A 56,831-nucleotide genomic window follows, 5' to 3' on the forward strand; every position below is an offset into this window, starting at 1 on the left:
GTGTTCGGCCCCAGCGTTTCGGCGGGTCCGGGGTTCCATGGTTCCAGGCCGCCCGCGGCGGCGATCTCTTTCGGCACGGCGCTGTCGCCCAGATACGGCGCCAGCAGAATCATGCCGTAGATCTCGCCCGGATAATCGCGGTCGTAGGTCAGCGTGCCCATGCCGCCCAGCGAGGTGCCGGCCAGCCAGATTTGTTCGTAGCCGTGTTTGAGCGCGGGCAGCATCACTTCGTTGTGCAGTCGCAGCGTGGCGTGACCGTCGAGGTAGTACGCCATGGTGACGGCGGCAAGCTCGACGTCGGCATCGGGCCATTCGCGCTGGATGATCTGCGCGATACCGCTTTTCTTCAGCCCGTCCAGATCGTCGCCGCGGCCGGGCAGAAACACCACCAGCCGATGCGCAGTTTGCGGTGCGGGCACGAAGGCGGTAGGAATCGGTCGGGTAGCGTTGCCGATGGGGTAGCACCCGCTCAGCAAGATCAGCGCGAACAGCAGCGCCCAATGGCGAACGCCGAGCCAAAAAATGCGTGTTTTCATCAGAAGTAGTATTTGCGCACGGTTGTCGGCTTTCGCCGTTCGCGCAGCGGGTATGCCGAGAAAGTCGCGATTGCCCAGGTGCGGGCGTCGATCAAACCGCATGGCGCTGTGCCAGCCACAGCGCGATGGCGAGCACCAGCAGCGTGGTTTCCAGCGCGCCGGTACCCAGGGTCAAGCTCTGCACGGGCCAGTATCGGGCCACGCTGATCCAGCGAAAGATCACCAGCGGTGCGTACAGCGCCAGTGCGAGAACGATGCCGGTACGATGCAGCTCCGGCCGCCATGCCAGCCACGCGAAGATGATGCCGAGGCCCAGCTCCATGCCACCGTAGACGGTGACATATTCGGCCATGCCGCCGTTGTTGAGCGAAAGAAAGCCGATCGACTTCGACGTCGCGCTGGCCTTGACCGTACAAAGAATCGCGAAGATGCCGTAAATCGCAGCGTTCACCCACAGATAAATCGCAGTCATGGCATTCCTCAGGAGTCCGTAGAAAAAATATCGGGTGTGGCGGCCGCTCGCTCAGCGATCCAAACGATCAAACGAGAACAGCGCCGCCAGCGGATGTTTGCGGCGCTCGATCAAGGCCCGGATCAGCCCCGCCCCCAGCATGCTGTAAGTGATGCCATTGCCGCCATAGGCCATGGCAAACTGTGCTCGCGGACCGTGCTGCGCATGCGCGCCGAAAAACGGCAGGCCGTCCTCGGTTTCGGCAAAGGTGCCGGCCCAGGCGAAGGCGGGTTTCAGCTCGAGGCCGGGAATCGCGCGTGCGACTTTCTGTACCAGTCGCTGTGCTTTCTTTTGTACGCGCGCGTCGCGGCGCGAGGGAATATCGACCGCGTCGTCCTCGCCGCCGACCAGCAGCCGGCCATCGCCGGTGCTACGCAGATAGAGATATGGCCGCGCCGATTCCCACACCATCGTTTCGCCCAGCGCACCCAGCGTATCGGCATCGAGCGGATCGGTGATGAAGGCATAACTGCTGCGGTTGTCGGCTACGTGCTGATCCAGCCAGTGCTGGCTGGCGTAGCCCGCGGCGAAAACGACGTGACTTGCACGAATCTGCGCGCCCTGGGTCGTGTGCAGCGTGACGCCGCGGGCATGCGTTTCCAGGCGTTCGATGCGCGTGCGGTCGAACACGCCGGTTCCGCGTTTTTCCAGCCGCGCCAGCAGGCGATAGGCCATGCGATACGGATCGATCCGCGCCGCCAGCTGGCTGAGAATCGCTCCCGGCGCGCGGATGCCGTAATCCGCCATCAGCGCCTCGGGCTCCAGCCAGCTCACCTCGAATCCGTGTTTCTTGCGCAGCGCCATTTCGTCGCGGACGTCCGGCACGTGGTGACGTCGGCTGGCGTAGTAGACGCTGTGCATGCGGGCGAAATCGACGTCGCGGATATCGCCCGCAAGCGACTGCAGCTGATGGATCGCGTCGGCGCAGGCGCGATAGGCGAGGGCGGCATCGTCTTCGCCATAGCGTTTGGCCAGATCGATCATCGGCGTGTCGATTTCATATTGCAGCAATGCGGTGCTGGCAGCGGAGCTGCCCCAGCCGACGTCGCGTTCTTCCACGACCACCACGTCGTGACCGTGGGCAGCCAGTTCGTCGGTGATCAATGCGCCGCTGATGCCGCCGCCAATCACCGCCACGTCGCAGCGCACGTCCTCCTGCAACTGCGGAAAGGCGTGCATCAAGCCGTTCTTGATCGCCCAGAAGGGATAGCCGCTTTTCAGATCCATGCGCTTCGCTCGCTGTGGCCGCAACGAAAGCGTTGCAGTGACTGGCGAGCTTACGACGACACCATGTATCGGCGCGGTGATCGCACGACATGCCCTGACGATGAGACGACATCGAGCTGTCGCATCATGGATCAGCCATCGTCATCGGCATCGTCCGCAGCGGCCTTCCAGTAGCCTTTGGCTTTTACCCAGTCCTTCGGCACGTGGCGTTTCTCGCTGAGCCAGATTCGCATGGCGCGGGCGCGGCGCGATTCGGTGGCGATCCAGTAAAAGGTGTCGCCCGATGGCGTGGGCAGCCGGCGCAACGCCTGTTCCAGCAATTCGCTGCGATCGGCCGGCTCACCGTTGCGCTCCAGCCAGACGATGTTGACCTGGGCGGACGATGGCAGCAGCTGGCGATCGTGCGCGTCGGGGATTTCCACCAGTACATCGGCGCGCATGGTGGCGGGCATTTCACCCAGCCAGCGCCCGATGGCGGGTAGTGCGGTTTCATCGCCGATCAGCACGTAGTGGTCGAAGTCGCTGGCGACCAGGAACGAGCCACGCGGGCCGCCGGCGCCGATGCGCTGACCCGGCGCGGCTTGCGCCGCCCACAGCGAGGCGGGGCCGTCGCCGTGCAGTACGAAGTCGATCGCCAGTTCGTTGCGCGACGCATCGTGGCGACGCGGGGTGTAATCGCGCATGGGCGAGTATTCGCGACCCGGCGGATATTCCGGCCCGTTGTCGCCCATCACCGGTGTCACGATCTCGCCGGCGCTGTTCGGGAAAAACAGTTTCACGTGATCGTCCGGCGACGCGCTGACGAAGCCGTCGAGCTCATCGCTGACGAAAACTACGCGCTGCATATGCGGCGTCAGTCGCTCGACGCGCTGTACCTGCAACGTGCGAAATTTGACCGGGTGGCGCAGCATTTGATGGGTATGAGTAGTCATCGGCAAAATCCCGTTGTTGAAAAGAAAGGGTGCCGGCTGGGCTCTGGATCATCCCGCATGTCTGGATGACCAAGCGTTGGCGATGGCAAGATGTGTGAGTTGAGCGGCCCTGAATCGATGCCGATCAGGCGATACGGTAACCGACGTGTTCGGCGAGGGATCGCAGCACCTCGAAGGTAGTGGCTGACGATGGATGAGCGGTGACGGTGTTCGCCGTTGCCGTCGGCTCAGCGCGTGCTTCGGCAAGGCCGAGCTTCGCCAGATCGTGCAACAAGCTCTGCACCTGCTGCGCCATGGCGAGCGCGTCGCCGTGCGTTTCAGTCACGGCGCTCCCCGCTGGCGATGTCGCTGGCCGCGCGGTCGAGTATCTCGGCGATGCGCTGCGCCTCGGCCTTGCTCCAGTCGCTGCCGCGCATCAGCAGGGCGTGCTTCAGCGCATGCATGGCTTTGCGTACCGCCATCGGCGCGGCCATCTTGGCGGCCATGCGGGCGCTGTGTTCGGTGCGCGCGGTGACGGCGTCCACCGCCTCGCGGTTTTCGTCGAGATAGACGCGGCCCGCCGCGGTGATGGCGTAAAGCTTGCGGCCGCCCTGTTCGTTGGTGACCTCGGCGTAGCCCAGTTCTTCCAGCATGGTCAGGGTGGGATAAATCGCGCCGGGGCTGGGCGAATACTGGCCGTGGAACATGTCCTCGATAATGCGGATCAGCTCGTAGCCGTGGCGCGGTTGCTGCTCGATCAGCGCCAGCAGCAGCAGCTTGAGATCGCCGTGACCGAACATCCGGCCGCCACCGCGCCGGCCGCCGCCGCGCGCTTCACTGAAGTCCGCAAAGAAGTCGCCGCCGCCACGGCCACCGAAACCGCGGCCGGCGTGCCGCTGATGCCGATCCCCCTCGTCGCGGCCCGGTTCAAAGCCGAAGGCATGATGGAGGTGATCGTGCTGGTGATGACGGGAATGAAGTGCATGGAAAAGCATATGGCGCATGCGCATAAAGGGTTCCGATATATCGTTAGAGTGCATCTAAGATATATCGCAAGTGTATCTAAAGCAATACGCAGGCATGTGGCTCCAGCTGCGGTCAATCGGCGCGAGGGTAAGGCCGACCGTCCTTGTGTGAGTAGTCGTCCCGATCGGCACGCAGATCGATATCCGGATAGATGCAGACATCGCTGGCCGAGCGACTGCCGACGTCGAGGCATATCGCCATCTCGCTGCCGCGGTTGATCATGTGATGACCGTCCGGCGTATTTTTTGGAAAGGCCGCACAGTCGCCGGCTCGCAGCAGCTGTTCACCGGCATCGGTGACCAGGGTCAGTTCGCCGGATATCACATAGACGAACTCGTCTTCCTCGCTATGCCAGTGGCGATGGCTGGACCACGCGCCCGGCGGCAGCTTCGTCAGGTTGACCCCAAAGTCGGTCAGGCCACCGGCGCTCGCCAGCGCCTGGCGGGTACGGCCAGCGATTCGTTCGGCAAACGGCACCGGATAGTCCGAGCCGCTGCGTATCGGGATGATGGACAAATCCAGTTTGGGCATGAGCTGTAGTTCCGAGGCAGAAGTCTTGAACGATTTTTGAAGAAACGACGTTACCGCCGGCGCGCTCCGGTCGGCGTCAAAGCATGTGCGCGATAAACAGAATCGACGCAGGCTTCCCGGTGTTGGGATGCATCGGTTCGCGGATTTCTTCCAGATGCCATCCGTTCGCCGTAAAAAGCCGAACACAGCTTTCCAGTGTGCGGAAATACCACGGCGCCGGTCTGACGAAGTCCCCGCTGAAGCCAGCCCAGGAGCCGGGCCGCCAGCCGTCGACATAGGGTTGATCACCGCAGGCGATCAGCGGGTGCAGCGTTTGCACGACCAGCATGCCGCCGGGATGCAGCAGCGATTTCACCGCGACGAAGAGGTCATCGACAGATTCGTTGCCGATCAGCGAGAAATTGCACACGACGAGATCGACAAGAACGTGGAGTTTCCTCGCCGACAGTTCTTCATACGCCGCCACGCGAAACTCGCCACCGCCAGCTTTTTGTGCCTGCTCGATCAACGCAGGCACAACGTCAACGCCGATCACCGAAATGCCTCTGGCCGACAAGGCGCGGGCCAGCCATCCCTCGCCGCAGCCAACGTCTAGCACCGAGCGAGGCGTGTTCGAAACGATGGCATCGACAACGGCGCGGTCGGTAACCAGGCGACGGCTCTCGATATCGCCATCGCGCACCGCTTTCGTCCACGGCGCGGCATTGGCGTGCCATGCCTCAATGATTTCCGCGTCGCTAAGCAGTTCGCGATTCATGCCGCCCTTGGTCCGCTATGCCGAAAGTGGAGACGAAGCCGATGGTTCCACACCGTCGCCCGAGTGTCATCAAGACCTGCTGCAATCATCCCGCTGCAATCATTTTTTCAACGACGGAGGCAGTGACGCATGATGATCAAACTGAAACGCCTGATCGGTACACTCGCCGTCGCCATGCTGCTGGGCACGGGCGCACAGGCCGCCACGTCGCGGCCCAGCTTTGTCGTCAACGACATCTACAACTACAACCACCCGTACGCGGCCACGGACAGCGGCGATCTGGCGACCAAGATGCAGCTGATGAGCAGCAGCGCGTTCTCCTTTTATCGCGGTACCGCCGATATTTTCTATCGCGATACCGCGACGCTTCCGGCATCGAGCTTTACCTCCAGTGCTACCGGATTCACCTGGATCGGTGGCGACGCGCATCTTTCCAACTTCGGCGCACAGCGCGACAGCAGCGGCATGGCGGCGTTTTCAACTGATGATTTCGATGAAGGCTATCTTGGCCAGTACGTGTGGGATCTGCGCCGCGCGGCGGTGAGCATGGTGCTGGCCGGTCGCGAGAACGGCTTGTCCGACAGCCAGATCACCACCGGTATCAATGCGTTTGTAGCGGCTTACGTGACCCAGATCAACAGTTTCGCCAAAGGCAAAGGCGAGGCGTCCTTCCAACTCACCACCGGCAACACCAGCAGCGTTGTGAAAGACACCATCTCCGATGCCGACGATGGCTCGCGTTCGGATCTGCTGTCCAAATACACGACCAGCAAGAACGGGATACGCACTTTTCAGAATGCCGCCAACCTCGTGGCGGTAAGCGGGGCGACCTATACCGCGATCAGCAACGCCGTTGGCAGCTACATCCAGACCATCTCTTCCTCCAAGCGCTACGCGGCCAGTTATTACGCCATCAAAGATATTCACCAGAAGCTCGGATCGGGCACGGGTAGCCTCGGGCGCCTGCGTTACTACGTGCTTATCGAGGGGCCGTCGACATCGACGTCGGACGATGTGATTCTGGAAATGAAGCAGGAAGCGTCGAGTGATGTTGCGCTGGCTGCGCCCGGTCAGTTGCCGGCTTCTGTGTACGGTTCCAACGAAGGCGAGCGTGTGGCACTGACCAACAAGGCGCAGCTGCTCAACACCGATGTGCTGGTCGGTTACACCACGATCGGCGGCGCGCCGTACTACGTCCACGAGAAGTCGCCGTACGAAGAAGACTTCGATTACACCCAGCTCACCAGCAGTTCCAAGTTCACTACCGCGATGACCTACATCGGTCGGGCGCTGGCCAGTGCTCACGCGCTGGCGGACAAGGATTACAACCCGGCGATCGTGCCGTACGACATCGATGCGCAGATCAGCGCCGTAGCCGACAGCAGCGGGCTGCAGACCGAGATATCGAGCTTCGCCTTCAGCTATGCCGATCAGGTGAATCTGGACTGGCAGGCCTTTGTGTCGGCGTACAAAGCCGGTACGCCGCTGTACTGATCGCTGCAGGAAGCTTTTGGCCGCGGCGGTCTACTTCGCTTCTTCTTTCGTGATGGTTTCCCACTCGTGCAGGCAGATGCGGCACTGGTTGTAGTGGCGTACCGTAGCCGTGCGTTCGCGACCGGGTTCGGTCAGGCTCAGAAAACCGGCGCTAGCGCGCGAGCGCCGACCAAGTCGGCGGGAGGCAGGCTCCGATGTTTCGCTGGTGAGCTGGCGCCGATCGATCTCGACCCGAGCAAACCAGTGATGGCAGCTGGGGCACTTGCCGCAGACGTTGGTGAGCATCTGCCATAACAGGATCGACGCAAACAGCACGCCGCCAAGAAACCACAGCGTGTTCCAGTGCGGCGTCGTGCCGATCGGCGACGCCGGACCTGCCGCACGCTCCAGCCGTTCGCCGGCGCTGGCCGTTTCCTCCGGCGGCGCGGCTGCGATGGTGGCGGATGGGCTCAGCAGTTGCGCCGGTGCGTGCCTGAGGAAAAGATGTTTGACCGGTGCGGCGGAGGCGGTTGTGGTGGCCGAGGGTTTGGCGATGACCGGTAGCCTGGCAAGGTAGGCGTCGCGTTCGCGATAGGCCGTCGTGAGGCACGCCAGGTTGCCATTGCAGCGGTCGCGGACGCGAGTCCATTCCAGCTGACTCTGCTTTACGCCCAGACCATCGGCGACGCGCGGGTAGCGCTTGTCGATGCTGGCGGCGAGTTCACGCAAAGGCTCCGATGCGCACACGGCGCGTTCGGAATGGTTCAATGCGGTGCTGGCGCAGTCGATCGCCTGGGCTGAGGCCACGCCGGACATTCCCCCAAAAAACAGTGCAAGAAACGCAAGTCGCCAAAACGCCATAGTTCACCCCGATGGTCGGCTTGGCGTATCCCCATATCGCCGGGCCGATGGCAGAATCTACCGGCTTTTCGACCCGAGTGGTTGAAATGGGCGCACGAATGATCGGAATCCGTTGCCGGCGGCGCGTTTGCCCGCCACCGGCAACGATCGGAGGCGGCCATCGGAGGCCGCTGTCATCGTCGAGTCGCGGTCGTCGTCAAAAAGCGGTGTCAGCAAAGCCTGACGTTGTCGAAGATGGGTCGGTGCAGCGGCCCGAAAATAATGGCATCGTTGCCACTCCGGTTTTTTCGCAAAGGTTTTATGTCGACGAATCATCGTTTTCTCAAGCTCTCCCGTACGGTTCATTTGTATCTAGGCGTATTCATGGTGCCGGCGCTGCTGTTTTTCGCCATCACGGGTGGATTGCAGACTTTCAGCCTGCATGAAACCACGCGCGGCAGTAGCTATACGCCGCCGGCGTGGCTGGCTACGTTGGCGCTGCTGCACAAAAAGCAGACGACCGTAGCGCCGGTACGCAAACCGCGTCCGCAGGAAACCGCCGCACCTGCTGCAGCGTCTGCCGTCGCTGCGTCGAGCGCAGCGTCATCGACGAATGGTGTCCCGGAAACCCGCCCGGCAGGTCCCTCGGTTGGGCCATCCGATCGCGACAGCGGCCGGCCGAAGAAAAACCTGCTGCCGATGAAACTATTTTTCGCGCTGGTTGCCGTCAGCCTTTGTCTGTCCACGCTGACCGGGCTTTACATGGCCTATCGCTACAGCCGCAAGCCGGTGCTGGTTACCGGCATTCTCGTAGCGGGCATCGTGGTGCCACTGCTGCTTTTGCTGTTTTGACTTTTTGACGATTCAAGTCATCGTCGTCGGTGCTTCGAAGGGCATCCGAACGGCGGCGGTACGCACTAACGCGCGCAGGTGATCTGTCGATCCACGTGGACGTCGACGACAAGGATAGTTCCCGTGTTGATCTCTTCTTGAAGCGCACGGCCAATGTCAGCCCGAGCGGTGGAACGGCGACGGCCGTTGGGCCGAGCAGCAAGTGTCGGTGTCGCGCCAAGGCAGACGCCAGAAACGGCAGCCAGGATTCGTTGCGCGTGCGGGCGTGAGCCTGCTGACGGCCGACACGCGTATCAGTTCCCCGCTTGCTCGATCAACCGCACCAGCTCACGCTCGATATCGAACACGTGCGGATCCTCGGCATCCATCTGCCGCAAGGCATCGGCCAGCTGCAGCAGGTAGTCCCGATTCGGGCCGCTGGGCCCGGTGGAGCGGGCGATATGTTCGGCGATATCGCGTTCGGACGCGGCGCCCAGGAAGGCGGCATTTTCTTCGGTGGCGATATACACCAGCCCTTCGAGCTCGCGGCCATCGTCAAGGCTCAGCGTGGTGACGAAGCGCAGATAGCCGTTTTTTTCGCGCACGTCCAAATGCTCGAGCGCGTCGGGGGTGATCAGGTAAGCCATGCCGACGCAGAGGGCGTCGCGCTGGGGTATCAGCGTGACCACGCGACCGGGCGAATCGGGCGTGCCGCGGTGATCGTGCGAGCCCTGCCAGAATCGGCGTACCCAGTGGTGGATCGAGGCGGGCCGTCGTTCGAGATAGGGAAAATCGGCCTTGTAGATCAGCGAGCCATAGCCGAACAACCATACCGCGTCGTGACCATCGAAGTGATTCATTTGCTGGTTGATGGCGACGGTATCGATGATCACGTTCGGACTCGTTCGGCGATGCTCCGATTATGCCGGCTCGCGAATGCGATGGTCGCGGCACAATGAAGAAAGGCCGGTCGAAACGGACCGGCCTTCTGCCTCGGGAGCTGTAGCGAACGATTTTCCGACGCGATCAGTCGAGTGCGGGGTAGTCGGTGTAGCCGTGCGCATCGCCGCCGTAAAAAGTGCTCTGGTCCGGCTTGTTCAGCGGCGCATCTTCGCGCAGGCGCCGCGGCAGGTCGGGGTTGGCAAGGAACTTGACGCCGAACGCGATCATATCGGCCCGGCCGCTGGCCACGGCATCGATCGCCATTGCACGGTCGTAGCCGTTGTTGCTGATCCACACGCCCTTGTATGGCTTGCGCATCGCGGCGTAGTCGAACGGCTGCGGTTCGCGATCGCCGCCGGTTTCGCCCTCGATCACGTGGATGTAGGCGAGATTCAGCGGGGCGATGCGTTCGACCGCACGGTTGAAGAGCGCCTGCGGATCGCTGTCGGACACGTCGCCAAACGAGGTCAGCGGCGACAGGCGCACGCCGGTCCGGTCGGCGCCGACTTCCTTGGCCACGGCTTCGCACACTTCGAACAGCAGCCGCGTGCGGTTCTCGATGCTGCCACCGTAGGCGTCGGTGCGTTTGTTGCTCTTGTCGCGCAGGAACTGGTCGATCAAGTAACCGTTGGCCGAGTGCACTTCCACTCCGTCGAAGCCGGCTTCGATCGCATTGGCGGCTGCCTTGCGATAAGTCTCGACGAGTGCCGGAATCTCGCTGAGTTCCAGCGCGCGGGGCATCGATACATCGACAAAACCGTCGGCGACGAAGGTCTTCGCCTTGGCCTGGATGGCAGAAGGCGCTACCGGTGCGGCACCATTGGGCTGCAATGAGGTATGCGAGATGCGCCCGACATGCCACAGCTGCAGCACGATGCGGCCACCCTTGGCGTGCGCTGCCTCGGTGACCCGCTTCCAGCCTGCTATCTGCTCGGGCGAATGGATGCCCGGTGTGGCGATGTAACCCTGGCCCTCGGGACAGATCTGCGTGGCCTCGGCAATGATCAGGCCCGCACTTGCGCGCTGCGCGTAGTAGGTAGCATTGAGCTCGGTCGGCACATTGCCTTTTCCGGCGCGATTGCGGGTCAGTGGCGACATGACGATACGGTTGGGTGCTTCGATGCTGCCGACGCGAATCGGCTGAAACAGCACGTCGACAGTCGCGTCTTTGGAAGCGGTATGAGCGTTCATGGAATCTCCGAGGGAAATGACAGGCCATCGTGGGCGATGGCAGCGAAAGCGCGATGGTACGCCGGTGCGCCGTTCACACCGCGTAAAACTCCGCAGCTGCTCGGCCCAGCGTCGCTGTGCCGGGCGGCACCATGGCGAAGAACTGTCGCGGCATCGATCCACCGCTCAAAATAAACGCGCGACCGGCTTCAGTTGCAGGTCCTCGCGCAGGCCGCGAGCGGCTCGCTACGATGCCGACGATTTTTTCCTTAACGCCGACATCCATTCAATTAAGGTGATATAAGGATTTCGCAAGACCAAGGACGGTGGTGGTCAGCTGTGTCACGGATATGACGCCATGGGAGCGGATTGCTTGAGCGAGCACGCCATGATCGCCTCTGATGTTTTCAGGTTTCAATTATTCGTCGCCGGCGATGCGTTTCATTCGTCGCAGGCGATCGCCAACTTGACGGCATTGTGCGTCGACTACTTGCCTGATCGGCATGACATAGAAATCGTCGACGTGTTTCGCCACCCTGACCACGCCAGCTCAGCGCGGGTCACGCTGACCCCGACGCTGCTGAAGCTGTTTCCGTTGCCGGTCATCGCCATCGTAGGAACCTTGAGCGACACCGGCGCCGTGCTTGAAGCGCTCGGCCTGGATGCCTCATGACAAAGCGGCCAGTCCGTGGCGCGGTGGATGCCGATGCGGCGGAAGAGCTGGCCCGACTGGCGAGCGTGCTATGCCAGACCGACACCCGTCTCGACGAACTGACCAGCCACGAGATCGATTCGGTTCTCGACGAGCATGGGCACGTCTTTCTGCTTCGCCATGCGCAGACCCACTTGCGTAAAAACGAGGCGGCGAAGCAGGCCGCCATCATCAATGCGTTGCCTGCGCATATTGCCCTGCTCGACGCGCAGGGCCTAATCGTGTCGGTCAACGAGGGCTGGCGACGCTTCGCCGGTGCCAGCATGCTGCACAACCCGGGCTGGGGCGTGGGCTTGGACTATCTGCGCATCTGCGACGAGGCCAGCGTCGCCGATGCGCCGGCGGGCCACGCTATCGGCGCCGGTATACGGGCGGTCCTCAGCGGTGAGGAGAAACTATTTTCCATCGAATATACGTGCCTGAGCGGGCGCGAGCAGCGCTGGTTTCTGCTTACCGTCACTCCGCTCGTCTTGGATCGGCCGCTCGGTGCCGTGGTGATGCATATTGACATCACTGGCCGGCGGGTCAGCCAGCAGAATCTGTTCGACAGCGAGTCGCGATTTCGTCAGATGGCCGAGACCATCGACGATGTTTTTTTTCTCTCCGACGCCAGCGGCACGCTGATGATCTATGTCAGTCCGGCGTTTGAGCGCGTCTGGGGAAGAACTCGCGAAAGCCTCTATGCCGACCCGCAATCCTGGATCCGATCGGCGCATCCCGAAGACCGCCCCGACGTCGCCCGGCGCTGGGGCGACGTCGGCCACGCCGGCTTCGATCATGAATTTCGCATCGTGCGCGCTGACGATCAGGTGCGTTGGATCCATCTACGTGCCTACCCCCTGCTCAACGAAAAAGGCGTGGCCTACCGTATCACCGCTGTCGCCACCGACATCACGCCGCGTAAAGTGGCGACGCGCAAGCTGCGCGAGAGCGAGCGCCGTTTCAGCGATCTTTTGCGCGATGTGCATCTGGCTTCGGTCATGCTCGATGTGCATGGAACCATTACCTTCTGCAACGACTATTTTCTGCGATTGACCTGCTGGGAGGCCGGGCAGGTCATCGGTCAGAACTGGTTCGAGCGCTTCATTCCGTGGCAGTACAACGGCGATAAAAACGCTTTCTCGCGGCACCTGGCCAAACAACTGGAAAGCTGGCAGCGAGAGAACCAGATCGTCACCCGGTCCGGCGAGCGCAGGCGCATGCGTTGGAGCAATTCGCTGTTGCGCTCCGAAGAGGGTGAACTGATCGGGTCGGCGAGCATCGGTGAAGACATCACCGATCAGCACGCGGCGGAGTTGAAGATCAGGCATCTGAACCGCGTGTATGCGGTGTCCAGCGGCATTGGCGGCTTGATTCTGCGCGGGCTCGATCGAGACGAGTTGTTTCGGGAGGCATGCCGCGTGGCGGTGGAGGCGGGCGGCTTTCGGATGGCATGGATCGGCATGATCGACGCCGAAGGCACTCGCATCGTACCTGTCGCGTCGGCCGCCATGAGCGAGGAGCATCTGCAGGAGATCACTATGCGCTTGCGCAAGGCCGAAGGTCTGTGGCTGGGAGAAACGCCTGCTGCGCGAGCGATCCGCGAGAGGAGGCCGATTGTCACGAACGATCTGCAGTCGAACACGACGACTACATCGGGACACCGCTACCGCCGTTATGGCATCGGATCGGTAGCGACGTTTCCGATCATCGTGGATGACGCAGCGATCGGCATGTTGTCCTTTTACGCCGACGAAACCGATTATTTCCATGAGGAGGAGATGAAACTGCTCGGGGATCTTAGCGCCGAGATAGCCTTCGCGGTCGACCACATCGGCAAGGCGCAAAAGCTCAATTACCTGGCCTATTACGACAGCCTGACCGGCCTCGCCAACCGCGCTCTCTTTCTCGAACGAGTGGCCCAGTATGTGCGCAGCGCGATCGATAGCGGCCATCGACTGGCGGTGTGGCTGATCGACATAGAAAGGTTCAAGAACGTCAATGACATGCTTGGCCAAGCAGCCGGTGACGCGCTGTTGCGGCAGGTCGGCAAATGGCTGACGCGCAGCGCTGGCGACGTTCACCTGTTGGCGCGGGTAGGTCCGGATCTTTTTGCAGTGGTGTTGCCGGTGATCAGGGAGTCCGGCGATCTCGATCGACTGATCGAGAAAAACCTCGACGATTTCACCGGGCATTCCTTCCAGATCAATAACAGCGTACTGCGCCTAGCGGCCAAGGTCGGCTGCTCGAAATTTCCAGACGACGGGGTAGATGCCAACGTTTTGCTGCGGCATGCCGAGGTGGCACTGAAGAAAGCCAAGATACGTGGCGAGCGTTATCTCTGGTATCGGCCGCAGATGAGCGAAAAGTTATCGGCTCACCTGATGCTCGAAAGCCAGCTCCGTCTTGCGCTGGAGCGGAATGAGTTTGTGCTGCACTACCAGCCTAAAGTCGATTTGTCGCATCGCATGCTGACCGGAGCGGAGGCGCTGATTCGATGGAACCATCCGCGCCGCGGTCTGGTCGCGCCGTCGGAGTTCATTCCTGTACTCGAGGAAACCGGGTTGATCCATCAGGTGGGCGCTTGGGCGCTCCAGCGTGCGATGAAAGACTTTCGGCGCTGGCGCGACAGTGGGCTCAGGGCCGTGCCCATCTCGGTCAACGTCTCGTTCATCCAGCTGCGCAGACGCAGTTTCGTCGAGGAGGTCGCGCAGCTTGTCGGCAGCGGACTGAATGCCGCCGACGGACTGGAGCTGGAAATCACCGAAAGCGTGATGATGTCCAGCGTCATGCAGACCATCGATACCTTGCGGGCGGTGAGAGGGCTGGGCGTAAAGATCGCCATTGACGATTTTGGCACCGGTTTTTCGTCCCTCAATTATCTGTCGCGACTGCCCGTGGACATCCTGAAAATCGACCGTTCGTTCGTCAACGACATGACTACCGGGCCGCAGGGCATTGCCGTGGTGACCACGATTATCGCCCTGGCAAAATCGCTTCGATTGAAGCTGGTCGCCGAAGGCGTGGAAACCGAAGAACAGGCGCGCCTGCTGACCGAGCACGGCTGCGATGAGATGCAGGGGTTTCTCTTCAGCCGCGATTTGCCGGTGGATCTTTTCGAGGCGAAATTCCTGCGTGATGAAGCGCCAGCCTGAGTTGGCAAGTTGCGCCGCCACTCGCGCGCCGATTCAGGCGTACTGCATCTTCACCGTCATGCCGCCATCGACGACAAAGTGCTGTCCGGTGATGAAACCCGCCTGCGCCGATAGAAGATAGACGGCCATATCGCCGATATCCTTCGGCGTGCCGACGCGACCGGCCGGATGTTGGGCGTGATCCTGCTTGCTCAGCTTGGGCGCGCGACGCGAGGCTGGCTTGCGCCAGTCGTCGGTGGCGATCCAGCCAGGGAGGATCGCGTTGACTCTAACTGCAGGACCCGCACTCACCGCCATCGCATGGGTCAGGGCGACCAGCCCACCCTTGGTCGCCGCGTAGGCTTCGGTATGCGGCTCGGACTGTAGCGCACGGGTGGAGGCGATATGCACGATCGCGCCATGGCTTTCCTGCAAAGATGACAGCGCATGCTTGCTACAGAGAAAGGCACCAGTGAGGTTGGTAGCGAGGTATTCGTTCCAGCGCGCCAGAGTCAACTCGACCAAATTGCCGATGTCCGGATTGGCGATGCCGGCGTTGTTGACCAGGCCGTCGATCCGACCGAATGTTTTAAGAGCTGCTTGGATCCATCCCTGGACGCTGCTTTCGCTGGAGACGTCCAGACGTCTGAATACAGCGCGCTGCCCCACTTTCCATTCGTCGATACAGGCGCGGCCGGCTTCGGTGTCGAGATCGCCGATCAGCACCGATCCGCCCGCGCCGAGAACGGACTGCGCGATGCCGCGGCCAATGCCTTGCGCGCCGCCGCTGATCAACACCACACGATCGCGCATGGGCTGGGCATCGAAGTCGGCGATGGCGGGTGTGAGTGTCATATGGGCAGGCTCATATGTTCAATAGGATATCGTTCAATGACATACGTCGATCCTGCGGTAGTAGCTGTCTGGATCGCGTGCACGGAGGCGCAGCGACCGTGTGCGTCGCGCCTGCCGGCAAGAGGCGCTGCTCAGTCCAGCGGTGCGGCCATCACCAAATTGTCGACCGGGTATCCGCGCTGCCGAGCGCGCTTCTTGATCTGGTCGAACAGCACGCGACTCATACTCGGCTTGCGCGACAGGACCCACAGGTATTTGCGGCTGGGGCCGCCCACTACCGCCCACTGATAATTTGCATCCAGATCGACCACCCAGTAGTCGGCCCACACCACTGGAAGCCAAGACAGCCATGCTGGCGCAAAGCGAACCTGGAGTGCCGCGGGCCTTCCCTCGACTTTCCGGGCGACGCCGTCGACCGCATCCATCGAGCCGTCTTTGACACGACAGGCATTGTGGACGCCGATGGTGCCGTCGGTGTTCGCTGTATAGGTCGCGGTGATCATATCCACGCATTTGCGCTGAAAAAACATCGGCAGGTGGCCGATTTCGTGCCACTGGCCTACGTAGCGCGTCAGATCCAGGGTGGTGACAGGCTGATTCGGCAGCGGCGCCGCAGTGGCGGGTACGGCGACGGCCATCAAGGTGGTGGCGAGCAATGAGCGAAACATGACGATCTCCGATATCAACATTCGATGACGCAGAATAGGGCGCGTGCCAGCGCCGGTATCTATGGTGCAAGCCAGCATAAAATACGCGCGCAAGTGTTTCGCTGTCGTGTGTCTGAACGGCGCAAGTGCGTCAATACGCTGCGCACGGCAATGTCACGGTCTCTCCACGATATCGCGCCTAGAACGTAATGGCCTGCACACCGCAGGCTTCTTAACGGGAGTATCGACGTGGACAAGAATCGCACTGAAGGCACCAAGCATGAGGTCAAGGGCGCAGTGAAAGAGGCCGTTGGCAAGGTCACCGGCAACAAGACCAAGGAAGTGGCGGGCAACGTGGAAAAGAATGCCGGCAAGGCGCAGAAAGAGGCGGGCAAGGCGGCCGACGCAGCGCGCGACGCGGCCAAGAAGTAACCGGGCGATCGCCAGTGGTGCATGTCGGACGTGCGGCGTCAGCCTCGCGTCCGATGCTTTTAGGAAACGCCAGACGTTCTCACCGGCCGAATACTTGAGTGTCTATAGTGCTAGCTTGCCGTTGGCGGATTGGCCGCGCCGATAACTCAACAGCCGGCCACGGAAGGGTGGGGCGTCGTCCTTGTTGAAACGGCTACGCTGTTCGGTCACAGCAAAACCTTGGATGGCCAGTGCGCGCGTGAAGAACGTACTGTTGCCGCGACCTGGATCGGTAATGAGAATCTCGGCGTCCGGCGTTGCATGGCGAAGTATCGTGGCCGCCAGCTGATCCGCGTGACCCGACTCGTAAAGCACATCGCTGCCGATGATCAGATCGAACACCCCCAAGGTGAGATCGGGCACTTCCCAGCGCAGATCGCGATAGACGATCGCCAGCATCTTGTTCTGGGTCGCGTTGTGACGCAAAAAAAGCTCCGCCAGCGGATGATGATCGCTGGCGGTGATATCTGCGCGGCGATGCTGCAGTACCAGGCTGGATAGCCCCAGCCCGCAGCCGAGTTCAAGAATGCGTTTGCCGCCGATGTCGTGGGTCGACATCGCCTCGGCCATTACCTTGCCCGACGGCCACACTTGCCCGAACAGGCTCCACAGTGCGGAGGAGATACCGATACGTTCGGCGAGATGATGCGGGTCGGCAAACTGCTGCAGATCGCTCAAGGCGCGAATCCGATAGTCGCGGCCGCCAAGGCAGACCACAAGCTCGCGGGTGGTATAGCCCGGCATGGGCAGCTCCCGTGAGGGCTTCCTTTCGCAGGTTGCGAAACGGAGCATGAGAAAGGGAGCGAAATGGCGGATGGCGCCAGGACGCGCTGATGGAACAGCTGCAGCCCCACTGTACGCCATTCGCTTCACGGCGCTCGATTTCCTCTGCCAGGTCCGGCCGTCAGCCTCCGTTGGATCCAGGAGCGCGTAAAACCCACTATTGGCGCTCGTTATCGGCGTGTGTGATGTTGAGAAAAGAGAATTTTGGACACTGTCATTCTTTGTACGCTAGCATCGTGTTGCGAGCGGTTCTACGTGAAGCGGATTGGGGACAAAGTCGAATGAATGCATCCGGGTCTTCCGGCAGTCTGGTATGCGTGGGCCTGGGCATGACGCTGGGTTCGCATATCAGCCCGCTGTCGCGCAGCCATATCGAGCAGTCGGACGTGGTTTTTGCCGGCCTGTCCGACTGCATCGTCGAAATGTGGCTGGCACGGATGCATCCGGATGTACGCAGCCTGCAGCCGTTCTATCAAGAGGGCAAGTCGCGCATGCAGACGTACCGGCAGATGGTCGACGCGATTCTTGCCGAAGTGCGCGCGGGCAAAAAGGTCTGCGGCGTGTTTTACGGCCATCCCGGCGTATTCGCCTGGGCGCCGCACAAGTCGATCGAAATCGCGCGCAGCGAAGGCTATCCCGCGCATATGGAGCCGGGCATTTCGGCGGAAGACTGTCTCTACGCCGACCTCGGCATCGATCCGGGCACCTATGGTTGCCAGCATTTCGAGGCCGGCCAGCTGCTGTTCTATAAGCGACGGATCGATCCCAGTGCTTATCTTGTGCTGTGGCAGGTGGGCCTGGCGGGCGACAAGTCGCTGACGCGTTTTTCCACCGGCGCAGCGTATCGGCAGGTGCTGGTGGATGTGCTGGCGCGCGATTATCCGCTCGAGCACGAGGTCATCATCTATCGGGCCGCCACGCTGCCGATCCAGCAGGTGCGCATCGAAAAGGTGGCGCTGGGCGCGTTGCCGCAGGCGGATATCGGCATGGCTGACACGGTGGTGATTCCGCCGTACCTGGCCCTGCAGCCGGATATGGACATTCGCGCGCGGCTGGCCGCGCTCGATCAGGCCGAGGCGCAGGTTTCGGCGCCTGACATGGAACCAGATAACTTACGGAGCGGCGTGGAAATCGCTTGAGACATCGATGAAAGGGCCTTTTTGCCGTGTCATTCGTTCGGCGAGTCGAGCAGATTTTCGACGCGGGGGGGGGCGGGAAAGCGGTGGCTCGTCGGCGAAGACGCAGGGGAAGCCTAAATCCGGGTGTAGAGTGCGGCCTTGCCGATGCGGCTTTCGGCAAGGGCAGTGATGCAAGCGATGGAGCGAGACGGCGTCGCGCCGTTTCAAGCCATCATGCGGTGAACGATGTCGACGCAAGGCTAAGGCTTTACGTCCAATGAGGCGGGAAAGCGGTCTTACGGTGCGTCTGGTCGTGGCTCCGACCAGACGCCATATCGAAGCAACTAGAAGCAACTAACTGTCAGGGGGATTATGTAATGACGGACGTGATCGATTTTCTGGAAAAGATGGGGCAGGATGCCCAGTGGCGTCACGCCTCACAGGGCGAGGTGGAACAGGCGTTGACTCGCGCGGAGATTGCGCCGGCGTTGCAGACAGCGATACTCGCCAATGACTCGGCGCGACTGGAAACGCTGTTGGGACAGCCCTCTTTCTGCGGCTATTATTTGCCAGGCAAAGAGGATGAAGAGGAAGGCGACGAGGACAAGGAGACTCCGTCCAGGGAGCCGGACGAGGCTCCTGCTGAACATAGCGGGTGTGGGGACGAGGCCGTCGCGGCTTAGCCAATGTTTCGCTCGAGCAGACAGATCCTGACATGTCTTCTCGCTGGCTTGCTGTGGCTCGTAACTCTGCGAGTGGGCACGGCCGCTATGGCTGTGCCCACGATGGACGATCCTGCGCCGCTTTTGAAGCAGGCGGACAGCCTCAAGACATCGAATCATGCCGAATTTCTGCAACTTATGAAGCGGCTCGGTGGCGAGGCGGCAGCGTTTCCCCCACAGCATCAGATGTATTTGCGTTACCTGCAGGCGTGGGAAGTCGGTTATCGGGGCGACTACGAAACCGCCACGCCGTTGCTGAACGCGGTTATTGCGCAATCCACCGATGCCACGCTACGGTTTCGTGCAGGTACCACCCTTGTCAACAACCTTGCTATTGGTTCACGCTACGAAGATGCATTTGCGCGGATAAGCCAGCTGCTGGATCAACTGCCGCGAATTGCCGATAAAGATGCCCGCATCCAAGCTTTGGGCGTGGCTTCGATGCTCTACAACGAAGCGGGTCAATACGATCTCGGCTTGACCTACGCCGACCAGATGCTGCGTGAAAACCCGGTAGGCGATGGCGACTGCAAGGGCAGGGTTTTTCAGGTTCAGTCTCTGTATGGGAGTGGTAAGTTCGCGACATTCGACAAGCAGTCCCGCGAGGCCATTGATGCCTGCAGCAAGGCATCCGAACTCCTTTACGCTAACGGGGTACGCGCTCACGTCGCGAATTTTGACATCGAGCATGGCCGGTCATCCGAGGCAATCAAACTTTTACAGAAGCACTATGCCGAGGTTCAACACATTGGTTATCCAGAACTGACCTCGGATGTCGATGCGTCACTGGCGCAGGCGTACTGGAACGAGGGCAAGGTCGCGTTGGCGCAGCAGTATGCGCAGGCCGCCATCGATGGTGGGGTCAAGCACGAATTCACCAAGTCGCTGACCAGCGCCTATCAACTGCTTTACCTGATCAACAAAAAACAGGGTGATCTGGATGCGGCCCTGAGCTACCACGAAAAATATATGGCGGCCGACAAGGGCTATTTGAACGAGGTAAGCGCGAAAGCGCTGGCCTATCAGACCGTCACGCAGCAGGTGCTCGCGAAAAAGCTGCAAATCGACACGTTGAACAAGCAGAATCAGATACTGCAGCTGCAGCAGGCGCTGAGCACCAAGGCGATGGAGACCAACCGGCTTTACATCGTTCTGCTGCTGACCGTCCTGGCGTCGATCGCGCTATGGGCTTACCGCATCAAGCGGTCGCAGATGAGCTTCATGAAGCTGGCGCGGCGTGATGGATTGACCGGCATTTTCAACCGCCAGCATTTTGTCGCCATGGCCGAACAGCAGCTGAAATACTGCCAGAAGTCGACTCGCGTGGCCGGGCTGATCGTGATCGATCTGGACAACTTCAAGCTCGTCAACGATACCCACGGTCATGCCGTGGGCGACCACATATTGCGGCGCACGGTGGCCGCATGCGAGGCGCATCTGCGCTCTACCGACGTGTTCGGCCGCCTCGGCGGCGAGGAATTCGGCATCCTGATGCCGGAGTGCGACCGCGACGTGGTAACGGGACGAGCGGAATTGATTCGTCTGGCGATTGCCAGCGTGTCCAACGGCGAGGATGCACCTGGCATAGAGGTATCGGCTAGCTTTGGCGTGTCGTCCACTGTGGAATCCGGCTACAACCTGCGGCAGCTGCTGATTCATGCCGACAAGGCGCTTTACGATGCCAAGCGCGGAGGCCGCAATCGCGTGGTCGTATTCGACGACGTCGAACCGTCCTTTGCTCGATCGGATCTGCCGCTGCAGCGCAGGTAAACGCCAGCGGCGACTGGTCGGCCGTGCTTTCGTGGCAAGGCTTGTCGCGGAAGCCACCGCGACTTCCGCTGCACATCCATCTTCTCGATGCGGCGATTTTTCTCCTTGGCACCCCGTGCCGCCGATACCGATGACTCGGGAAAGACTTCCGCGTGGCGCTATGCCGCACAAGGCGGCCCGTCATTTCTTTCGAATTTCATGTCACCATTCCGCTTGAAGTTGCGTTCTAAGCAGTCATAAAGCGAGTGGGGATACCGTGCCGAGCAAGTTGCGGCATCGGCGGTTCATGGCATGGCTGGGCATGGCCGCGATCTGGCTGACGATCGTGGCGCCGGTGGTGTCGCGAACCCTTGCTGTCGAGTCGTTCATGCCGAACTTGGGCGCTTGGTGCACCGGCCATGGGCTGGCTCCGCACCATACGCCGGAACCGTCGGCGCCCGCGACGCCGATGGACCACTGCGGTTATTGCACGCTGCTCGGCCACAGCCCTTTGCTGTCCGGCCATACCATCGTCTTTTCAGCGTCTACTCTGCCAGCGGCGTCCGTGCCGAGGCTCTGGGCCATTGGCGCCACGTTCGTCGATCCCGTTCTGAGCGCCAATCCCCGCGGACCGCCGTCGCTTCGTCACGGCTGATCTCGCTAGCGTGCGCTGCGGCTGCGCACGTATCGGCTCTTGCGTCGCTGAAGGCCATCGTCCGAATCACTGCGCCTCTGTTTTGCGCGCGTCTTCGGTCGCATCTGCCTCGCGCTCTTAACTCATGGATGGCGCTGCCGCCGCGCGCGCCATCGACGGAATCTTATTCATGCGATTTTCTCCTTCGGGCAGTGCGTTGATCGCGCTGCCGTTCGTGTTCATCTTTTCTTCTTTTTCGACCGCCAACGAACTCACGGCGGATTCCACCACGCCACCGTCGACCTCGGCCAAGACGCTCAAGGCGGTCGACGTCAGCGCAATCAGGTCGGCTGCGCCGCCGTTCGATCCCAACCTGCCGGCGACGGTCGAAACCATCGATGCGGCGCAGTTGCGCAAGCTCAATATCGTCAATGCCGAGGATTCGCTGAAATACATGCCGGCGCTGGGCATACGCAAGCGCTTCATCGGCGATGAAAACGCCACGTTTGCGGTACGCGGCAGCAGCAATTCGCAAAGCGCGCGTGGCTTGGTTTACCTCGACGGTTTGTTGCTGAGCGATTTTTCCAACAACACGTTCGGCACGCCGCCCCGCTGGTCCATGGTGTTTCCCGATCATCTGGCGCGCGTCGATGTGCTTTATGGCGCCTATTCCGCCCTTTATCCCGGCAATGCGATCGGCGCCACGGTGCTGATGACGACGCGTATGCCCGACAAGCTGGAGCTATCGGCACAGACCCAGGTGTTCACCCAGCATGTCGACAACGACGGCGTGGATGGCCATTACGGCGGTAGCCGCAACAGCGTCACCCTGGGCGATCGCGTGGGCAAGCTGTCGTTTCTGGCGGGGTTCGCGCACCTGCAGAGCAACGGCCAGCCGCTGGTGTTCGCTACGCAGAGTCTCTCCAGCACCGCGGCCGGCAACGCCGCCGTACCCGTCACCGGCGCGCTCACCGATATCGGCCCGAATGGCCAGCCGCGTGCGACCTTGGGCATCAACAGCGAAGGGCAGGAGGCCACCTCGCAGGATCAGGCCAACCTCAAGCTCACCTACGATTTCACACCCGATCTGCGCGGCGGCCTGGACGTAGGCTACTGGAGCCAGGATATGAGCCATCGAACCGCCAGCTATCTGCGCTATGCCGACGGACAAACCGTATTGGCAGGCACGGTGGCGATCGATGGCCGGCAGTACGTGATACCGGCAAGCTTTTTCGCACCGAGCACGCGCCGAAGCGAAAACTATCTATACGGCCTTTCGCTGGGGACTCATCGCGACAGCGGCTGGAACGTACAGGCGCAGGCTTCGTACTTCGATCGCGCCAAGAGTCAGGATCGCTCGGCCGGCAGCGCGCTGACCTACGACGGTGCCGGTCAAATCACGCTGGGTGACGGCAGCCGCTGGCGTACCTTCGATGTGCGCAGCAGCTATCGCCCGGACCGCATCGACGCGGGCAGCCACTGGCTTAGCATGGGCTATCACTACGATGGCTACGCGCTGGTCAACAACACCTTCGCGCTGAATCAGTGGCGTGAAGGTGACGCCAGTGCGCCTCTCAGCGACACCGGCGGCAGTACCCAGACGCAGGCGATTTATTGGCAGGACGCCTGGCAGTTGAGTCGGCGCTGGCAGCTCACCTATGGGGCACGCTATGAGCAGTGGCGAGCTTTCGATGGTTTCATCAGCACAACGAGTGGAGCGGTGACGAGCTACGCTGCGCTGCTGCCGCGCAAGGAAAAGCACCTGTCGCCGAAGACCTCATTGGCCTTTCAGCTGGACGATGCCTGGCGGTTGAGGTTGTCCGGTGCCCGCGCCTATCGGTTTCCGACGGTGGGCGAATTGTTCCAGGGCTCGTTCAGCGGCCTGAGTCTGGTCAACAACAATCCCTACCTCAAGCCGGAAAACGATCTCTCGCGCGAGCTTTCCGCCGAATGGACCACCGCACGCGGCCTGACCCGTTTTTCGCTGTATCGCAGCGACACGCGCGACACGCTCTTCAGCCAGACGGACTACAGCGTATTCCCGACGGTCACCAATGTGCAGAACGTGGCGCTGGTGCGCACGCGTGGCGCGGAGGTGAGCTATCAGGGTCAGGGTGTGCTGTTCGAGCGTCTGGACCTGACTGCCAACGGCGCGTACACGCAGGCCACCACCGTGAGCGATCTGCAAAACCCCAGTGTGCAGGGCAAGCAGTTCTACCGCGTGCCGCGCTGGCGCGCCAACGTGATCGGCACCTGGCACAGCAGCGACAGCACCTCGCTGACGCTGGCCGGTCGCTATTCCGGTCGCCAGTACAACACGCTCAACCACAGCGATATCAACCCCGATACCTTCGGTGGCGTCAGTGATTTTCTGACCTGGGACAGCAGTTTCAACTGGATGGTAAACGCGCACTGGAATGTCGGCGTCGGTATCGACAACCTCACCAATCGTCGCTACTACGTCTATTACCCGTACCCGTCGCGCACCGTCTATGTCAAAGCCGAGGTGCACCTATGAACGCCGTTGGCGCCGCGAGCGAGCTGGCCAGAGTTACCACGGGTACGCGGCGCCATCAGGTCTACCGGTTGATCTGGCGCTGGCATTTCTATGCCGGACTGTTCTGCCTGCCGTTTGTCGTATGGCTGTCGATCACGGGCATGATCTACCTGTTCAAGCCGCAGCTCGAACCGCTGCTGGAGCGGCGTTATGCCCACGTCGCCGGTGGTCCGCCGCAAGCCGCGTCGGCCCAGGTTGCCGCCGCCCTCGCCGCCGTGCCCGGCGGGGTGCTGAATGCCTATGAGCTGCCCGCTGCACCCGACGCGGCGACGCGTGTTCTGGTGGGCAAGCGGGCGCAGATCAATCGCGTGTTCGTCGATCCGTCCAGTCTGCGCGTGCTGCACGTGGTGAACGAGAACGATCGTTTTATGCGGGTGATCTTCTACCTGCACGGCGAACTGCTGCTGGGCACGGCAGGCTCGGTGCTGGTGGAACTGGCGGCGTCGTGGACGATTCTTATGCTGTTGAGCGGGCTGTATCTGTGGTGGCCTCGAACGCACCGCTTCGGCGGCGTGCTCTTTCCGCGCCTGCGCCACGGTTCGCGCACGTTCTGGCGCGACATGCATGCAGTCACCGGCGTATGGGTGTCGTGCTTCGCCCTGTTCCTGCTGGTGTCCGGACTGCCGTGGAGTAAATCCTGGGGCGGCATGCTGCAGACGTTGCGACAAACGTATGCACGTTCGGCCAGTGCGCAGGACTGGAGCATCGGCAGCGCACACGATAGGGCGGTCGCCAGCTTGCAGAATGCGCCGTTACGCGCAGCATCCATGCCCGGCATGCGTATGCCGGGCGATACCGAGGCGGCGGCAATCGGCTTGGACTACACAGCACTGGATCGAGTGCTACCCACCGTGATCGCTCAGCAACTCACATCGCCGGTGCTGATTTCACCGCCGTCACGGTTCGCGCCCACATGGGCGGCGCGTTCCGATGCGGGGGATCGATCGCTGCGCGCCGATCTCGTGCTCGACGGCACCAGCGGGGCCTTGGTCAGCCGCACGACGTTTTTCCAACGGCCGCTGCTCGATCGCATCATCGGTTATGGCGTGGCCATCCACGAAGGTCGGCTGTTTCCGCCGCTCAACCAGATCCTCGGTGTGTTCACCGCGCTGGGCCTGATCACGCTGTCGTCGAGTGCGGTGGTGCTGTGGTGGCGGCGGCGACCTGCCGGCGTGTTGGGTGCGCCACCTGCGCACGCGCAGACGCGGTATCCGATGTTGGTCGTCACGCTGCTGGTGCTGCTGGGCATCGCGCTGCCGTTGCTGGGCGCATCGATGCTCGTGGTGCTGCTGGTCGAGCGAATAGGCCTGCGCCACTGGCCGCGAGCCCGACATTTTCTCGGTCTCGCGCCGAAACTCGACGTCTGATCGGCGCCACACGACCTACGGCAAACGCAGGCATCGTCGTGTGGCATAGAGCTCAGGTGTGTCCGGCCACCGCGTGCGGCACGTAATGCTCTTCGAGCCTGGCGATTTCATCGGCGTCGAGGTTCAGCGACAGCGCGGCTACGGCGTCATCCAGATGGTGCGGCTTGGAGGCGCCGACGATCGGCGCGGTAACGAACGGCTTCTGCGCGACCCAGGCCAGCGCAACTTGCGCCTTCGATATGCCGCGCGCCTTGGCCACGGCAGCCACCGCTTCGACGACTTTTTTATCGGCGTCGGGCACGGTGTAAAGCGTCTTGCCGTAGACGTCGGTGGATTCGCGCTCGCTGCTTTCGTCCCAGTCGCGGGTGAGGCGGCCGCGGGCGAGCGGGCTCCAGGGAATGACGCCGACGCCCTGCTCCTGGCAGAGCGGCATCATCTCGCGCTCTTCTTCGCGATAGAGCAGGTTGTAGTGGTTCTGCATGGTGGCGAAGCGCGTCCAGCCGTGTTTCTCCGCCACGTACAGCGCCTTGCTGAATTGATAGGCGAACATCGACGATGCGCCGATGTAGCGCGCCTTGCCGGCTTTCACCACATCGTGCAGCGCCTCCAGAGTCTCCTCGATCGGGGTGCGCGGATCCCAGCGGTGGATCTGATAAAGATCGACGTAATCGGTGCCGAGTCGGCTGAGACTGTGGTCGATCTCGCTCATGATCGCCTTGCGCGAGAGGCCCATGCCGTTCGGGCCTTCGTGCATGCGGTTGAACACCTTGGTCGCCAGCACGATGCTGTCTCGCGAGCCGAAATCCTTCAGTGCGCGGCCGACGATTTCTTCCGAGGTGCCATCGGAATACACGTTCGCCGTATCGAAAAAGTTGATGCCCAGATCCAGCGCTTTGCGTATGAAGGGTCGGCTGGTTTCCTCGTCCAGCGTCCAGCTGTGTGCGCCGCGTTCGGCGTCGCCGTAGGTCATACAGCCAAGGCAGACGCGCGATACGTCGAGGCCGGTGCGTCCGAGTTTTACGTATTCCATCATCGTCTCCAGTAGCCGGTAGAAAAGGGCACGGCCGATAGCGCGGATCGGAGCAGTGCAAAGCGCAAGCCTAATCGTCCGCGTCGCCTAAAGGGTTGGCAACGCGTGAAAGCGCGCCTGCGATACGACGAGTTTTTGCGGCCTCGGCATACGGTCGAACGGGCGGACGGCTCGACGTCCATCGCGTCGATTTTTCATAGACACGCACTGGCGCGCGCGTTACAACGGTGGTCTGTCCGTTCCTGCTGGAGTGCTCGATGCGTCTCGCCTCAACCGCTTTATTTACCGCCCTTTGCGTGGCAGCTGGCGCCGCGCAGGCGGCCGATCCGTCCGTGGCACTGGCGCCGCAGATCAACGCCGCCGATTTCGCCCAGTTCGACAAGACCCTGAGTTCGGACGAATTTGGCGGGCGCAAGCCCGGCACGGCGGCAGAGCCGCGTACGATCGACTGGCTGGTCGAGCAGTACAAGCGCATGGGCCTGCAGCCGGGCAACCACGGCTCATGGTTTCAGACGGTGCCGGCCAACTCGATCCAGCTATTGAATACCGATGTCACCCTGAACATCTCTGCTGGCGGCAAGACCAGTCAGTTTGCCAATCACGACGACATGGTGGTGCAGACGCTGCAGGCCAAAGCCAATGTCGACCTGAAAAACTCGCCGATCGTGTTTCTGGGTTTTGGCGCCGACGCGCCGCAGTGGCACTGGAACGATTACAAGGACATCGACGTCAAGGGCAAGACGGTGATCGTGCTGGTGAACGATCCCGGTTTCGCCACGCTGGATCCGAAGCTGTTCAACGGTCGCGCGATGACATACTACGGCCGCTGGACCTACAAGTTTGCCGAGGCCGCACTGAAGGGTGCGGCCGCCTGCTTCATCGTGCATACCAGCGATGCGGCGGCCGGCTATCCGTTCCGCGTGCTGCAAAACAGCAACAGCGGTCCGCAGCTCAGCCTGCCCAGCAGCGTCGATCCGTCGCCGCGCCTGCCGGTGGCCGGCTGGCTGACCCGCGCCGCGGCCGAGCGCCTGTTTGCCGCCGCCGGCCAGAATTTCGACGAGCTGGAAAAAGCCGCGGCCAAGCCCGGCTTCAAACCCCTGCCGCTGCAGGCCACGGCCTCGGTCAGCCTGAAAAACAAGATCGGCCATATCGAGTCGCACAACGTGCTTGCGATGGTGAAGGGCAGCAGCAAGCCCGACGAAGCAGTGATCTATACCGCGCACTGGGATCACCTCGGCACCGATCCCTCGCTGAAGGGACACAAGGTCTACGGCGGCGCGATCGACAACGGCACCGGCCTGACCATGCTGCTGGAGATCGCCGATGCGTTCGCGCATCAGAAAACGCCGCCGCCGCGCAGCGTGCTGTTCTTCATGCCGACGCTGGAGGAGTCCGGGCTGCTCGGCTCGCAGTACTACGCCTCCAAGCCGGTATTCGCGCTCGACAAGACCGCCGCGGATATCGCTGTCGATGCGCTGCCGATCATCGGCCGCGCGCACGACATGACCGTGATCGGCAAGGGCCAGTCGCAGCTGGAGGACATGCTGGCCGACGTGCTGAAGTCTCAGGGTCGGGTGATCTCGCCAGAGACCACGCCGGAGAACGGTTTCTACTTCCGCTCCGATCACTTCAACTTTGCCAAGGCCGGCGTGCCGGCCATGCTGGCGAGCTCCGGCCTCGATCTGCTCAACGGTGGGCACGAGGCCGGTCAGAAAGGCGCGACCGAATACACCGCCCATCACTACCACACGCCGAACGACGTGTTCGATCCAAACTGGGATTATTCGGGCATCCTCGAAGACACGCAGGCACTGTACGAGCTGGGGCAGAAGCTTAGCCAGGACAACGTCTGGCCGAAGTGGTACCCCGACAGCCCCTTTGCCGCCAAGCGTGAGGCGGATCCGCCGAAGTGAAGCCGAACTCAGCGTGAGCGGTTCGTCTGCAATCGGCCCAATAAAGTCAGGCACGCCTCTTCGATAAGGCGTGCCTGTTCGGCTTTCTTCGGCACCGGTTGCCAGGCGATCACGGAAGACCAGTAGGCCGAGGATTTCAGGAACGCGACAAAAATGTCCGCCGCCAGTTTGGCGTCGAGCTGGCCCAGCTGGCCTGCGTCGCCAGCCTGCTGAAACCAGTGATAGACGCTGTTTTCTTTTTCGCCGAACTTCTCCATCAGCCGCAGGCTTTGCGCTTCGGAGCGCATGCACTCGACCATCAGCACGCGGCTGAGCCGGATGAAGTCCGGGTCGCATATAAGCTGCATCTCCCGCATGCCGACCTCGCGCAGCTGCTCGATGAAATCGCGCTGGCGGTCGTAGTGCAGTTTGCTCAGCGGATCGACGCGTTCCATCAGCAGCGCCAATACCGCCTCCAGTACCGCGTCTTTTGATGGGAAATGCTTGTACAGCGTGCGCTTGGAAACCTCCGCCCGCGCGGCGATGGATTCCATGCTGGCGCCGGCCAGCCCGTGCTCGGCCAGTTCCGCGATGCCGGCGTCGAGCATGGCCTGTCGTTTGGTGGCGCTGCGGTTCAACAAGTCGGGCTCCTGATGGCTGGGCGTGTGGCGCCGGTCACCTAACGACCGGCTCACAAAGTACACGATATAGTTTACTTTCTTTATGGCGCGCCATAAAGTATACGAAGTCGTTTACTTTTAACGGAATGCCCGCTCATGGCTAGTGCACTCGTTGTCATCGTGGTTCTCTGTCTTGGCCTGTTTGCCTGGCGCGTGATGGCGCAACGGCAACGTATCGTGCGACCGCATCCGCAGTCGCCGGCATGGCACAACGGCCGTTTTCGTAACGTGGCCAATACCCGAGCTGCAAGTCTGGGCGAAGTGCGTAAGGCTTTCCGCGCGCATCGCGGCCAGCGGCGCAAGCCGCAAAGTCCGTTGCCGTTGGTGACGGTGCGTCAGGATGTGCTGAGCGGTCCGCCCTCGCAGGCGTTGCAGGTCACCTGGCTGGGTCATTCCAGCGTGCTGATCGAGATCGACGGGCTGCGTCTGCTCACCGACCCCGTGCTCGGCGCGCGCGCCTCGCCGGTGCCGTTCGCCGGGCCCAAGCGTTTCACGCCGCCGGCGCTCACCGTGGCGCAGCTGCCGCCGATCGATGCGGTGATCCTGTCGCACGATCATTACGACCATCTCGATCGCGACACCATTCGCGCGCTGGCCGATCGCGTCGGCCACTTCTATACGACGCTCGGCGTGGGCCAGCGGCTGATCGCCTGGGGCGTGGATGCCAAACGCGTCACCGAACTGGACTGGTGGCAGGAAACGCGCTTCGGGCCACTGACCCTGGCGGCGACGCCGGCGCAGCATTTTTCCGGCCGCGGCCTTCGGGACGGCAACTCGACATTGTGGGCTTCGTGGGTGGTGCTGGGCACGCACGAGCGGCTGTTCTTCAGCGGCGATACCGGCATGCACGAGGGCTTTGCGCAGATCGGCGAACGCTACGGGCCGTTCGATCTCACCCTGATCGAATGCGGTGCGTACAGCGAGACCTGGCCCAACGTGCATATGCAGCCGGAGCAATCGATCGCCGCGCATCGGCTCGTGTGCGGAAAGACGATGATGCCGGTGCACTGGGGCACATTCGATCTGGCCTTCCATCGCTGGGACGAACCGGCCGAGCGCATCCGCGCGCTGGCGGCAGAGCAGGGCGTGCATCTGGTGCAGCCGCGTCCAGGCGAAACCGTTGGTCCCGACACGGCGTTGCAGTCGCCGTGGTGGCGTGCGTTCGAGGCGGAGGCTGTCGAGCATCCCTCACTCAACCTTTCCAGGGAAACCGGCGCATGAGCGGCTTCACGGTGAACGACATTCCCTCACAGCTTGGCAAGCGCGCCGTGGTAACCGGGGCCAATAGCGGCATCGGTTACGAAGCGGCGTTGGCTCTGGCCAACGCGGGCGCCGAGGTGATTCTGGCGGTGCGCAGCGAACAAAAGGGCAACGAGGCGCTGGCGAAAATACGCGCGCTTTCGCCGGGGGCGAAGGTAAGACTGGAATCTCTCGATCTATCGAAACTCGCATCGGTTGCGGACTTTTCCCGACGGCTACATGCCGAAGGCCGGCCGCTGGATCTGCTGATCAACAACGCGGGCGTGATGGCCCTGCCGCAGCGCCAGGTCACGGCCGACGGCTTCGAGATGCAACTGGGCGTCAATTATCTGGGCCACTACGCGCTCACTGCACAGCTGCTGCCGCTGCTGCGCAAGTCACCTGCGCCGCGCGTGGTCAACCTCAGCAGCGTGATGCATCGCTTCGGCAAGATACATTTCGACGATCTCCAGCTCGAACGCAGCTATACGCCGAACAGGGCCTACGGTCAGTCCAAGCTGGCCATGCTGATGTTTGCGCTGGAGCTGCAGCGCCGCAGCGATGCCAATGGCTGGGGTCTGATGAGCAACGCCGCGCATCCCGGCATCGCCACCACGGCGTTGATCGCCAATGGCCTGGGTAATGATGGCTTGGCCAGCAAGTTCAGCCTGGGATTTGTCCATATCTTCGGCCAATCGGCAGCGGCCGGTGCTTTGCCCACGCTTTATGCCGCCACGTCACCCGATGCCAAAAACGCCGGTTACTACGGTCCGGACGGATTCTCCGAAATCAAGGGCGCGCCCGCGCCCGCGAGAATTTCGGCCTGGGCCAACGACGTTGCGGTGGCGGCACGCCTATGGGATGTTTCGGCGACGCTGACGGCTGCCAAGTTCGGCTAGGCCGGTTCGGTTCGAGACATCACGTAACGGGGATACACGTGTCCCAGCGGAGAAGGTCGTTTGGGTCCGGTTGGCCTGTGCACTGGGTGCTGTGCTGGTGATTCTCGCCGCGCTTTTTTCTGGAAGCGATCGGACCATGCGATTCGCGTCGCCACGGCGAGCAGTGCCGAAGTGATCTGTTCGGGCGTGTTCGTCGAGGGCCTGACACCGGAGCGAGCGTTTACCGAAAGCTATGCCTGCGACGAGGGATTGAAGCCGCTCAAGCGCGGCCTGCACTACGCGGTGAACTGTGCCAATCGCCGCATCACGACGAATTGGCACGGACACTTCGTCAGCCTGTCGACCTATTACTTCGCCCAGAAGCAGCAGCTCGAACCGCTCGGCATGCATCACCTGTCGATGGAATTCGACGGTGCGCAGACGCTGATCGGTTCCACCCGTATCTACGCCTCGGCGCGTGACTGGGCGCGCTTCGGCCAGCTTTATCTCGACGATGGCGTGGTGAACGGACGGCGCCTCCTGCCGGCTGGGTGGGCCGCGTTTTCGGCCCGCCCAACGCTGGACGCGCCGTACGGCGCTGGCTTTTGGACCAATGTGGCCGCAGCGGGCGACAGGGCGCCGCGCATCGATGGTCTGCCACCGGACGCTTATTTCGCCTCCGGCATGAACGGGCAGCGCATCGTCATAGTGCCGTCGAAGCATCTGGTGATAGTGCGGTTTGGCTCGATGGTCGATCCGCCGTGGTTCGATATGCAGGGACTGGTGTGCCTGGTCGACGACGTATCCGCTGCTGTCCACTGACATATCGCCGGTATCAAGGGCCTGATCCCCGACAGATGGCGTAGCACCGGGGTTTTCGGCCTCGTATAATGACGCATGACTCAATGCCGCCAGTGGTTGCACCAGCATGACTGCTGACGAAATACGCGACCTTCTGGCGCGCGACCCCGATCGTTCCGAGCTCACCCTTCAATGGCTGGCCAACCAGGGCGTGGTCACCGCGCAGGTGATGTTTGGCCGTATGCTGCTCGAGGGCAACGGCACGATAAAAAGCGCGGCGGTTGCCCTGGCCTGGTTCGAACGAGCCGGAAAAAAAGGTCACGCCGAAGGCACCATGATGGTCGGGCGCTGCCTTGAAAAGGGCTGGGGTACAGACCCTGATCTGTCCCAGGCGTTTTTTTGCTACGTGTATGCGGCCAAGCTCGGCAACGACTGGGCGCAATACAACGCGGCGCGCATGTATCTCGATGGTCAGGGGGTAGAGCGCGACGCCGAGCGCGCCGCTTACTGGTACGCCAAGGCCGCCGAGCAGGGCCACGCCCGTGCCATGAACCTGCTCGCCCGCTGCTACGAAGAAGGCTGGGGCGTCATGCGCAACACCTTCAAGGCCAACGACTGGTATCGACGCTCGGCCGAGGCTGGCTATTTTCGCGGGCAGTACAACTGGGCCATGGCGCTCGTCGCCGAAGGCAGGATCGAAGACGCCGCGCAATGGCTGAAGCGCGCGGCCGAGGATGCGACGCCCGACGTAAAGGCCGCCATCGTCAGCTACGCGGTGCAGATGGATCATCCGGCGATGCGGGCGATCGTTTCTGCGTCAGCCGAGTAGTCTCGAGTAAAATTCGATCGAGCGTTGCTAACGACTGACGACGGCATGGACGCCATCCAAAGCGCTAATGGATGCCGTTGTTCGTCGTCCAGTCGGATGACTGTACGCCAGCTAGCTATTCGATCAAGGTTTGGCCGTCTGGCCGTCCAATTGATTGAAGTGAGTGATGGCGTTGAAGACCAAGCCGTAGCTGCCGATGGTTTCGCCGCGCCAGATCGGGTTGCCGGCGAATAGCAGCACGTTGCCCTTGCCGTAGTGGGCGTCGACCACGGCGGCGCGCTCGGCCATTTCATCGCCGCCGTCGAGCAGGCCGGCGATCAGCAACTTGTCGGCATCGGCGTAACGCACGATCACCTTGGGCTGCTGGTCGGCGGGAATCGCGAGCGGGTTGTTGCGCAGCTGCTCGGCGTTGAGCGGCGTGGGCTGCCACGGTTTGGGATCGGGCAGCGAGGGTGGAGCGATCGAGGCGCGGCCTTCCGGCATATCGGTGTCGTGCGGGCCACCGCGGCCGGTGGGGCGCTGGAAGTCCTTCGCGTTCGGCAGGCCGTCGTCGCCGGTGACCTGGTTGGAGACGGTGAACGACTGGCCGACCGAGCTGTACAGCGCGAGGTCGTCGCTGGCGTAGCCGCTGGCGATCGGGCTCTTCCGATCGACAAACGTGCCCTGCAGCACGCTGCCGACGACTTTGAGGTTGTGCATGGGCGTGACGAACACGCCCGGCGCCATGCCGCTGTCGATAGCGAACTTGGCGGTGTCTTCGGCCGTGACCAGCAGGCCGCCTTCGCGCACGAACTGCTTCAGGTTTTCCAGGCCCGGGTCTTTCGGTGACCAGTACTGGCGGTCGAGCAGGGCGTCGGCGATGCGCGAGTAGGGCTGATCCATGCGCACCACGTAGCTGCCGGCGGCAAAGGTTTTCGAGGTGGCCTTTGCTTTCGGATCGTCGCCTTGCTTGGGTAGCGTCACCGTGACAGGCGACGTGGTTCGGCTCAACTCCACGTGCTGCAGCTGCATAACATGCAGCAGCTGGGCCTGCGAACCGGTGCGGGTTTCGTCGGCGGGGAAAACATAGGCAGCCGGGCCGGCTTCCTGCGGCTTTTCGATCGAACGCTTGCCCTTGAGGTAGAAGTTTTTCAGGAACAGCGGGCCGTTGTCGGAGAAATAATTCAGGGCGGTGAGCAAGCCGGTCTGTTCGTAGTTGTTGTTGTCGCGCTGCGACCACATCACTTCCGGCAGCGGCGGGTTCGGTCGGTACCAGGTGCGTGCGTATTCTTTCGGGCTCAGCGTGCGCTTGACCGTGTCGGCGCCGTCGTTGCCGAAGGTTTCGTACAAGCGGCTGACGCCGTTGTGCATGGCGGCGATGAACATCAGATAGCCCGGGCTCCAGGTATCGAAGTCGCCGTGGGTGAACACGCCGGGCATGCCGAGTTTGGTCAGCTCCTGCACGTTGTTCCAGCCCAGCTGCTGCCACTCGCCGGTGAGGATGGGATCGATCCAGGCGTTGTACGGGCCGTCGCCGACCGTGTTGTCGTAGAGGAACGGCACCGACTCGTGCAGGTCGTGCAGCACCTGCGCGTGCCAGCCGATATAAGTGTCGGCGACGTTGCGCGTGAGGTTCAGCGTCATGCCCATCGCGTCGCGGTTGTTGTCGTGCGCGACATAGTGGCCCCAGTACATCAGCGGCGAATAGTTCTGCCCTGGATGCGCCAGGTGCCAGTTGTACAGATCGACCATGCGATCGCGGCCGTCGACCTCGACCAGCGGCGTGATCAGCGTGATGACGTGCGAGCGGATGTGCTTGATGTACGGCGAGTCGTCCACCGCCAGACGATACGCCAGCTCCATCAGCGCCGTGGGCGCGCCGGTTTCGGTGGAGTGGATGGTGCCGGTGATGTAGTAGACCGGGGTGGACTGCGCGACCAGCTGGTCAGCCGTGTCGTCATTCATGCCGATGCTGCGCGGGTCGGCCAGTTTGGCCAGCCGCGCCTTGTTGGCGTCCAGATCGGCAAGCACGCTTTCGTCGGCGATCGCTACCGCGATCATCTCGCGGCCTTCCTCGGTCTCGCCGATAGTGAATATCTTTACCCGCGGGCTGGCGGCCGCCAGTGCACGAAAGTAACGATAGACGTCGGCCGAGTAGGGCAGATAGTTCGGCGCACCAGCGATATGGCCGAGCACCTTGTCCGGCGTCGGCACGGTCGTGGATGCCGGCAGATAGTCGGTCAGCGGCGAGTTGAACGACGGATCGGTGGTGAACTTCAGGATCTGGTCGGTATACGCCTGATCGATCGGCTGACCGGGATCACGGGCATATGCCCTGGCATCGGCCGGGTCGTTGGCCGCCGTCGCGGCGCCCATGCCCAGCGCCAACAGCGCAGTCAATGAAAGCCGAATGGATACGCGCATGCTAATTCCCCTGGTTTGGCGCCGTGCTCTATCGACACACTTTGCCAGAACGCAGGGGAATCGGTGTAGCCCATCAGTTGGGTGGTGTTTCCATCGCAATTCACGACGGAAAGAAGCCGCTATTTGTTGAGCATCGCTGTCAGCTGATCGAGCTGCGTGCGGTAGCCGTCGATAACCTTCGCGGTGATTACGGCGTACTGGTTGGCCTCGTCCCAGCGTCGTGCTTCCAGCGCCTCGCGCACGCCGGGCAGTGTTTTGACACCGTAGCCGGTCAACATGCCGGGTGCGTAGATCATGTGCTTGAACCATGGCCGCGTGGGCAGGCCGTTGGGATCGGTCAGCGCCTGCTCCATGTGGCCCATTCGCGCACTCAATTCCCGCAACTGTTTTGCCGAAAGGTCGAAACCGGCATCGGCTCGCTTGTCGTAGGCTGTTTCGAAGGCCTGGGCGCTGCGGGCGAGTTGCTGCGCAGCCTGGTCCAAGGGAGCCAGGTTGATGGCGGGAACGTCCGAATCGCGTTCCGGCGGCAGAACCGGTCGGGTCGGATCCGCATCCAACGTAAATGCGTGGGCATCCAGCAGTTTGTGCTGCGCGTCGGTGTCTTTGCGCGTTTTGTCTACGAGCTGGTGCAGCTCGTAGACGTAGCGATCAAGCGTGGCGTTGAAATCGCCGAAGCGCATCGGCACCACATCGGCATCGGCACTGCGCAGTACGATATGGCCAACCACCTTGGAGAGCGCAACGCCGTATTCGAAGGTGGGATCGCCGAAACGGACGTAGTGATCGAATGAGTCGTACTGGGAGTGATAGATGCCCGCGTTGTCGTCCTCGTCACCAAAGCCGAGATCGAGCGAAGCAATGCCCAGATGCTCCAGGAAAGCGCTGAAGTCGGAGCCCGAGCCCAGTGCGGCCAGCGGCACGTCGCCGCCTTGGGCGGCGATTTTCGCGATGTCCTTCGCTTCGGGTTTGGCATCGTCGTCATTGCCGGCGATCAGCATGTGCGCCCGCAGGCGCTCGCGCACGCTGACCTTCGTCTCCGGGTCGGTCACGCCGTCGGCAACCTGATTGACCAGATGCTGCAGCGAATGGCTGCCGCCGGCGCCGAGAAAGCCGCGCCCGTTGGTATCGGAGTTGACGTACATCACAGCCTTGGCCTGCAGCTCTTTCGCATGCGTCTCGGCCCATTCGGTGGAACCCAGCAAGCCCGGCTCCTCGCCGTCCCAGCTGGCATAGACCAGCGTGCGCTGCGGACGCCAGCCCTGTTTGACCAGCGCGCCGATCGCCTTGGCCTCGGCCATCAGCGCGACGTTGCCGGCCAGCGGATCCCAGGCGCCGAACACCCAGCCATCGTGGTGGTTGCCACGCACGATCCACTGATCCGGCGCCGTGCTGCCCCTTATTTTCGCTATGACGTCGTAGACCGGCTTCTGGCCCCAATTCGATTCGACCGTCATATGCACCTTGGCCGTGCTCGGGCCGACGTGATACGTGATCGGCAACGAGCCGCGCCAGTTGGCCGGCGCCACCGGCCCGCTCAGCGACTGCAGCAGCGGCGTGGCGTCGGCGTAGGAGATTGGCAGCACGGGAATCTTCAGCAGCGAGGTGGCGTCCTTGATCGCCAGTCGTTTGGCACCGGGTACCGAGCCAATGCCGGGCGTCAGCGGGTCGCCGGGATACACCTGCATGTCGGCCACCGAACCGCGCTGCACGCCGTCGGCGGGACGCCAGCCGCCCTTGGGATAGACGTCGCCCTTGGCATAACCGTCGTCGTGCGGATCGGAATAGATTAGGCAACCGATAGCACCGTGCTGCTGTGCCAGCTTCGGTTTCAGCCCGCGCCAGCCGCCGCCATAGCGCGTGAGAACGATCTTGCCGCGTACGTCGATGCCGCGACGGGCCAGGTCCTTGTAATCGTCCGGCATGCCGTAGTTGGCATAGACCAGTTCGGCGGTGACGTCGCCATCGGCACCGTAGACGTTGTAGGGCGGCAGTGCGCCATCCTGGATGTTCGAGGTGGCGTCACCGGCAATAGCCGGTTCCTTCAACGCCGCGGTGAAGGGCTGCGGCCCGAGCAATTCGAGCGCGACTTTCTTTGGCGTTGGGTAGAGCACATCGAAAGTTTCTATATGCGCATCCCAGCCCCACTCGCGAAACTTCGCCAACATGAATTCGGCGTTCGCCTTGTCATGCGGCGAACCCACCTGATTCGGCTGCGACGACATCTGCTTGAGCCAGATGCGCTGGTCGGCGGGGTCGAGCTGCGCGTCGAAGCGTTGTTCGAGGCCTTGCTGTTTGGCGGCGTTGCCCGAGCTGAAGCCGAGCATGTCCGTGCTGTGCTGATTGATATCGTCGTTTGCGGCGCAAGCGCCCCAGGTGGATAAGGCGCAAGCGATCGCCAGCAAGGGTCGAATCATCAATCGTGTCATGCATGGATCCTTCAGTGGTTATAATCAAACGTCAGGTGGTTCAAACTAGCTGGTCCGAATTTATCGTGTGTCAGGTATCTGCTTGTCCGGTGCTGCTGGCCGCCGCAGGAAGCGCTACGGGGGCGTCGGCGGGAATATCGATTTGCTGCTCCAGCAATACGACGTTTTTCTGATTGGTGTAAGTCAGTCGGTACTTTCCTGGCCGCAGGTAGAGCATGCCGCTAGGCTCGCTCTTATTAAAAAGAATACGATCATCCTGCTTGGCATTAAGTGGTATGGGGTCCAGCACCAGAATATCGGCAGCGATGGCATCCGGTCCCTCATCCACGTAATGCGCTTCCACCATGCATGGATAATCGTGCATGCATCGATTTCCGCTCACCGGAAAAGGTTTACGTAATCCGCCAAGGCTTACCCACGTCGGTCGGCCTGATTCGAACCGTTGCGCAGGAAAGAAGACGCTTATGTCGTAGCCGTCGCGCAGCGTCCATGGCTTGCCTTCGTTGTTTACAAAGACAGTCGGTACGGTGGGGTGATCATGCTGGATGACCATGTCGTAATAGGGATGATTGTCCTGGCTGACCTGATGCGGAAACATCACGGTCTGCTCGACGGTCAACGGGGCGATGCCCGATAGCTCATGAAGGTGTTCAGCCATCGATGAGCCACCGAGGACGCTGCCGGAAGACTGGATGTGCGCATACCCGGCATCGAGTACGAGCCTAGCATGGGGGTCTTTTTGGAATACTTCGTGGTAAAGATTGACCGCCTGTTCCTTTTCGCGAGCATCACCCGAAGCGTCCGAGATAGCTTCGTACGCAACCACCTTGAACCCGAGTCTCAGCGCGGTGCGAACCATCTCTGCGTAAATAGGCTCCTCAGTGTAAAAACCGCTGTTCTTGACGGGATAACCGCGCGACTGCAGGCCGGTATCGGCCTGATAAAGCGTTTCGGCGGCGAAATAGTTGAACCCCTCGTGACGTAGCTTGCTCAACAGCTGCACGGTCAAGGTTCGCGTCAGAGGCACGTTGTGCGCTTCGTTGAAGAAGACCGCGCGATAGTTTTTGGCAAGCTCGGGAATGGCTTCCAGAGCTGGTCTGGGCGAATAGCCTCCCTCTGCGAGGGGCGAGGCGTGATCTCCCGGCGCGGACGACTGCTTAATGGAAAAGCTGGCCGAGGCATCCGGATAATCGCCGATGAACGTCTGATACCAGCTGAGGTACTGACCGAAAATCAGTCGGAAGGCGGTGTCGTTACTTTTACCGTGCGCGTAGCGCATGACCTGGTACTGGGCGAGCAAGCCCTTGCGGCTTTCCGCTTGGTGCATGATCAGCTCGGATTTGCGCGATGCTTCCAACTGCTGAGATTTCCACTGAGCCGCCGATTGAGCGTGGACGGTGGTCGAAACACATGCCAACAGCAGGGCACTACCCAGCCAGCTGTCTTTATGAAGTGCTCTCATTCGCTTTTCCCCGTGACGACCGACGTTGCAGTTTTACCAGTCTGCAAGACGGCTGTCGCCTGGACGCCGCAAGGTTTTTGATGGACGGCCAATTTCTGGCTTACCCGTGCCAATCGTCACCTCACGTTTTGCCTGAATCGGGCGCACAATCAGTGGACCCTTGCCCGCCGCGGAGTTAATCATGCGCTCAACCGTTCTCCCCCTCCTGATCGCTCTTGCCCTGCCGGGCGCCGCACTGGCGCAGATGTCCGGTGCCCATACCGGGGCCATCTATGCCACGGTGGCCAAGGCCGTGGGCGATCCTGCGCGCGATGCCGACAAGGCCAACGACGCGCGGCGTAAAGTCAGTTCGATCATGGAGTTCGCGCATGTCCAACCGGGACAGAGCGTGCTGGAGCTGATTCCGGGCGGCGGCTATTTCACCCGCGTTTTCAGTGCCATCGTCGGCCCGCGCGGGCACGTGTATACGATCTGGCCTAACGAGTACGTCAAGGAAGATGCCGAGGATCTGGCCGCGGTGAAAAAGTTTGCCGCCGATCCGCACTATGCCAACGTCAGCGTTCTCGAACAGCCGGCCGACCAGCTGAGCTCACCGGCACCCGTCGACCTCGTGTTCACCTCGCAGAATTATCACGACTATCCGGACAAGTTCATGGGCAAGGTCGATCCGGCCGTGCTCGACAAGCAGGTGTTCGATGCGCTGAAGCCGGGCGGCCTGTTCGTGGTGATCGATCACGTGGCGCCGGCGGGCTCGGGCATGCAGGACACCGATACGCTGCACCGGATCGATCCGGCCATCGTCAAGCAGCAGATCGAGGCGGCGGGTTTTGTGTTTGACGGCGAAAGCAACGCGCTGCGCAATCCGGCGGACGACCACACGCTGAAAGTGTTCGACAAGGCGATACGCGGCCATACCGATCAGTTCATCTACCGCTTCCGCAAGCCAGCCAACTAAGCCAGTAGGTCACTGCAGGCCGCGCCAGATCGCGTCCAGCAGCACGTTCTGCGGATCCTCGCTCTGTTCCCAGTACATGATGCCGCCAAGATGCTGCGCTTTCACGAAGGCAGCCTTGGCGGCGATGGACTGCGTATCGTCATAGCTGATGAACTGGCGGGTCGCGGCGTTCCAAAGATAAGGCGCCTGGGCCTGCGCGTCCCAGTAGCGCACGAAGCCGCGGCGGTTGATGAAGTCGGACTGCAACTGTGGCCACGGATGTTCGCTGCCGTAATGACCGTAAGCCTGGTAGAGACCGTTATGGTTGGGCTTCACGTCATCGAATTCGCGGCCGTAGAAGGCTGCGCCGATCAGCAGCTTGCCCGGCGGCACACCCGCGGCGAGAAACTGTTTCACCGCACGGTCGGTGGTGCGCGCATCGGCCGGCGCGAGCGCTGACGCGTGCAGGCCGCTGTGATGTCCGGTTGTCGGCGTCATCGAGTTGACGACGTCGTAGGTCATCAGATTGAACCAGTCGAGGTACGGCGCTATCGCGGCGATGTCGATGCCGTCGACGAACGGCCCGTCGGCGACGGCCATGCTCAGTGTGTAATGGCGTCCGTGGCCTTGGCCCGCGGCATCCAGTGCAGTGCGGATACCTTGCAGCAGCAAGGTGAGGTGGGCCCGATCCTGCGTGCTCGAATGAATGCCCGATTCGGAATGACCGGGATATTCCCAGTCCACGTCGAGGCCGTCGGCATCGTTGTCGAGGAGCAGTTTCGTCGCGCTGTCGGCGAAGCGACGGCGGTTGGCCGGCGTGCTCGCCGCTTCGGAAAAGCCGCCCGCACCCCAGCCTCCGACCGACAGCACCACCTTCAGCGCGGGGTGTTTCGCCTTGAGACCCGTTAGCTGATGCAATTTCGTTGAGGCATCCGGATCGAGCACGACCCAGTCATCCGCGACCCGGGCGAAGGCAAAGATCAGCGTGTCGATCTTGCCGACGTCGACGTGATCCACACCGGCCTTGTCGACGTCGTAGCCTACGACGCGATAGTGCGGCGCAGGGGCACCGAGCGCGTGGACAGGCAGGTTGTGGCAGCCAGAGAGAAGCAGTGTCAGTGTCGCGATCAGTCTTGGACCGATCGGGTTGCGTTTTGGTGTGCCGCCGATCTTCATGGGCATCGTTCCGCTAGATACGATCGGCTATCTTCGCAGCCGCTACCGGCTTTGCCTATGCGTCTTTGTCCGCACGTGGTCTGGATAGCGATGTGCAGTCGCTGCGTAATCCGACGCCGATTGCCGGCACGATGATCCGCCGCCGATAGAAAAGGTCGCTGTGACACCTTATGCAGAAAAATGATCCACCATCGAGTCATGTGGCTGACCCAGCCGATCCGCCGCCGACGCGCCCGGTCGAACCGGATGCGGCGGACTGCTGCGGCGAAGGCTGCGTGCCCTGCGTGTTCGACACCTATGAACAGGCGCTTGAGCGTTATCGGGTGGCGCTGGCTGCGTGGCATGCGCGGCACGCTGGACATCCGTAGAACGCGCCAGCGCTGCGGGCAGCACTGAACTACACTGCGCCGATCTCTTTCCGCGCTTTCCAGGAATTCCCATGTCGCACGCCATGCACACCAGTTCGGTCCCCGTGTTCCGCCAGATGCTCGGCGGGCTCGATGCCATTCTCGCCAAAGCCGAGAAGCATGTGGTGGCCAGGAGCATCGAGCCGGCGGCGCTGACCCAGGCGCGGCTGTTTCCGGATATGTTTCCGTTGGCCAAGCAAGTGCAGATCGCCTGCGATTTCGCGCGTGGCGTCTCGGCTCGTTTGGCCGGTGTCGAGGTGCCGAAGATGGAAGAGGGCGAGCCGACGTTCGACGGGTTGCATGCCCTGATTGCGAGAACGATCGGTTTTATCGATGGCCTGAGCTCAGCATCGTTCGACGACGCGGCCGTACGCGAAATCGTCACCCGGCCGGGTACGCCCAAAGAGCGCCATTTCAGCGGGCAGAGCTATCTGCTGAGCTATGGCCTGCCGCAATTTTTCTTCCATGTGACCACGGCCTACGCGATCCTGCGCCACAACGGTCTGGAGATCGGCAAGCGCGATTACATGGGCGAGTACTGAGTCGAAAGCGGTAGCGAGAGCGAAACCTCGTACCGGAGCTTGCACGTGATGCGTGCAAGCCGGGTGACTGCAGCAGCCTGAACCGAAGGACCGATGCAGCCACCGTCAGGAAGCGTGCGCGATTACTTGGCGTTCTTCTTCTTTTCCTGCTTGGCCAGCTTCTTTTCCTTCATGGTTTTTTCCGGCTTTTTCTTGTCGCTCTTTTTCGAATCCAGACCCTTGCTCATGCTGCTCTCCGCGGTGTGGTGGTGGGACGGTCGGCACTGCTGACATCGCTGCACGCGTTTCGGTGTCTGAAAGCGTCGTTGCAGCGTGCGAAAGTCTACGCTAGATACGTTCGTGCGGCGCCAGATATCGCCACTGGCCGGGCGGCAGTTTGGCCAGCGAAATGCGGCCGACGCGCAAGCGCTTCATCGCCAGCACCTTCAGCCCGACCGCGTGGCACATCGGCTCGATCTGGGTGGGCTGCAGCACCTTGAACGCAAACCGCAGCCGCTGTTCGCTCTGCCAGCTGACCTTGATCGGCGGCATGGCGTAATTGTTGAAGTGCAGGCCGTGATTGAGCAGGGCCAGTCCGTTGGCGATCAGCTCGCCGCTCACGTCCACCACAAACTCCTGCTCGACCCGATCGACGTCCTCGGTGAGCTTGCGCGTCACTCGCCAATCCTGGGTAAAAATCATCAGGCCGGTGGCCGCGGTCGGCAGCGGGAGTGGCGAGTTCAGCCGCTGCAGGTGACGCTTCAGCGGGCGCACGCCGGAGGCATCGTCGGCCCATCGCGTTTCCGGGACGACCAGCGCGCTGGCCGGATTCGGGCCGTCACCGGCGTCGTAGCCGACCGGCTTATGCAGCACCAGAGTGGCCGGTTCGGTGGCGATCAGCTGCGCGCCGGGGTCCAGTTCGACCGTTTGCGTATCGACCATGAACTGCGGTGTTTCCACCACTACGCCATCGACGCGTACCCAGCCGCCCTCGATGTACTGCTCGGCCTCGCGCCGGGAACACTGGGCAAGGGCAACGACGCGTTTGGCGAGGCGAACCGGTTCAGTCATCGAGATGCCGTGCAGGAGAGAGCGGCCATTGTAGGCGGGGTTCGGCGCTGTGGCTGCCGATATCCCACGGCCGGGTCGAAAGCCGTTGCCAATCGCGGCAACCGTCCCCAAATCATTGTCCATAGCTACCGCGAGAACTCCCATGATTCCTTTTTCGATACTCGACCTGGCGCCCGTCACCGAAGGCAGCGACCCGGCGCAGGCTTTCCGCAACACGCTGGACCTGGCGCAGAACGCCGAACGACTCGGTTACCGCCGCTACTGGCTGGCCGAACACCACAATATGGTGGGTATTGCCAGCGCCGCCACGGCCGTGCTGATCGGCTATGTAGCCGGCGGTACGTCGAAAATTCGGGTGGGCTCGGGCGGCATCATGCTGCCGAATCATGCTCCGCTGCAGGTGGCCGAACAGTTCGGCACGCTGGCGTCGCTGTACCCGGGGCGTATCGATCTCGGGCTGGGCCGAGCGCCGGGCACCGATCAGCCCACCGCCAAGGCGCTGCGCCGCTATTTCGACAGCGCCGACGCGTTTCCGCACGACGTGATGGAGCTGCTGGGTTACTTCGAGTCGGTGAAGCCGGGCCAGCCGGTGCGCGCCGTACCGGGCGCCGGGCTCGACGTGCCGGTGTGGCTGCTGGGTTCCAGCCTGTTCAGCGCGACGTTGTCGGCGCGCCTTGGCCTGCCGTTCGCCTTTGCCTCGCATTTCGCCCCCGACGCGATGGACGAGGCGCTGGCGCTGTATCGCCGCGACTTCCGCCCGTCGGCCCGGCTGCAGCAGCCTTACGCCATGCTCGGCGTCAACGTGGTGGCCGCCGAAAGCGACGCGCAAGCGCGCCGGCTGTTCACCACCCAGCAGCAGAGCTTCATCAACCTGCGGCGAGGCAAACCCGGTCTTATTCCACCGCCGATCGACAACATCGAGTCGTATGCCTCGCCGATGGAGCGTCACGGCGTCGACCACGCGCTGGCCTGCGCGGTCATTGGCGACGCCGATACGGTAGAAGCGGGCCTCGAGGCCTTTATCGAGCGACACAAGCCGGACGAGTTGCTGATCACCGCCAACGTGTTCGAGCACGCGGCGCGGCGACGCTCGTTCGAGATCGCCGCCAGCGTGCGCGACCGGCTCGGCGCGGCCAGCCTGCAGGCAAGTTAAAGCGCTCAAGTGTGGGAAATAACCGAGTTGGCCCACGGATCGGCCATAATCGCGGTTATTCCACGAATTGCCGAAGCTTTTCCACGCATGAAGACACCCAAGGGCCTGCAGGATCTGATCGACGAAGGCGTTATCGACCAGGTACTGCGACCGCTGAAGAGCGGCAAAGAAGCTTCCGTCTATGTGGTGCGCTCGGGCGACGACGTCCGCTGTGCCAAGGTCTACAAGGACATGGCGCAGCGCAGCTTCCAGGCCCGCGTGCAGTATCAGGAAGGCCGCAAGGTGCGCGGCAGCCGCCAGGCTCGCGCCATGGGCAAGGCCACCAAGTTCGGCCGCAAGGAGGCCGAGGCGGCCTGGAAAAACGCCGAGGTCGACGCGCTCTACGCGCTCACCGCCGCCGGCGTGCGCGTGCCCAAACCGTACGGTTATTTCAACGGCGTACTGGTGATGGAGCTGGTCACCGATGCAGAAGGCTATTCCGCGCCGCGCCTGGGCGAAGTGGAGCTGTCGGCAGACACCGCGCGCGACTACCACCGCTTTCTGATGCAGCAGGTGGCGCGAATGCTGTGCGTGGGCCTGATCCACGGCGACCTTTCCGAATACAACGTGCTGGTCGGGCCGGAAGGTCCGGTCATCATCGACCTGCCGCAGGTCGTCAGCGCCTCCGGCAACAACGCCGCGCGCACCATGCTTCGCCGCGACGTCGGCAACATCACCATCAGCCTGTCACGCTTCGCACCCGAGCTGCTTGACAGCTACTACGCCGAAGAAATGTGGGCGCTGTTCGAGCTCGGTGAACTGCACCCCGACACCGAGCTCACCGGCCACTTCGAATTCGACGAAACCATCGCCGACGTCGACAGCGTGATGCAGTCGATCATCGATGCGCGCGAGGAGGCGATCATTCGCCAGCAGGGAAGGGACGAGGCGGCGCAGGCTGATTGAGGCTGCGCCTGCCGGCGGGTAACTTTTTCGCGACGGCCTGGATCGATCGGAGCCGAATGTCTCGCGGTGGCGTTGCGAGGCGAGTCGGTTGTGCGCGCCCCCGGCAGCTGCTGCCTGCCGAGGAGAAGCGTTCGCGCCCATACGCAATCCGCCGACAGATCCGCACCGGAACGCAGCACGCAGATGGGCAACCGTCGGTGCTTGCCGGCTTGCTCCGATCGGTCCGGCCAGAATGACCGTCACTTGAAAGCGGCTAGGCTTCGGGCTGAAAAAACGTGCCATGATTTGCCTGCCGCCGAAACAACGCGCGGCATGGCATGCCGTAGAGATCGTCTTGTCGATTTGCATGGCAGTCGACTATCGACGCCACGCCCTTTATCGTTTTACCGTTACTGCCGCCTATTGAACCATTCCAAGGGTAACCCGAGCAGGCAAGCTCGTTCGAGAACGGACATCGAATGAGCGGTGGGGCATCCATTGGGTATCTTGCCGAATCCTATCTATTTCGTCGCAGAGACCTGAAGCTATATGTCCGTAGACAGCCAAGAACCAAGCATGCGCCAGATGAATACGCGAGATCGGCTGTTGCATGCAGCCGAAGCGTCATTTATCGAGCATGGTTATGAAGCCATGCTGCTGCAGGATGTTACCCGTCGCGCGAAGGCGAATGCGGCTGCCGTGAACTATCATTTCGGCGGCAAAGAGCTGTTGATGCGTGAGGTGCTTTCCATGCGTCTGGACCGCTTGAACTCCGAACGGCTGCAGTTGCTTTCATGCTGCGAGCAGCGTCGTGGCCGGCGGCCGCTGGACGCTACCGAAGTACTTAGCGTGCTGTTCGTGCCGGCGTTGCGGCTCAGTCGCCCGCCGGCCGGTAGTCCGGCTTTCATCAGCCTGCTGGGGCGCGTCTATAGCGACTCCTCGCCGTTTATCCGCGATTATCTGGAAGAACACTACCGACCGATCTTCGAACGTTTCTTCGAGGCGTTTTCGCGAGCGTTGCCCGACATGTCGCGCAGCGAACTCAGCATGCGCTTGCGCTTCAGTCTGCAAGGCCTGGCTGGCTTGCTAGCAGGCCAGCGTGTCGATGAACTGATTGCCGCATTGAGCATGGGGAAGTCGATCGATGAAACCGTGCTGCTGGCGCGCTTGATCGCATTGGTGCAGCCCATGCTTACCGATCCGCTGGGTACACCGAAGCAGGTGCGTGCCGTGGAGCAGGTCGAGAAACTCGCCCATGTCGCCGCGCAGGCCACCGATGACGCCGCAAAGGCAGCCGTTTCCGTACCGGGCAGGCGCTCGATCAAACGAAAAGCTTCTTAGCCTCGCGTCCATGGTGTCGCGCTTCATGCACGGCTTGCCGGTCCCGCCAGGTTCGGCGCGATGCGCGCAGAGGCAGCCGAAGACGGGCGACTTTGCTGCCGCGATGCCATGAAACCCTTCTGAAGACGGCGCGACAAGTGGCCCGGCAAGACGGTGCCGTTCGAACAGGAGTTTTCCATACGGATCGCGGTCCCTCTTGATTCGGCGGTTTTCGCTGGCGAGCGCAAGTCCATCAGACCGCTCGTCGATCTCCTTGCCGTCGATGGACATGCATTACGGCTCCTGCGCCATAGCCGGGGCGGCAGGAGATGGCTGCGCTGCAGCAAACGATGTCCCTGGAAGCCGGTTGGCAGGCGCTCCCGCCATCCGGAGCGTCGATGCTCATGCCGCTGAAAACTCAAGCCCGCACGTTCATCGCCAGTACTCGGCGACACCTGCCACAAGCCTGCGCGGGCACATGGTGCGTTGCAGATTGACCCGTGCCTGTGCCGGGCTCATTGTAAAACCTCCATTTCAAATGGTGCATTGAAATAATGATTTCAATGCACTCATTGAATTTCGGGGTGCCGAAAAACACCGAGAAAGGTCGACCTGAAATCGATCTGAAACCGATGTTGGGCGGTGGGGTAAGTCAGTGAGCTGAACCAGCGTTTGTGTTGCATCTGGCCATGGAGGCATGGGGCGCATGTTCGTCAATAGGAAAGACATCGGCGTCAGCGGAGCTGATACGCGAAAGCGCTTGTGCGTGCCGCGTGCGGCCGAATCGCGATTCATCCAGCACGGATACGAGGCGAGGTCGCTGCACCAGATCGCCCCAGGCGCGAATCCCAACCCGGTCCCCATCAACCATCACTTCGCCGGCAACGCCCTATTGATCGAAGAGATGTTGGCTGCGCGGCTGGACTCTCTCAATCGCGAACGTCTGCGGTCATGCCAGGGAAGCTTTTGCTGCCTTCTGGTTGGCGAAGGCATGGATGCATGGATCGCCGCCATCGGCGCAGGCGAGGCCGCCGATGCAGCCGTACTGCTGGCGCGCCCGGACGCGCTGATCAGTCTGACGCTAACTGCCACGTTGGGTGCCACCGAACGAGTCAGCCTTGTGCGGCAGGTCGTAGAGCAGGCGAGTGCGGCCGCGCTTGCGATCGATGCGCCCGATGTGCCGCCGGGCAACCGGCGCCGGCGACCATCGCCGAAAAACGAGTCGTGGGGTGGCCGGATACGCAGGGAATCGTTTTAAGCCGTTGCCGCTGTCCGGCACCGGGCGGTGCCGTGACATCTCAACCGATGCCGCAAGGCATCGCCTATCAACTGGAGATACAACATGAAAGTGCAATCCAAATCGCTGTTGTTGGCATGCATGTTGGCCGTGGGCTCGATGGGCGCTGCGCCAGCGTTCGCTGCTCATGGCGTTCCTCTGAATACGACGTTCAGCGCTTCGGGAGCGACCAGCCTGACGGCGGGCGGCATAACCGTCGCCTGTACCTCGACTTTTACGCTGGTGAGCGGTGCCAACGTGGCCAACAACACGACGGTGACGCAGGCCGTCTTTACCGGCAGCAATCCCATTTGCGCCTCGCTGACTGCGCAAGGCTTGCCCTGGCAGGTGACTTACAACTCGACCACCGCGGCAACCATTCAGAACGTCAGCATCAGGACGCCACTGACGACTTGCGCCGGCAATGTAAGCGCGGCGATCAACAGCGCCGCCAGCAGCATCACGATCAGCGGCAATGTGGGCTCCGGCTGCACCGCCAGCGGCGTGCTCGCCGTATCGCCTGCATTCCAGGTGATAACTCCCAACTGATGCCTTGAGCGTCTGAGAGTGCAAGGCATGCAGAGGAACGCTCGTCGGTCGTCTGCATGCCGTTTTTCCTGCAACGTTTGCCGACCTGAGAGAACTTTTTAATGGAAAAGATCCGATCATTGCATCGTCATGTCTCCACGCGCCTGGCGACGACCGCGCTGGCCTCGGCGGTAGTTATCGCGTTGTGCGTGCCGACGCATGTGCGCGCTGCCGCGTTCCAGCTGCCGGTTTCCAACGCCGCGGGATTCGGCCGCGCCTTTGGCGGCGGCTCGCTGTGGCAGAACGATCCGTCCGCCTCCTACAACAATCCCGCCGCGATGGCGTGGTTCACCTCGCCGGTAGTGCAGGGTAGCTGGATCGGCATCGACATCAGCACCCAGTTCCACGGTTCCATGACCGATCCGTCGGGTGCGCCGTTGCCCGGCAGCAATCCCAACGGCGGGGACCATCTGAACAATGACGGCTCGGCCTTCGCCGTATTGCCGGTCTCGGATCGTTTCGCTCTGGGTTTCGGGCTGGACGTACCTTATGCGCTGGTAACCAAATATAGCCCGGACGCGCGATTTGCCCAGTTCGGCACCATGACAAGCCTCAAGTCGATCGGTCTCAATGTGTCCGGCAGCTTCAAGATCAGCGATACCTTTGCGCTGGGTCTTGGCGTAATCGCCCAGCGTACGCGCGCCCAGCTCAATAACGGGCTCAATCTCGGCGGGACCGCATATGCGTCGGGGGCCACGGGGGGCATTCCCACGCCGCTGGACGAAGTCGCGCAAATCAACGTACGCGTGCACAACTGGTCGGAAGGTTATTTTCTTGGCGGCGAATGGAAGCCAACCGACGATGATTCGCTGGGTGTGAGCTACCACTCGCGCGTGGGCAACCGGCTGACCGGCAGCTATTTTATCTCTTATCCCAACGCTGCCACAGCAGCCGACGCGCAAGGTCTGATCAACGCGATTCCCGTATTGAACGCGATCTTCACAGGCCTGCCCGGATTCGGCGCTTTTCCGTTGCCCGAACTCAACGGAAGCGGCAGCAATTCCCCCGCCTCCGCCGTGCTCAATCTGCCGGCGTTCGTCAATATCGACTATCTGCACCGGTTCAACGATCGCTTCAGCCTGGGCGCTTCCGTGCAATGGACCAACTGGTCCAAATTCCAGACCCTGACGCTGTCCTCGCAGGGGGTCAACTTGATCACGTTGCCCGAGCATTATCGCAACAGTTATTCGTTCAGCCTCGGTGGCGACTACACATTGAACGATCAGTGGACGTTGCGAGGTGGCGTGGCTTACGACGAGACGCCCACGGTAACCGACACGCGCGAGACGCGAGTGCCGGACAATAACCGCAAGGTTCTCGGTCTTGGCGTGGGCTACCAGGCCACCGATCGTCTGAGCTTCGACGCGGCGTATGAGCACCAGTTCGTCAGCAACGCCACGATAAAACAGACCAACCAGGTCGCGCTCGGTGGCGGCACGATTGACGGATATGCCAAGGACAGCGGTGACGTCGTCTCGTTGACGGCCACGTATAAACTCTAGATCGGCCAGCGGGTGAGTCCCCGATCGTGCAGTCGTCTGTTTGCACGAACCCGTCATCCGCGGATGACGTCGGGCAGGCTGCGGGATGGCCGGTGTTTTCATTTCACAGCGGCAACGGACGCTTCTACGCCGGCAGACGATGGCTGGGATGCCTCGTCTGCCGACGACCACGGGTGTTCCATTTTGTGGAAAAGTGGAGGCCATCGACGTCCGGCCCTCCGGTAAAGCCGGACCGTCGTGACCGCGCGCTGCACGCGGTTTGGTCGCGTCCTGCGACCCCATGCCGACAGCTACGCGCTAGCGGGAGCGCCTCACCGGCAGCGCGTACCGATGCAACAGGTGAGGCCCATGTCCCGGAGGGATCCGATAATGCGCGGCGGCCGATCGTCGACGCCCGTGAGAGGGCGGTCATTCGTCAGCCGCGCACGGGCGAGGCGGTGCAAGCGTAGGCGTTGGGCACGGCGCGACGCAGCGCTGAACCGCTGCGCGCACTTACGCGTAGGGGGTTCCATCCTTGTGCACGAACGTCCACTTGCCGTTGTCCATAAGGGCTTCCAGATCGTCGTCGGGATAACGGACTTCGTCGCCCGCAATTCGGTCGCCGACTTCGAGATACAAAACGTCTTCCGACGTTTCGTTCACCAGACAGTGTCCATCGCCCGTATTCGCCTTGAATCCGGCGCACATGCCAGGGTCGAGCTGCATCGAACCCGCGTCCGTTCTGAGCGTGGGATGCCCTTGCAGAATATAGACGAACTCGTCTTGTCGAGTGTGCGCATGACGCAGCGATGAAACGGCATTTGGGCTCAGTCGAGTGAGATTGACGCCGAAATTCGCGAGGCCGAACATGTCGCCGAGCGCGCGCTTCTCACGCCCGGCCATGCGCGATGCGAAAGGCTCGGGGTAATTGGACGGCCGGGTTCTTACTGGCGCGTCGAAGGCCCTTATGGCCGCAGGTTTGGCATCTTCCGACATACCTATCCTTTGTTGTGAAAAACGGAAAAGCACCCGCGCACGAGATTTGGCGGCCGTTTTCCCCGAGCTTCGCTCGGCGCATCAAGAGCCAACTTTTAGTTCGCTGTCCATCGAAAGTAGCCGTACACAAGCACTTGCCGGGCCGCGAGTCATATCAGGCACAAACACGCCCCATCACTGGCCGGCAGGTGGCTGCCAGAGCTCGATCTTGTTGCCTTCCGGATCGATAACCCAGGCGAACTTCCCGTACTCCGAGTCGTCGATCTTCTCGAGCACGTTGCAGCCTTCGTCGCGCAGGGCTTTCACCAGGGCATATAGATCATCCACGCGATAATTGACCATGAAAGATGCCGTGCTCGGCGCAAACTGATCTCCCTCCGACGAACCGACCGACCAGACGGTTGTCCCAGCCACAGGCTGGCCTTCGTCATCGGTCCAGGGAAAAGCCGTTCCACCCCAAGCCTGGACATCGATGCCGAGATGCTGCTTGTACCAAGCCCGCAGTGCAGGAGCGTCCTTCGCCTTGAAAAAGATGCCGCCAATGCCAGTGACCCGTTTCATGGAACCTCCGCGGTTGGTGGTAATGAGAGGATGCCTTTTTAAGAACTAACGCTTGAATGGAGCAGTGGCGGTTTTTGCCTTGAATGAAATGTCAGGCCGCGACGATCGGGCTTGCAAGCAAGGGCCAAACTGCCGACGAGGCGACAAACGAACCATTCCGGCCACCGAGTATCATAAACATCTGCGTGTCAATGAATGCAAAAATTCAACGTGGAACAGATCGTCCGTATTCGGAGGCGTGGATGAGCCATCCGTGATTCGCACTCCGAAGCAAAACAAACGTTTTGCTTTCCAGTCAAGGACGCCAGAGCAACGATCAAGACAAATCTCAATTCTCAGGGCGTCACGTTCAGCAGTTCCACATCGAACACCAGCGAAGCGCCGGGTGGAATGGCGTCGCCGGCGCCATTGTCGCCGTAGCCGAGCGACGCGGGAATCAGCAGGGTACGTTTGCCGCCGACGCGCATGCCGGCGACGCCCTGGTCCCATCCTTCGATGACCTTGCCTTCGCCGAGGGTGAAGGTGAACGGTGTGCCGGTGTCGAGCGAGCTATCGAATTGGCTGCCGTGGTGATCCTTGGCGTTTTTATCGTAGAGCCAGCCGATGTAGTGCACCACCACGTCCTTGCCGTTCATCGCTACCTTGCCGGTGCCGACTTTCGTATCGATCACGATGAGCTTTTGCACTTCGCCCTGGGCATGCGCCTGCGGCGAGGCGCTGCAGGCGGTGATGACGAACAGGGCGAGCAGGGGCAGCAACCAGCGCATGGCTTGATTCCTTGGTGAGTATGGTTGGATGTGAGCGATGGGACCGAGATCGGCTGCATCGGTGCGCCATTGTTCTTGAAAACGACCCGGCGCGGAAGCCGCGCGCTACTCGCTCAGCCGACGGTTTCGGCCATACCCATGCGCTGCATCGGATCGATCGTCACCGACTCGGCGTCGTTCATCAGCTGCAGCTGGCCGTCCTGGATCAGTGCCTGCAGGCGCATGCCTCGCTGCAGCAGCGGCAGCAGTTCGGCCACGGTGTCAGCAGGGATATCGAGCACGGTGAGGTTTTTATGGCGCGCCAGCGAAGCGCCGACTTTGCTCCACCAGATATCGGCCGTGTTGCCGCCATAGTTGATCGCCACCACTTGCCGCGAGCGGCCGCAGGCCTTGCGGATACGCGCTTCGTCGGGCTGGCCGAGTTCGATCCACAGCTCGATCTCGTCGGTATAGTCCTTGCGCCACAGCGCCGGCTCGTCCTCGTCGCTGACGCCCTTGCCGAATTCCAGCCTATCTTCGGCATAGAGGGCAAAGGCCAGCAGTCGCACCATCAGCCGCTCTTCGGTTTCCGACGGGTGGCGTGCCAGGGTCAGCGCATGGGTGGCGTAGTAGTGCCGATCCATGTCGCTGATCTGCAGTTCGACTTTGTATATGGTGGCGTTGAGTGCCATGAGCGTGGCCGTCGGAGGTATCCCGCCCATTCTACGCCTCTCGCAGGCCCCTCAGCGGTGGCTTGGACGATTCTGGCGATGTCAGCGCTCGTTCACCTGTAGCCCCTTGACCAGCCGATCGAGCTGGCTTTTCATGACTTCCTGCGGTACCGAACCTTCCGCCGCGACGAAAGCGGTGTAGAGCACGGTGGAGGAATCGGTGGGTTCGCCCACCACGGTGGCGATGCGGGTGACGCCGTCCTTGTTGTAGGACACGCTATCGTCGGGCGACTGGCGATGCCTGAACTTGTCCCACTGGTTGCGAAAGCTGTCATCGAGATCGTCGGTCGGCGCGATATGCCGATTGACGTTGATGCGCGTGTTTTCGTGGGCATCGGGTCGGGCCTCGACGTCGGCCACTTCCCAGCTCACCGTGTGGCGATTCTGGCTGGCGCCGTTGACGATGTAGCCGAAACCCAGGTCGAGATAACTGTCTGGATCGATCTTCTGCAGGTCCGGGGTATAGGTGAGGCTGAAGCGCTTGGAGTGGAACGCGAACCGGTGGCCGTAGTCGATGCGCAGATCGATGCCAGAGAAAGCGGCAGGCAGCAGGGCCGTGTTCGTCAGATAGTCCTTCCACTGCGCCAGCGTGCCGCCGTAGGACATGTCGACGAAGTCGCAGGCCGCCTGCATGTCGATCATTGCGGGATGCTGCTGGCTGGCCGGCACCAGGCGGATCATCGAAACATAACCGTCTGGAACCGGCAGCGAAAAGGCGATAGCAATCGCGTTGCCGTAGGCAAGCGGCCACACGCGAACCTGCCAGTGCCGCTGGTAGGTGTCGCTGAAGATCGTCTGCTGAGTGGGCTCGCCCAGCGACGTGACCCGGACCTTCGCCGAACCGATATCGCGGAAAAACGACCAGCTCTTCAGCGTCAGATCCATGAACGTCTTGGCGTGCCCATATAGCTCGCTGGCGGTCAGGTCGTCCGGCTTGCGCAAGTGCATCAATATCAAGTTGCCACCTACGACGCTGGTTTCCACAAAGCCGTTCCTCTGCAGCGATGAACGGCTTGCCTGCGGCCGCGCCATCACCCAAGTGCCGCTGCCGTTGCGTCGAATGATCGCTGGGAAGGTGCGCAAGTCGGCGTTGGCGTGCAGCAGACGATTGGACCCGCTGCCGTTCGGAAACAGCTGGTCGGCGTTCGTCTCACGTAGCTTTTTCAGCTGGCCGTCGACAAAGGCATCGCGCAGCGTTAGGTACGTGGCGCTGAAATCGGCGAAGCTCTTTGGCAGGGCGAACTGCTGCTTGAAGGTGTCGGTCTGGGACGTATCGAGAAAGCTGGCCTGATAGGGAAAACGCTTGTCGATCACGGCGAGGTGGTCCGGCGCTTTCAATACCTCGTCGATCGGCAGGGCGTAGTTGAGATTTTCGTTCGGCGATTTCATCAACACGATGCCGATGATCTTGCCGTCCTTGTCCAACAGCGGACCGCCGCTGTTGCCGGGCGAGGCGGCGGCGGAGAAGCGCATCCATTTCCAGCGTCCGTCCTGATCTTCCGGCGTGTCGGAGGTATACAGGCCGTCACGAACGATCACGCCGGTGCCCAGCGCATTGCCGACTGCGTAAACCACCGTGTTCAATGTGGGCTTGGTATTGATGTCCAGCGCGGTGACTTTGGACGGCTGAGTGGCCAGCGAAAAAACCACGAAGTCCTGGCCCAGCGAAAACTGCGTGATCTTGTCGATGGCATAAACGTGGCCGTCCGCATCGCGAAGTACCGGGGCACCCATCAGGCTGCCGACGCCAAGATTGATGACATGCGCCGCCGTCACATAGCGGTTGCCGCCGAGCGCGAAAGCCGTACCGATCGACAGGTATTTGTCGTTGCGAAATTGATACGGCAGCAGATCCAGCGGCAGCGCCTTCTCATACGTGAGCGGGTCGTCGACCGGCTTGGGAATCACCACTTCGAAGGTGGCTGCCTGCACTTTCTGCAGCATCCCAGGATCGAGGCTGGCCGCCAAGCTGGGATGGATGCCGGCGAGTGACAGTGATAGGACCAGCAGTGTGGCGAGGCCGACGCGAGCGATCCATGGCCTGATAGATGAAGCGGCTTGTTCCCTAAACCTCGATGCCTGCATGGTGAGTCCTTGTTGTTCGCAAAACGGATGCCGAGCCACGTGTCGGCAGGGATGCGTTCGGGCTGAATCATGCCCGCGTCGAGTCTATTCAAAGCTCACCGCAAATACATATCGGCCTCATTACGCCATAGTCGAAAGAAGCTGCAGATCGACCTCTAATGCGCACTACACTCACCGGCATGAGCCTGACCACGATCTATGCCCGCGATGCCGACGCGAGCACCGTGCATCTGCCTGCCGGACCGTGGCCGACCGTGCTGGACAGTTTGTGTGCGACTTTTACGTCGATCCCCCGCGAGCAGTGGTTCGATCGCATGGCGCGCGGGCGCGTGCTGGACGCACGCGGTGTCGCCATCACGCCGACGATGCCGCATCCGAGTATGGGATTACGCGTTCATTACTACCGTGAGGTGGTGGATGAAACGTCCATTCCCTTTGCCGAGAACGTGCTGCATGTCGACGAGCATCTTGTGGTGGCCGACAAGCCGCATTTCCTGCCGGTGATACCCAGCGGTGGTTTTGTGGAGCAGACGCTGCTGCGACGACTGATGCGTCGGCTGGACAACCCCGATCTGGTGCCGCTGCATCGGATCGACCGCGCCACCGCGGGGCTGGTGTTGTTTTCGGCCAATCGCACCAGCCGCTCGGCCTATCAGGCGCTGTTTCAGCAGCAGCGCATCGAAAAACGCTATGAGGCGCTGGCCCCGCCCTTGCCCGAGCAAGCTTTTCCATTGACTCGACGCACACGGCTGGTGCGCGGCGAACCGTTTTTCCGCACGCAGGAAGTCGACGGCGAACCGAACAGCGAGACACGTATCGAAGTGATGGCTGCGGTCGAGCGCGGAGATGAGAGTTGGCGCTACGCGCTCTATCCAATTACCGGCAAGAAGCATCAGCTGCGCGTGCATATGGCCGCGCTGGGGGCGCCGATTCTCAACGATCCGTGGTATCCGGTGTTGACTGAGCGCGACGTCGATGATTACCAGCGGCCGCTGAAGCTGCTGGCAAAAACGCTGGCGTTTGTCGATCCGCTATCCGGCGAACGGCGAGAGTTCGAGAGTCGCCTGCGCTTGTGAGCGTTCTGCCAGCCGCGCGCGGCCGGCGGCTTTCGACCTCGAAACAACCACGGCGGGCCATTCCACGCTATCTTTCCCCGCAGCATCCGTTCGGGGAGAATCATTCGTGAGTGCACAACTGCCATCCAGCGCCGCACCGCGCACCGAATTGACCGTTCGCGGCCTGATTATCGGCGTGGTCATCACGCTGGTATTTACCGCGGCCAATGTGTTTTTCGGCCTGAAGGCGGGGCTGACCTTCGCCACGTCGATTCCGGCGGCGGTGATCTCGATGGCGATCCTGCGCGGGTTCAAGAACTCCACGATCCAGGAAAACAATATCGTGCAGACGATTGCCTCGTCGGCGGGCACGCTGTCGGCGATCATCTTCGTATTGCCGGGGCTGGTGATGATCGGCTGGTGGAACGGTTTTCCGTTCTGGGTGACGTTCGGCATCTGCGCGACCGGCGGCATTCTCGGCGTGATGTATACGATCCCGCTGCGCCGCGCGCTGGTCACCGATTCGGACCTGCCGTATCCCGAAGGCGTGGCGTGCGCCGAGGTGCTGAAGGTCGGCGGCGGTGACGATTCCGAATCGTCCGCGGAAGAAAGCAGTAAGGACGGCTTGCTGGCCGTCGCCGCGGGTACGGCGGTATCGGCCGTATTCGCTATCGTCGTAGCGA

At 61.8% G+C, this 56,831-nt stretch carries 53 protein-coding genes (2 of these 53 running past the window's edge); 27 read left to right on the forward strand and 26 right to left on the reverse strand.

Annotated features, from left to right (window positions below):
* The 8 genes from HDE78_RS12410 to HDE78_RS12445 all read right to left on the reverse strand — a co-directional run.
* On the reverse strand, positions 1 to 638 hold the 5' portion of the coding sequence (locus tag HDE78_RS12410) for an alpha/beta hydrolase-fold protein (protein WP_255457780.1). It extends 256 nt beyond the left edge of the window; the window shows 638 of its 894 coding nt (coding positions 1-638); its start codon is at positions 636 to 638; its stop codon lies beyond the left edge, outside the window.
* Positions 628 to 1,008 carry a DUF4345 domain-containing protein gene (locus HDE78_RS12415; protein ID WP_179479911.1) on the reverse strand — a complete coding sequence of 127 codons (381 nt, stop codon included), beginning with the start codon at positions 1,006 to 1,008 and terminating at the stop codon, positions 628 to 630. The genes HDE78_RS12410 and HDE78_RS12415 overlap by 11 nt, the downstream gene beginning before the upstream one ends.
* Positions 1,009 to 1,059: 51 nt before the next feature.
* Complete coding sequence (locus HDE78_RS12420; protein ID WP_179479913.1) at positions 1,060 to 2,274, reverse strand: FAD-dependent oxidoreductase; 1,215 nt, start codon at positions 2,272 to 2,274, stop codon at positions 1,060 to 1,062.
* 131 nt (positions 2,275 to 2,405) lie between these two features.
* Positions 2,406 to 3,206, reverse strand: a complete 801-nt coding sequence (locus HDE78_RS12425; RefSeq protein ID WP_179479915.1) for a siderophore-interacting protein — start codon at positions 3,204 to 3,206, stop codon at positions 2,406 to 2,408.
* A gap of 124 nt (positions 3,207 to 3,330) precedes the next feature.
* Complete coding sequence (locus tag HDE78_RS12430) at positions 3,331 to 3,531, reverse strand: hypothetical protein (protein ID WP_179479917.1); 201 nt, start codon at positions 3,529 to 3,531, stop codon at positions 3,331 to 3,333.
* Positions 3,524 to 4,195, reverse strand: coding sequence for a PadR family transcriptional regulator (locus HDE78_RS12435; RefSeq protein ID WP_179479918.1), 672 nt, complete (start codon positions 4,193 to 4,195; stop codon positions 3,524 to 3,526). The genes HDE78_RS12430 and HDE78_RS12435 overlap by 8 nt, the downstream gene beginning before the upstream one ends.
* An 88-nt stretch (positions 4,196 to 4,283) precedes the next feature.
* The gene (locus tag HDE78_RS12440) at positions 4,284 to 4,742 is read right to left on the reverse strand and encodes a cupin domain-containing protein (RefSeq protein WP_179479920.1); all 459 of its coding nucleotides are present in this window, start codon (positions 4,740 to 4,742) and stop codon (positions 4,284 to 4,286) included.
* Between the two features lie 76 nt (positions 4,743 to 4,818).
* Positions 4,819 to 5,424, reverse strand: coding sequence for a class I SAM-dependent methyltransferase (locus HDE78_RS12445; RefSeq protein ID WP_345776059.1), 606 nt, complete (start codon positions 5,422 to 5,424; stop codon positions 4,819 to 4,821).
* A gap of 204 nt (positions 5,425 to 5,628) precedes the next feature.
* Here HDE78_RS12445 and HDE78_RS12450 point away from each other — a divergent pair, with 204 nt between their 5' ends.
* Positions 5,629 to 6,993: a DUF2252 family protein gene (locus tag HDE78_RS12450; protein WP_179479923.1), complete on the forward strand. Its 1,365-nt coding sequence runs from the start codon at positions 5,629 to 5,631 to the stop codon at positions 6,991 to 6,993.
* Positions 6,994 to 7,023: 30 nt separating this feature from the next.
* Here the strand turns inward: HDE78_RS12450 and HDE78_RS12455 are convergent, their stop codons facing one another.
* Positions 7,024 to 7,779, reverse strand: coding sequence for a hypothetical protein (locus HDE78_RS12455; protein ID WP_179479925.1), 756 nt, complete (start codon positions 7,777 to 7,779; stop codon positions 7,024 to 7,026).
* Between the two features lie 354 nt (positions 7,780 to 8,133).
* Between HDE78_RS12455 and HDE78_RS12460 the strand changes: the two genes are divergently transcribed.
* Positions 8,134 to 8,664 carry a PepSY domain-containing protein gene (locus tag HDE78_RS12460; RefSeq protein WP_179479928.1) on the forward strand — a complete coding sequence of 177 codons (531 nt, stop codon included), beginning with the start codon at positions 8,134 to 8,136 and terminating at the stop codon, positions 8,662 to 8,664.
* Positions 8,665 to 8,957: 293 nt separating this feature from the next.
* On the opposite strand, the gene HDE78_RS12465 is transcribed toward HDE78_RS12460, so the two are convergent.
* Positions 8,958 to 9,536, reverse strand: coding sequence for a gamma-glutamylcyclotransferase (locus HDE78_RS12465; RefSeq protein ID WP_179479930.1), 579 nt, complete (start codon positions 9,534 to 9,536; stop codon positions 8,958 to 8,960).
* 133 nt (positions 9,537 to 9,669) lie between these two features.
* On the reverse strand, positions 9,670 to 10,776 hold the full coding sequence (locus tag HDE78_RS12470) for an alkene reductase (protein WP_179479932.1): 1,107 nt from the start codon (positions 10,774 to 10,776) through the stop codon (positions 9,670 to 9,672).
* Between the two features lie 352 nt (positions 10,777 to 11,128).
* Here HDE78_RS12470 and HDE78_RS12475 point away from each other — a divergent pair, with 352 nt between their 5' ends.
* Together HDE78_RS12475 and HDE78_RS12480 are read left to right on the forward strand one after the other, a co-directional pair.
* On the forward strand, positions 11,129 to 11,428 hold the full coding sequence (locus tag HDE78_RS12475) for a circadian clock KaiB family protein (RefSeq protein ID WP_179479934.1): 300 nt from the start codon (positions 11,129 to 11,131) through the stop codon (positions 11,426 to 11,428).
* Complete coding sequence (locus HDE78_RS12480; protein ID WP_179479936.1) at positions 11,425 to 14,601, forward strand: EAL domain-containing protein; 3,177 nt, start codon at positions 11,425 to 11,427, stop codon at positions 14,599 to 14,601. Before HDE78_RS12475 ends, HDE78_RS12480 begins: the two co-directional genes overlap by 4 nt.
* Positions 14,602 to 14,634: 33 nt before the next feature.
* Here HDE78_RS12480 and HDE78_RS12485 read toward each other — a convergent pair whose 3' ends face one another.
* Both HDE78_RS12485 and HDE78_RS12490 read right to left on the reverse strand, forming a co-directional pair.
* A complete protein-coding gene (locus HDE78_RS12485; RefSeq protein WP_179479938.1) occupies positions 14,635 to 15,435 on the reverse strand; it encodes an SDR family oxidoreductase in 801 nt (266 codons plus the stop codon).
* A gap of 131 nt (positions 15,436 to 15,566) precedes the next feature.
* The gene (locus HDE78_RS12490; RefSeq protein WP_255457804.1) at positions 15,567 to 16,073 is read right to left on the reverse strand and encodes a lipocalin family protein; all 507 of its coding nucleotides are present in this window, start codon (positions 16,071 to 16,073) and stop codon (positions 15,567 to 15,569) included.
* 258 nt (positions 16,074 to 16,331) lie between these two features.
* Between HDE78_RS12490 and HDE78_RS12495 the strand changes: the two genes are divergently transcribed.
* On the forward strand, positions 16,332 to 16,514 hold the full coding sequence (locus HDE78_RS12495; RefSeq protein WP_179479942.1) for a CsbD family protein: 183 nt from the start codon (positions 16,332 to 16,334) through the stop codon (positions 16,512 to 16,514).
* 102 nt (positions 16,515 to 16,616) lie between these two features.
* Here the strand turns inward: HDE78_RS12495 and HDE78_RS12500 are convergent, their stop codons facing one another.
* Positions 16,617 to 17,297, reverse strand: coding sequence for a methyltransferase domain-containing protein (locus tag HDE78_RS12500; RefSeq protein WP_179479944.1), 681 nt, complete (start codon positions 17,295 to 17,297; stop codon positions 16,617 to 16,619).
* Positions 17,298 to 17,617: 320 nt separating this feature from the next.
* On the opposite strand from HDE78_RS12500, the gene HDE78_RS12505 reads away from it, so the two are divergent.
* From HDE78_RS12505 to HDE78_RS12530, 6 genes are all read left to right on the forward strand, one after another.
* On the forward strand, positions 17,618 to 18,475 hold the full coding sequence (locus HDE78_RS12505) for an SAM-dependent methyltransferase (protein ID WP_179479946.1): 858 nt from the start codon (positions 17,618 to 17,620) through the stop codon (positions 18,473 to 18,475).
* Between the two features lie 356 nt (positions 18,476 to 18,831).
* Entirely contained in the window at positions 18,832 to 19,137 is a 306-nt protein-coding gene (locus HDE78_RS12510) for a hypothetical protein (RefSeq protein ID WP_179479948.1), read from the forward strand.
* An 87-nt stretch (positions 19,138 to 19,224) separates the two neighbouring features.
* The gene (locus tag HDE78_RS12515) at positions 19,225 to 20,946 is read left to right on the forward strand and encodes a GGDEF domain-containing protein (protein ID WP_255457781.1); all 1,722 of its coding nucleotides are present in this window, start codon (positions 19,225 to 19,227) and stop codon (positions 20,944 to 20,946) included.
* Between the two features lie 256 nt (positions 20,947 to 21,202).
* A complete protein-coding gene (locus tag HDE78_RS12520; protein WP_218862327.1) occupies positions 21,203 to 21,580 on the forward strand; it encodes a DUF2946 domain-containing protein in 378 nt (125 codons plus the stop codon).
* 169 nt (positions 21,581 to 21,749) lie between these two features.
* Positions 21,750 to 24,077, forward strand: a complete 2,328-nt coding sequence (locus HDE78_RS12525) for a TonB-dependent receptor (RefSeq protein ID WP_179479955.1) — start codon at positions 21,750 to 21,752, stop codon at positions 24,075 to 24,077.
* A complete protein-coding gene (locus HDE78_RS12530; RefSeq protein ID WP_179479957.1) occupies positions 24,074 to 25,483 on the forward strand; it encodes a PepSY domain-containing protein in 1,410 nt (469 codons plus the stop codon). Before HDE78_RS12525 ends, HDE78_RS12530 begins: the two co-directional genes overlap by 4 nt.
* Before the next feature lie 52 nt (positions 25,484 to 25,535).
* Here HDE78_RS12530 and HDE78_RS12535 read toward each other — a convergent pair whose 3' ends face one another.
* The gene (locus tag HDE78_RS12535; protein ID WP_179479959.1) at positions 25,536 to 26,513 is read right to left on the reverse strand and encodes an aldo/keto reductase; all 978 of its coding nucleotides are present in this window, start codon (positions 26,511 to 26,513) and stop codon (positions 25,536 to 25,538) included.
* A gap of 257 nt (positions 26,514 to 26,770) precedes the next feature.
* Here HDE78_RS12535 and HDE78_RS12540 point away from each other — a divergent pair, with 257 nt between their 5' ends.
* Positions 26,771 to 28,426: a M28 family metallopeptidase gene (locus HDE78_RS12540; RefSeq protein WP_179479961.1), complete on the forward strand. Its 1,656-nt coding sequence runs from the start codon at positions 26,771 to 26,773 to the stop codon at positions 28,424 to 28,426.
* A gap of 8 nt (positions 28,427 to 28,434) precedes the next feature.
* Here HDE78_RS12540 and HDE78_RS12545 read toward each other — a convergent pair whose 3' ends face one another.
* Entirely contained in the window at positions 28,435 to 29,046 is a 612-nt protein-coding gene (locus HDE78_RS12545; protein ID WP_179479963.1) for a TetR/AcrR family transcriptional regulator, read from the reverse strand.
* 135 nt (positions 29,047 to 29,181) lie between these two features.
* Between HDE78_RS12545 and HDE78_RS12550 the strand changes: the two genes are divergently transcribed.
* The 4 genes from HDE78_RS12550 to HDE78_RS12565 all read left to right on the forward strand — a co-directional run bounded on the left by HDE78_RS12550 (position 29,182) and on the right by HDE78_RS12565 (position 32,832).
* Positions 29,182 to 30,306, forward strand: a complete 1,125-nt coding sequence (locus tag HDE78_RS12550) for an MBL fold metallo-hydrolase (protein WP_179479965.1) — start codon at positions 29,182 to 29,184, stop codon at positions 30,304 to 30,306.
* Positions 30,303 to 31,223, forward strand: coding sequence for an SDR family oxidoreductase (locus tag HDE78_RS12555; protein ID WP_179479967.1), 921 nt, complete (start codon positions 30,303 to 30,305; stop codon positions 31,221 to 31,223). Before HDE78_RS12550 ends, HDE78_RS12555 begins: the two co-directional genes overlap by 4 nt.
* A gap of 171 nt (positions 31,224 to 31,394) precedes the next feature.
* A complete protein-coding gene (locus HDE78_RS12560; RefSeq protein ID WP_345776060.1) occupies positions 31,395 to 32,024 on the forward strand; it encodes a hypothetical protein in 630 nt (209 codons plus the stop codon).
* 106 nt (positions 32,025 to 32,130) lie between these two features.
* Positions 32,131 to 32,832 carry a tetratricopeptide repeat protein gene (locus tag HDE78_RS12565; RefSeq protein WP_179479969.1) on the forward strand — a complete coding sequence of 234 codons (702 nt, stop codon included), beginning with the start codon at positions 32,131 to 32,133 and terminating at the stop codon, positions 32,830 to 32,832.
* A gap of 123 nt (positions 32,833 to 32,955) precedes the next feature.
* Here the strand turns inward: HDE78_RS12565 and HDE78_RS12570 are convergent, their stop codons facing one another.
* From HDE78_RS12570 to HDE78_RS12580, 3 genes are all read right to left on the reverse strand, one after another.
* Positions 32,956 to 35,235: a M14 family zinc carboxypeptidase gene (locus HDE78_RS12570; protein WP_179479971.1), complete on the reverse strand. Its 2,280-nt coding sequence runs from the start codon at positions 35,233 to 35,235 to the stop codon at positions 32,956 to 32,958.
* 119 nt (positions 35,236 to 35,354) lie between these two features.
* A complete protein-coding gene (locus HDE78_RS12575; protein WP_179479973.1) occupies positions 35,355 to 37,661 on the reverse strand; it encodes a transferrin receptor-like dimerization domain-containing protein in 2,307 nt (768 codons plus the stop codon).
* A gap of 70 nt (positions 37,662 to 37,731) precedes the next feature.
* Entirely contained in the window at positions 37,732 to 39,123 is a 1,392-nt protein-coding gene (locus HDE78_RS12580) for a hypothetical protein (protein WP_179479975.1), read from the reverse strand.
* A 181-nt stretch (positions 39,124 to 39,304) separates the two neighbouring features.
* Between HDE78_RS12580 and HDE78_RS12585 the strand changes: the two genes are divergently transcribed.
* The gene (locus HDE78_RS12585) at positions 39,305 to 40,078 is read left to right on the forward strand and encodes a class I SAM-dependent methyltransferase (protein ID WP_179479977.1); all 774 of its coding nucleotides are present in this window, start codon (positions 39,305 to 39,307) and stop codon (positions 40,076 to 40,078) included.
* Positions 40,079 to 40,087: 9 nt separating this feature from the next.
* Here HDE78_RS12585 and HDE78_RS12590 read toward each other — a convergent pair whose 3' ends face one another.
* Positions 40,088 to 41,233 carry a glycoside hydrolase family 18 protein gene (locus tag HDE78_RS12590; protein ID WP_255457782.1) on the reverse strand — a complete coding sequence of 382 codons (1,146 nt, stop codon included), beginning with the start codon at positions 41,231 to 41,233 and terminating at the stop codon, positions 40,088 to 40,090.
* Positions 41,234 to 41,403: 170 nt separating this feature from the next.
* Between HDE78_RS12590 and HDE78_RS12595 the strand changes: the two genes are divergently transcribed.
* Positions 41,404 to 41,601, forward strand: coding sequence for an oxidoreductase-like domain-containing protein (locus tag HDE78_RS12595; protein ID WP_179479981.1), 198 nt, complete (start codon positions 41,404 to 41,406; stop codon positions 41,599 to 41,601).
* 71 nt (positions 41,602 to 41,672) lie between these two features.
* Positions 41,673 to 42,182, forward strand: coding sequence for a DUF1993 domain-containing protein (locus HDE78_RS12600; RefSeq protein WP_179479983.1), 510 nt, complete (start codon positions 41,673 to 41,675; stop codon positions 42,180 to 42,182).
* Between the two features lie 327 nt (positions 42,183 to 42,509).
* Here HDE78_RS12600 and HDE78_RS12610 read toward each other — a convergent pair whose 3' ends face one another.
* Entirely contained in the window at positions 42,510 to 43,232 is a 723-nt protein-coding gene (locus HDE78_RS12610) for an rRNA pseudouridine synthase (RefSeq protein WP_179479985.1), read from the reverse strand.
* A 142-nt stretch (positions 43,233 to 43,374) separates the two neighbouring features.
* On the opposite strand from HDE78_RS12610, the gene HDE78_RS12615 reads away from it, so the two are divergent.
* The 6 genes from HDE78_RS12615 to HDE78_RS12640 all read left to right on the forward strand — a co-directional run bounded on the left by HDE78_RS12615 (position 43,375) and on the right by HDE78_RS12640 (position 49,995).
* Entirely contained in the window at positions 43,375 to 44,385 is a 1,011-nt protein-coding gene (locus HDE78_RS12615; protein ID WP_179479987.1) for an LLM class flavin-dependent oxidoreductase, read from the forward strand.
* A gap of 87 nt (positions 44,386 to 44,472) precedes the next feature.
* On the forward strand, positions 44,473 to 45,330 hold the full coding sequence (locus HDE78_RS12620; RefSeq protein ID WP_179479989.1) for a PA4780 family RIO1-like protein kinase: 858 nt from the start codon (positions 44,473 to 44,475) through the stop codon (positions 45,328 to 45,330).
* Between the two features lie 564 nt (positions 45,331 to 45,894).
* Entirely contained in the window at positions 45,895 to 46,650 is a 756-nt protein-coding gene (locus HDE78_RS12625) for a TetR/AcrR family transcriptional regulator (protein WP_255457783.1), read from the forward strand.
* A 685-nt stretch (positions 46,651 to 47,335) separates the two neighbouring features.
* Positions 47,336 to 47,887 carry a hypothetical protein gene (locus HDE78_RS12630; RefSeq protein WP_179479992.1) on the forward strand — a complete coding sequence of 184 codons (552 nt, stop codon included), beginning with the start codon at positions 47,336 to 47,338 and terminating at the stop codon, positions 47,885 to 47,887.
* A gap of 84 nt (positions 47,888 to 47,971) precedes the next feature.
* Positions 47,972 to 48,454, forward strand: a complete 483-nt coding sequence (locus HDE78_RS12635; RefSeq protein ID WP_179479994.1) for a hypothetical protein — start codon at positions 47,972 to 47,974, stop codon at positions 48,452 to 48,454.
* A 101-nt stretch (positions 48,455 to 48,555) separates the two neighbouring features.
* Positions 48,556 to 49,995, forward strand: coding sequence for an outer membrane protein transport protein (locus HDE78_RS12640; protein ID WP_179479996.1), 1,440 nt, complete (start codon positions 48,556 to 48,558; stop codon positions 49,993 to 49,995).
* A 492-nt stretch (positions 49,996 to 50,487) separates the two neighbouring features.
* Here HDE78_RS12640 and HDE78_RS12645 read toward each other — a convergent pair whose 3' ends face one another.
* The 5 genes from HDE78_RS12645 to HDE78_RS12665 all read right to left on the reverse strand — a co-directional run bounded on the left by HDE78_RS12645 (position 50,488) and on the right by HDE78_RS12665 (position 54,952).
* Positions 50,488 to 50,970, reverse strand: coding sequence for a cupin domain-containing protein (locus HDE78_RS12645; RefSeq protein ID WP_179479998.1), 483 nt, complete (start codon positions 50,968 to 50,970; stop codon positions 50,488 to 50,490).
* Positions 50,971 to 51,144: 174 nt separating this feature from the next.
* Positions 51,145 to 51,531: a VOC family protein gene (locus tag HDE78_RS12650; RefSeq protein WP_179480000.1), complete on the reverse strand. Its 387-nt coding sequence runs from the start codon at positions 51,529 to 51,531 to the stop codon at positions 51,145 to 51,147.
* A 335-nt stretch (positions 51,532 to 51,866) separates the two neighbouring features.
* The gene (locus HDE78_RS12655) at positions 51,867 to 52,298 is read right to left on the reverse strand and encodes an FKBP-type peptidyl-prolyl cis-trans isomerase (RefSeq protein ID WP_179480002.1); all 432 of its coding nucleotides are present in this window, start codon (positions 52,296 to 52,298) and stop codon (positions 51,867 to 51,869) included.
* 113 nt (positions 52,299 to 52,411) lie between these two features.
* Positions 52,412 to 52,969: a YaeQ family protein gene (locus tag HDE78_RS12660; RefSeq protein ID WP_179480004.1), complete on the reverse strand. Its 558-nt coding sequence runs from the start codon at positions 52,967 to 52,969 to the stop codon at positions 52,412 to 52,414.
* Between the two features lie 81 nt (positions 52,970 to 53,050).
* Positions 53,051 to 54,952, reverse strand: coding sequence for a trypsin-like peptidase domain-containing protein (locus HDE78_RS12665; RefSeq protein WP_255457784.1), 1,902 nt, complete (start codon positions 54,950 to 54,952; stop codon positions 53,051 to 53,053).
* Between the two features lie 299 nt (positions 54,953 to 55,251).
* Here HDE78_RS12665 and HDE78_RS12670 point away from each other — a divergent pair, with 299 nt between their 5' ends.
* Together HDE78_RS12670 and HDE78_RS12675 are read left to right on the forward strand one after the other, a co-directional pair.
* On the forward strand, positions 55,252 to 56,169 hold the full coding sequence (locus tag HDE78_RS12670) for a pseudouridine synthase (RefSeq protein ID WP_255457785.1): 918 nt from the start codon (positions 55,252 to 55,254) through the stop codon (positions 56,167 to 56,169).
* A gap of 106 nt (positions 56,170 to 56,275) precedes the next feature.
* On the forward strand, positions 56,276 to 56,831 hold the 5' portion of the coding sequence (locus HDE78_RS12675; RefSeq protein WP_179480008.1) for an oligopeptide transporter, OPT family. 1,445 nt of this gene lie beyond the right edge of the window; only the first 556 of its 2,001 coding nucleotides appear in the window; the start codon lies at positions 56,276 to 56,278; the stop codon falls past the right edge of the window.

This window comes from Rhodanobacter sp. K2T2 (assembly GCF_013408815.1).
GTDB lineage: Bacteria > Pseudomonadota > Gammaproteobacteria > Xanthomonadales > Rhodanobacteraceae > Rhodanobacter.

Excerpts from the sequence above, each read along its gene's own strand:
- HDE78_RS12620 (WP_179479989.1), top strand. The coding sequence starts at position 44,473 with ATGAAGACACCCAAGGGCCTGCAGGATCTGATCGACGAAGGCGTTATC.
- HDE78_RS12535 (WP_179479959.1), bottom strand. The coding sequence starts at position 26,513 with ATGGAATACGTAAAACTCGGACGCACCGGCCTCGACGTATCGCGCGTC.
- HDE78_RS12565 (WP_179479969.1), top strand. The coding sequence starts at position 32,131 with ATGACTGCTGACGAAATACGCGACCTTCTGGCGCGCGACCCCGATCGT.
- HDE78_RS12415 (WP_179479911.1), bottom strand. The coding sequence starts at position 1,008 with ATGACTGCGATTTATCTGTGGGTGAACGCTGCGATTTACGGCATCTTC.
- HDE78_RS12470 (WP_179479932.1), bottom strand. The coding sequence starts at position 10,776 with ATGAACGCTCATACCGCTTCCAAAGACGCGACTGTCGACGTGCTGTTT.
- HDE78_RS12540 (WP_179479961.1), top strand. The coding sequence starts at position 26,771 with ATGCGTCTCGCCTCAACCGCTTTATTTACCGCCCTTTGCGTGGCAGCT.
- HDE78_RS12450 (WP_179479923.1), top strand. The coding sequence starts at position 5,629 with ATGATGATCAAACTGAAACGCCTGATCGGTACACTCGCCGTCGCCATG.
- HDE78_RS12655 (WP_179480002.1), bottom strand. The coding sequence starts at position 52,298 with ATGCGCTGGTTGCTGCCCCTGCTCGCCCTGTTCGTCATCACCGCCTGC.
- HDE78_RS12435 (WP_179479918.1), bottom strand. The coding sequence starts at position 4,195 with ATGCGCATGCGCCATATGCTTTTCCATGCACTTCATTCCCGTCATCAC.
- HDE78_RS12640 (WP_179479996.1), top strand. The coding sequence starts at position 48,556 with ATGGAAAAGATCCGATCATTGCATCGTCATGTCTCCACGCGCCTGGCG.
- HDE78_RS12645 (WP_179479998.1), bottom strand. The coding sequence starts at position 50,970 with ATGTCGGAAGATGCCAAACCTGCGGCCATAAGGGCCTTCGACGCGCCA.
- HDE78_RS12635 (WP_179479994.1), top strand. The coding sequence starts at position 47,972 with ATGAAAGTGCAATCCAAATCGCTGTTGTTGGCATGCATGTTGGCCGTG.
- HDE78_RS12665 (WP_255457784.1), bottom strand. The coding sequence starts at position 54,952 with ATGCTGCAGAAAGTGCAGGCAGCCACCTTCGAAGTGGTGATTCCCAAG.
- HDE78_RS12590 (WP_255457782.1), bottom strand. The coding sequence starts at position 41,233 with ATGAAGATCGGCGGCACACCAAAACGCAACCCGATCGGTCCAAGACTG.
- HDE78_RS12595 (WP_179479981.1), top strand. The coding sequence starts at position 41,404 with ATGCAGAAAAATGATCCACCATCGAGTCATGTGGCTGACCCAGCCGAT.
- HDE78_RS12515 (WP_255457781.1), top strand. The coding sequence starts at position 19,225 with ATGGCTGTGCCCACGATGGACGATCCTGCGCCGCTTTTGAAGCAGGCG.
- HDE78_RS12650 (WP_179480000.1), bottom strand. The coding sequence starts at position 51,531 with ATGAAACGGGTCACTGGCATTGGCGGCATCTTTTTCAAGGCGAAGGAC.
- HDE78_RS12580 (WP_179479975.1), bottom strand. The coding sequence starts at position 39,123 with ATGAGAGCACTTCATAAAGACAGCTGGCTGGGTAGTGCCCTGCTGTTG.
- HDE78_RS12575 (WP_179479973.1), bottom strand. The coding sequence starts at position 37,661 with ATGACACGATTGATGATTCGACCCTTGCTGGCGATCGCTTGCGCCTTA.
- HDE78_RS12425 (WP_179479915.1), bottom strand. The coding sequence starts at position 3,206 with ATGACTACTCATACCCATCAAATGCTGCGCCACCCGGTCAAATTTCGC.
- HDE78_RS12555 (WP_179479967.1), top strand. The coding sequence starts at position 30,303 with ATGAGCGGCTTCACGGTGAACGACATTCCCTCACAGCTTGGCAAGCGC.
- HDE78_RS12625 (WP_255457783.1), top strand. The coding sequence starts at position 45,895 with ATGAATACGCGAGATCGGCTGTTGCATGCAGCCGAAGCGTCATTTATC.
- HDE78_RS12670 (WP_255457785.1), top strand. The coding sequence starts at position 55,252 with ATGCGCACTACACTCACCGGCATGAGCCTGACCACGATCTATGCCCGC.
- HDE78_RS12530 (WP_179479957.1), top strand. The coding sequence starts at position 24,074 with ATGAACGCCGTTGGCGCCGCGAGCGAGCTGGCCAGAGTTACCACGGGT.
- HDE78_RS12630 (WP_179479992.1), top strand. The coding sequence starts at position 47,336 with ATGTTCGTCAATAGGAAAGACATCGGCGTCAGCGGAGCTGATACGCGA.
- HDE78_RS12600 (WP_179479983.1), top strand. The coding sequence starts at position 41,673 with ATGTCGCACGCCATGCACACCAGTTCGGTCCCCGTGTTCCGCCAGATG.
- HDE78_RS12480 (WP_179479936.1), top strand. The coding sequence starts at position 11,425 with ATGACAAAGCGGCCAGTCCGTGGCGCGGTGGATGCCGATGCGGCGGAA.
- HDE78_RS12490 (WP_255457804.1), bottom strand. The coding sequence starts at position 16,073 with ATGGCCGTCGCCGTACCCGCCACTGCGGCGCCGCTGCCGAATCAGCCT.
- HDE78_RS12485 (WP_179479938.1), bottom strand. The coding sequence starts at position 15,435 with ATGACACTCACACCCGCCATCGCCGACTTCGATGCCCAGCCCATGCGC.
- HDE78_RS12585 (WP_179479977.1), top strand. The coding sequence starts at position 39,305 with ATGCGCTCAACCGTTCTCCCCCTCCTGATCGCTCTTGCCCTGCCGGGC.
- HDE78_RS12500 (WP_179479944.1), bottom strand. The coding sequence starts at position 17,297 with ATGCCGGGCTATACCACCCGCGAGCTTGTGGTCTGCCTTGGCGGCCGC.
- HDE78_RS12505 (WP_179479946.1), top strand. The coding sequence starts at position 17,618 with ATGAATGCATCCGGGTCTTCCGGCAGTCTGGTATGCGTGGGCCTGGGC.
- HDE78_RS12660 (WP_179480004.1), bottom strand. The coding sequence starts at position 52,969 with ATGGCACTCAACGCCACCATATACAAAGTCGAACTGCAGATCAGCGAC.
- HDE78_RS12460 (WP_179479928.1), top strand. The coding sequence starts at position 8,134 with ATGTCGACGAATCATCGTTTTCTCAAGCTCTCCCGTACGGTTCATTTG.
- HDE78_RS12570 (WP_179479971.1), bottom strand. The coding sequence starts at position 35,235 with ATGCGCGTATCCATTCGGCTTTCATTGACTGCGCTGTTGGCGCTGGGC.
- HDE78_RS12550 (WP_179479965.1), top strand. The coding sequence starts at position 29,182 with ATGGCTAGTGCACTCGTTGTCATCGTGGTTCTCTGTCTTGGCCTGTTT.
- HDE78_RS12440 (WP_179479920.1), bottom strand. The coding sequence starts at position 4,742 with ATGCCCAAACTGGATTTGTCCATCATCCCGATACGCAGCGGCTCGGAC.
- HDE78_RS12510 (WP_179479948.1), top strand. The coding sequence starts at position 18,832 with ATGACGGACGTGATCGATTTTCTGGAAAAGATGGGGCAGGATGCCCAG.
- HDE78_RS12525 (WP_179479955.1), top strand. The coding sequence starts at position 21,750 with ATGCGATTTTCTCCTTCGGGCAGTGCGTTGATCGCGCTGCCGTTCGTG.
- HDE78_RS12420 (WP_179479913.1), bottom strand. The coding sequence starts at position 2,274 with ATGGATCTGAAAAGCGGCTATCCCTTCTGGGCGATCAAGAACGGCTTG.
- HDE78_RS12615 (WP_179479987.1), top strand. The coding sequence starts at position 43,375 with ATGATTCCTTTTTCGATACTCGACCTGGCGCCCGTCACCGAAGGCAGC.
- HDE78_RS12610 (WP_179479985.1), bottom strand. The coding sequence starts at position 43,232 with ATGACTGAACCGGTTCGCCTCGCCAAACGCGTCGTTGCCCTTGCCCAG.